The 57671-nt window shown below is 38.8% G+C and carries 50 protein-coding genes, 1 tRNA gene and 1 riboswitch (2 of these 52 only partly in view); of the genes, 15 read left to right on the top strand and 36 right to left on the bottom strand.

Annotated elements, in window-relative coordinates; genetic code table 11:
* The 3 genes from I6F44_RS02310 to I6F44_RS02300 form a co-directional block, all read right to left on the bottom strand.
* Positions 1-780, bottom strand: partial view of an Lcl C-terminal domain-containing protein gene (locus tag I6F44_RS02310; RefSeq protein ID WP_197173228.1) — the 5' portion only. It extends 876 nt beyond the left edge of the window; only the first 780 of its 1656 coding nucleotides appear in the window; the start codon lies at positions 778-780; its stop codon lies off the left edge, out of view.
* Between the two features lie 69 nt (positions 781-849).
* Positions 850-1182 (bottom strand): hypothetical protein, encoded by a 333-nt coding sequence (locus I6F44_RS02305; protein WP_007581673.1) that lies wholly within the window; start codon positions 1180-1182, stop codon positions 850-852.
* A gap of 22 nt (positions 1183-1204) precedes the next feature.
* On the bottom strand, positions 1205-1909 hold the full coding sequence (locus I6F44_RS02300; RefSeq protein ID WP_197173227.1) for a DUF2982 domain-containing protein: 705 nt from the start codon (positions 1907-1909) through the stop codon (positions 1205-1207).
* A gap of 246 nt (positions 1910-2155) precedes the next feature.
* Between I6F44_RS02300 and I6F44_RS02295 the strand changes: the two genes are divergently transcribed.
* The 3 genes from I6F44_RS02295 to msrA all read left to right on the top strand — a co-directional run bounded on the left by I6F44_RS02295 (position 2156) and on the right by msrA (position 6932).
* Positions 2156-3208 (top strand): efflux RND transporter periplasmic adaptor subunit, encoded by a 1053-nt coding sequence (locus I6F44_RS02295; RefSeq protein WP_197173226.1) that lies wholly within the window; start codon positions 2156-2158, stop codon positions 3206-3208.
* Between the two features lie 3 nt (positions 3209-3211).
* Entirely contained in the window at positions 3212-6310 is a 3099-nt protein-coding gene (locus tag I6F44_RS02290; protein ID WP_197173225.1) for an efflux RND transporter permease subunit, read from the top strand.
* Positions 6311-6395: 85 nt separating this feature from the next.
* Positions 6396-6932, top strand: coding sequence for a peptide-methionine (S)-S-oxide reductase MsrA (msrA, locus tag I6F44_RS02285; protein ID WP_007581669.1), 537 nt, complete (start codon positions 6396-6398; stop codon positions 6930-6932).
* Positions 6933-7022: 90 nt separating this feature from the next.
* Here msrA and I6F44_RS02280 read toward each other — a convergent pair whose 3' ends face one another.
* The 3 genes from I6F44_RS02280 to I6F44_RS02270 all read right to left on the bottom strand — a co-directional run bounded on the left by I6F44_RS02280 (position 7023) and on the right by I6F44_RS02270 (position 10606).
* Positions 7023-8852: a TonB-dependent receptor domain-containing protein gene (locus I6F44_RS02280; protein ID WP_024609009.1), complete on the bottom strand. Its 1830-nt coding sequence runs from the start codon at positions 8850-8852 to the stop codon at positions 7023-7025.
* Positions 8853-8889: 37 nt separating this feature from the next.
* Positions 8890-9073, bottom strand: a riboswitch (cobalamin riboswitch).
* A gap of 63 nt (positions 9074-9136) precedes the next feature.
* On the bottom strand, positions 9137-9922 hold the full coding sequence (locus I6F44_RS02275) for an ABC transporter substrate-binding protein (protein WP_197173224.1): 786 nt from the start codon (positions 9920-9922) through the stop codon (positions 9137-9139).
* A 201-nt stretch (positions 9923-10123) separates the two neighbouring features.
* Positions 10124-10606 carry a YajQ family cyclic di-GMP-binding protein gene (locus I6F44_RS02270; RefSeq protein WP_007377833.1) on the bottom strand — a complete coding sequence of 161 codons (483 nt, stop codon included), beginning with the start codon at positions 10604-10606 and terminating at the stop codon, positions 10124-10126.
* Between the two features lie 152 nt (positions 10607-10758).
* Between I6F44_RS02270 and I6F44_RS02265 the strand changes: the two genes are divergently transcribed.
* Entirely contained in the window at positions 10759-11112 is a 354-nt protein-coding gene (locus I6F44_RS02265; protein WP_007581666.1) for a VanZ family protein, read from the top strand.
* Complete coding sequence (locus I6F44_RS02260) at positions 11105-12007, top strand: ketopantoate reductase family protein (RefSeq protein WP_197118673.1); 903 nt, start codon at positions 11105-11107, stop codon at positions 12005-12007. The genes I6F44_RS02265 and I6F44_RS02260 overlap by 8 nt, the downstream gene beginning before the upstream one ends.
* Before the next feature lie 40 nt (positions 12008-12047).
* Here the strand turns inward: I6F44_RS02260 and thiI are convergent, their stop codons facing one another.
* Positions 12048-13505 (bottom strand): tRNA uracil 4-sulfurtransferase ThiI, encoded by a 1458-nt coding sequence (gene thiI / locus I6F44_RS02255; protein ID WP_197173223.1) that lies wholly within the window; start codon positions 13503-13505, stop codon positions 12048-12050.
* Positions 13506-13602: 97 nt separating this feature from the next.
* Complete coding sequence (locus tag I6F44_RS02250; RefSeq protein ID WP_007581663.1) at positions 13603-14256, bottom strand: TetR/AcrR family transcriptional regulator; 654 nt, start codon at positions 14254-14256, stop codon at positions 13603-13605.
* A gap of 198 nt (positions 14257-14454) precedes the next feature.
* Between I6F44_RS02250 and coaD the strand changes: the two genes are divergently transcribed.
* Positions 14455-14946 carry a pantetheine-phosphate adenylyltransferase gene (gene coaD, locus I6F44_RS02245; protein ID WP_197160415.1) on the top strand — a complete coding sequence of 164 codons (492 nt, stop codon included), beginning with the start codon at positions 14455-14457 and terminating at the stop codon, positions 14944-14946.
* 35 nt (positions 14947-14981) lie between these two features.
* Here coaD and I6F44_RS02240 read toward each other — a convergent pair whose 3' ends face one another.
* The 10 genes from I6F44_RS02240 to argC form a co-directional block, all read right to left on the bottom strand.
* A complete protein-coding gene (locus I6F44_RS02240; protein ID WP_165727580.1) occupies positions 14982-15488 on the bottom strand; it encodes a hypothetical protein in 507 nt (168 codons plus the stop codon).
* 104 nt (positions 15489-15592) lie between these two features.
* Entirely contained in the window at positions 15593-16105 is a 513-nt protein-coding gene (locus tag I6F44_RS02235) for a hypothetical protein (protein WP_197173222.1), read from the bottom strand.
* Entirely contained in the window at positions 16098-16613 is a 516-nt protein-coding gene (locus tag I6F44_RS02230) for a hypothetical protein (RefSeq protein WP_197173221.1), read from the bottom strand. The genes I6F44_RS02235 and I6F44_RS02230 overlap by 8 nt, the downstream gene beginning before the upstream one ends.
* Positions 16614-17069: 456 nt before the next feature.
* A complete protein-coding gene (locus tag I6F44_RS19775) occupies positions 17070-17603 on the bottom strand; it encodes a hypothetical protein (RefSeq protein WP_024609002.1) in 534 nt (177 codons plus the stop codon).
* A 16-nt stretch (positions 17604-17619) separates the two neighbouring features.
* Complete coding sequence (locus tag I6F44_RS02225) at positions 17620-17820, bottom strand: hypothetical protein (protein WP_024609001.1); 201 nt, start codon at positions 17818-17820, stop codon at positions 17620-17622.
* A 265-nt stretch (positions 17821-18085) separates the two neighbouring features.
* Positions 18086-19951, bottom strand: a complete 1866-nt coding sequence (gene argH, locus I6F44_RS02220; protein WP_197173220.1) for an argininosuccinate lyase — start codon at positions 19949-19951, stop codon at positions 18086-18088.
* Positions 19952-20000: 49 nt separating this feature from the next.
* The gene (locus tag I6F44_RS02215; RefSeq protein ID WP_007581653.1) at positions 20001-21203 is read right to left on the bottom strand and encodes an argininosuccinate synthase; all 1203 of its coding nucleotides are present in this window, start codon (positions 21201-21203) and stop codon (positions 20001-20003) included.
* Positions 21200-22132 carry an ornithine carbamoyltransferase gene (locus tag I6F44_RS02210; protein ID WP_024592295.1) on the bottom strand — a complete coding sequence of 311 codons (933 nt, stop codon included), beginning with the start codon at positions 22130-22132 and terminating at the stop codon, positions 21200-21202. Before I6F44_RS02210 ends, I6F44_RS02215 begins: the two co-directional genes overlap by 4 nt.
* Positions 22133-22139: 7 nt before the next feature.
* Positions 22140-22907: an acetylglutamate kinase gene (gene argB, locus I6F44_RS02205; protein WP_121954616.1), complete on the bottom strand. Its 768-nt coding sequence runs from the start codon at positions 22905-22907 to the stop codon at positions 22140-22142.
* Positions 22908-23918 (bottom strand): N-acetyl-gamma-glutamyl-phosphate reductase, encoded by a 1011-nt coding sequence (gene argC, locus I6F44_RS02200; protein ID WP_197116603.1) that lies wholly within the window; start codon positions 23916-23918, stop codon positions 22908-22910.
* A 224-nt stretch (positions 23919-24142) separates the two neighbouring features.
* On the opposite strand from argC, the gene argE reads away from it, so the two are divergent.
* A complete protein-coding gene (gene argE / locus I6F44_RS02195; RefSeq protein WP_121954617.1) occupies positions 24143-25303 on the top strand; it encodes an acetylornithine deacetylase in 1161 nt (386 codons plus the stop codon).
* Between the two features lie 65 nt (positions 25304-25368).
* On the opposite strand, the gene I6F44_RS02190 is transcribed toward argE, so the two are convergent.
* Positions 25369-26301, bottom strand: coding sequence for a hypothetical protein (locus tag I6F44_RS02190; protein WP_121954618.1), 933 nt, complete (start codon positions 26299-26301; stop codon positions 25369-25371).
* A 75-nt stretch (positions 26302-26376) separates the two neighbouring features.
* Positions 26377-27762, bottom strand: a complete 1386-nt coding sequence (gene radA, locus I6F44_RS02185; protein WP_024590039.1) for a DNA repair protein RadA — start codon at positions 27760-27762, stop codon at positions 26377-26379.
* 362 nt (positions 27763-28124) lie between these two features.
* Here radA and I6F44_RS02180 point away from each other — a divergent pair, with 362 nt between their 5' ends.
* Positions 28125-30602: a PilZ domain-containing protein gene (locus I6F44_RS02180; RefSeq protein WP_010553175.1), complete on the top strand. Its 2478-nt coding sequence runs from the start codon at positions 28125-28127 to the stop codon at positions 30600-30602.
* 20 nt (positions 30603-30622) lie between these two features.
* Here I6F44_RS02180 and serB read toward each other — a convergent pair whose 3' ends face one another.
* Positions 30623-31651, bottom strand: coding sequence for a phosphoserine phosphatase SerB (serB, locus tag I6F44_RS02175; protein WP_121954620.1), 1029 nt, complete (start codon positions 31649-31651; stop codon positions 30623-30625).
* 152 nt (positions 31652-31803) lie between these two features.
* On the opposite strand from serB, the gene I6F44_RS02170 reads away from it, so the two are divergent.
* Positions 31804-32424, top strand: coding sequence for an AhpA/YtjB family protein (locus I6F44_RS02170; RefSeq protein ID WP_007581635.1), 621 nt, complete (start codon positions 31804-31806; stop codon positions 32422-32424).
* Here the strand turns inward: I6F44_RS02170 and I6F44_RS02165 are convergent.
* From I6F44_RS02165 to prfC, 4 genes are all read right to left on the bottom strand, one after another.
* A complete protein-coding gene (locus I6F44_RS02165; protein WP_121954621.1) occupies positions 32391-33158 on the bottom strand; it encodes a TatD family hydrolase in 768 nt (255 codons plus the stop codon). The genes I6F44_RS02170 and I6F44_RS02165 overlap by 34 nt on opposite strands.
* A 21-nt stretch (positions 33159-33179) precedes the next feature.
* Positions 33180-33818, bottom strand: a complete 639-nt coding sequence (gene pdxH / locus I6F44_RS02160) for a pyridoxamine 5'-phosphate oxidase (protein ID WP_197173219.1) — start codon at positions 33816-33818, stop codon at positions 33180-33182.
* A 468-nt stretch (positions 33819-34286) separates the two neighbouring features.
* Entirely contained in the window at positions 34287-36029 is a 1743-nt protein-coding gene (argS, locus tag I6F44_RS02155) for an arginine--tRNA ligase (protein WP_197173218.1), read from the bottom strand.
* Positions 36030-36088: 59 nt separating this feature from the next.
* Positions 36089-37678: a peptide chain release factor 3 gene (prfC, locus tag I6F44_RS02150; RefSeq protein WP_007581628.1), complete on the bottom strand. Its 1590-nt coding sequence runs from the start codon at positions 37676-37678 to the stop codon at positions 36089-36091.
* A gap of 852 nt (positions 37679-38530) precedes the next feature.
* Between prfC and I6F44_RS02145 the strand changes: the two genes are divergently transcribed.
* Complete coding sequence (locus tag I6F44_RS02145; protein ID WP_165734556.1) at positions 38531-41197, top strand: ATP-binding protein; 2667 nt, start codon at positions 38531-38533, stop codon at positions 41195-41197.
* Positions 41198-41272: 75 nt separating this feature from the next.
* Here the strand turns inward: I6F44_RS02145 and rimI are convergent, their stop codons facing one another.
* The 5 genes from rimI to guaB form a co-directional block, all read right to left on the bottom strand.
* Entirely contained in the window at positions 41273-41740 is a 468-nt protein-coding gene (rimI, locus tag I6F44_RS02140) for a ribosomal protein S18-alanine N-acetyltransferase (protein ID WP_007581622.1), read from the bottom strand.
* A complete protein-coding gene (locus tag I6F44_RS02135) occupies positions 41727-42032 on the bottom strand; it encodes a hypothetical protein (RefSeq protein WP_197173217.1) in 306 nt (101 codons plus the stop codon). The genes rimI and I6F44_RS02135 overlap by 14 nt, the downstream gene beginning before the upstream one ends.
* 64 nt (positions 42033-42096) lie before the next feature.
* Positions 42097-42173 (bottom strand) — tRNA-Trp (locus I6F44_RS02130).
* 155 nt (positions 42174-42328) lie between these two features.
* The gene (guaA, locus tag I6F44_RS02125; RefSeq protein ID WP_197173216.1) at positions 42329-43906 is read right to left on the bottom strand and encodes a glutamine-hydrolyzing GMP synthase; all 1578 of its coding nucleotides are present in this window, start codon (positions 43904-43906) and stop codon (positions 42329-42331) included.
* Between the two features lie 102 nt (positions 43907-44008).
* Positions 44009-45478: an IMP dehydrogenase gene (guaB, locus tag I6F44_RS02120; RefSeq protein WP_002958783.1), complete on the bottom strand. Its 1470-nt coding sequence runs from the start codon at positions 45476-45478 to the stop codon at positions 44009-44011.
* A gap of 135 nt (positions 45479-45613) precedes the next feature.
* Between guaB and xseA the strand changes: the two genes are divergently transcribed.
* Entirely contained in the window at positions 45614-46948 is a 1335-nt protein-coding gene (gene xseA / locus I6F44_RS02115) for an exodeoxyribonuclease VII large subunit (RefSeq protein WP_197173215.1), read from the top strand.
* Between the two features lie 32 nt (positions 46949-46980).
* On the opposite strand, the gene I6F44_RS02110 is transcribed toward xseA, so the two are convergent.
* Both I6F44_RS02110 and cysE read right to left on the bottom strand, forming a co-directional pair.
* Complete coding sequence (locus I6F44_RS02110; RefSeq protein ID WP_121955564.1) at positions 46981-47667, bottom strand: hypothetical protein; 687 nt, start codon at positions 47665-47667, stop codon at positions 46981-46983.
* Between the two features lie 15 nt (positions 47668-47682).
* On the bottom strand, positions 47683-48501 hold the full coding sequence (cysE, locus tag I6F44_RS02105; protein WP_121955565.1) for a serine O-acetyltransferase: 819 nt from the start codon (positions 48499-48501) through the stop codon (positions 47683-47685).
* 344 nt (positions 48502-48845) lie between these two features.
* Between cysE and I6F44_RS02100 the strand changes: the two genes are divergently transcribed.
* Positions 48846-49253, top strand: coding sequence for a hypothetical protein (locus I6F44_RS02100; protein ID WP_197173214.1), 408 nt, complete (start codon positions 48846-48848; stop codon positions 49251-49253).
* Between the two features lie 4 nt (positions 49254-49257).
* Positions 49258-49578: a helix-turn-helix transcriptional regulator gene (locus I6F44_RS02095; RefSeq protein WP_121954705.1), complete on the top strand. Its 321-nt coding sequence runs from the start codon at positions 49258-49260 to the stop codon at positions 49576-49578.
* A gap of 133 nt (positions 49579-49711) precedes the next feature.
* On the opposite strand, the gene I6F44_RS02090 is transcribed toward I6F44_RS02095, so the two are convergent.
* The gene (locus tag I6F44_RS02090; RefSeq protein ID WP_197173213.1) at positions 49712-52594 is read right to left on the bottom strand and encodes a M16 family metallopeptidase; all 2883 of its coding nucleotides are present in this window, start codon (positions 52592-52594) and stop codon (positions 49712-49714) included.
* Positions 52595-52844: 250 nt separating this feature from the next.
* Here I6F44_RS02090 and I6F44_RS02085 point away from each other — a divergent pair, with 250 nt between their 5' ends.
* On the top strand, positions 52845-53801 hold the full coding sequence (locus I6F44_RS02085; RefSeq protein WP_121954703.1) for a methylenetetrahydrofolate reductase: 957 nt from the start codon (positions 52845-52847) through the stop codon (positions 53799-53801).
* A 332-nt stretch (positions 53802-54133) separates the two neighbouring features.
* Here the strand turns inward: I6F44_RS02085 and I6F44_RS02080 are convergent, their stop codons facing one another.
* From I6F44_RS02080 to I6F44_RS02070, 3 genes are all read right to left on the bottom strand, one after another.
* Positions 54134-55111: a sensor domain-containing diguanylate cyclase gene (locus tag I6F44_RS02080; RefSeq protein WP_121954702.1), complete on the bottom strand. Its 978-nt coding sequence runs from the start codon at positions 55109-55111 to the stop codon at positions 54134-54136.
* Positions 55112-55170: 59 nt separating this feature from the next.
* Positions 55171-56418, bottom strand: coding sequence for a DEAD/DEAH box helicase (locus I6F44_RS02075; protein ID WP_024593280.1), 1248 nt, complete (start codon positions 56416-56418; stop codon positions 55171-55173).
* A 176-nt stretch (positions 56419-56594) separates the two neighbouring features.
* Complete coding sequence (locus tag I6F44_RS02070; protein ID WP_007581602.1) at positions 56595-57296, bottom strand: DUF3581 domain-containing protein; 702 nt, start codon at positions 57294-57296, stop codon at positions 56595-56597.
* A 112-nt stretch (positions 57297-57408) separates the two neighbouring features.
* On the opposite strand from I6F44_RS02070, the gene I6F44_RS02065 reads away from it, so the two are divergent.
* Positions 57409-57671: the beginning of a CPBP family intramembrane glutamic endopeptidase gene (locus I6F44_RS02065; RefSeq protein WP_121954701.1), read on the top strand. Its footprint extends 607 nt past the window's final position; the window shows 263 of its 870 coding nt (coding positions 1-263); its start codon is at positions 57409-57411; its stop codon lies off the right edge, out of view.

Below are 57671 nucleotides of genomic sequence, written 5' to 3'. Positions count from 1 at the left end.
TTGTTGCCATTTACACTGATAGGTATCGGTAACAGTTTCGCTATTCGTTGCATCAAGTGTTACTTGTTCAAACTCCTCAATATTTTGATCAGCACCTGCATTTGCATCCACCAACTCATTTGTTTTGTTAAGCGTCATCGAATATTGAGTACTCGCCTCACCGCCTTCATCATCAGTGACTGTTAGCTGCCAAGACAAATTTACGTTACTTTCTAGTAAAGGATGAGAAAAGCTAAGAGTTGACTCATTAAAGCTAGCAATATCTAAATCAGGACCTGATAGCAGTTGCCACAAGTAACTATCAATTTGGCCATTATCATCAGGATCGCTCGACTCAAGAGCGCTCAAAGTAACTGTATCTTTGTATACAGAAGGAAGTGTTTCAGGAGATGTTTGGGTAACAACAGCAAGAGGAAGTTGATTATTAGAGCTCACTGAAATAGAAATGTCGTCACTAACAGCGCTACTACCGGTGCTTTGATAGCTTACTCTTAAGATTATTTCACTATCAGTTTTTACGTCAGGGGCTGTCAATGTTTGCTCAGCACCATCAAGCGGAAAACCTTCTAAGCTTGGGCCGCTAACTTGTTGCCATGAAAACGTACCATCAGCGGGGGAACCTTGTGCTGTGATGGTAAATTCAGTTTTTTCGATAATTTGTAAATCGGTTCCAGCATTAACAGATGTTTCTACAACTGTATTATCGCTATCACCGCCACCTCCTCCACACGCACTCAGCAAACCACAAGAAATGAGGGGGATTAAAGCAAACGCTTTCATACGCAGCACCTTATTATGTCAAATAATTACTATAGTGTAATTACTAGCAATAAAGATGCCATTTAAGTACTACATATATGTATCTTGATGAATGCGTACAAACAACTTCGTACCGATTTTACTGTAATCTACTTTGTATTCACGCCCATCTAAAGCTTGAATAAATAGTAATTGTTTTTCTTCGCCAAATACATCAGGGCTTCCAACATAGACTATTTCTAAATAGCGATCTTTTGCATCACGGCGGTTTTTAGGTAACTCTTCTTTAAATGGCTCTAAGCCATGTTGAGTCACTTTAATTTTAGGATGAATTTCAGAGTTTACAATCACTAAATCATGCTTTTTATCTTTATGTATTATGGTGTTTCGACCACTTTTTAAAAAGGCTCTCTCTTGACTCATTTTTCTTTCCTACAGTCGCAGCTTAATTATTAATTTGCGACGCTATAAACTGACTAGGCTCGCGCTTCCACTTATTTAAGTTAGCACTAAATGCCCAGATATCTCTATCTAACACACTGGCTGGTAATAATAAATCGTAACCGGTTAACAGTTGAAGGTGCTTAGTCCTGTTAGCAAACATAGCTATAAGACCAGTATAGCTTATCCCTTTATGGGATGTGTAATGTGTATCTTCTATTAGCCATTCTGATGGGCAATTGCCATTTTTGCAATGTTTTTGAACAACTTGCATAAACAAATTACGCTGCTCTATTAATAATTTCCCTGCAATTCGAGGCGCTATGCTTGTTAAAAAGTCATCTATGTCGTTTACCTTTATACCAACCGCATTTAATTCTAAGTAATCAAAGCCATCTTCTACTTTGGGTATACCACTGTGATGAAAGTTACTATGAGGCATACACCAAGCTCCGTATTTATGGCAATAAACGAGCTCAGACTCATTTAATATAAGGCTATGATATGGCTCTTGAGTTTTTAAATATCCAATAAAAATAGCGGCAATACACAAGCTCACTAAAAATATTTCAAGTATGCTAATCTCACCCGGCCTCAGTAAATTAAACAACATAATAAAAACTAAACCAATTGCACCTGCAACAAGCACTTCAATTGCGTTTCGCGCACCTTGTGCCCGAAACTTAATGGCATTGTTAGGTTTATCCATATTGGTAAAACACCATATAAAAAACAAGCATAATAACAGCCCAAATTATGACCTTTCTTGTTGTTATACATAAGTTACAGGTGGTTTTAAATTTCATACATTACCGCTTTTTCCTCAACAAAATAGGAACAATGAATAAATCTTATTTACTTTTACGCTTAACGCACAAATTTATGAGACACATAACCGTCTTTTCCCGGTCTTATTTCGTACAATACTTACAATTCATTTTCAGGTATGAAATCAATGTACTCAAGACAATCAGGTAAAGCACTTTTTCCATTTATTATTACGTTACTTCTAATATTTAGCATTTATTTATATCTACCCGCTAGCCACGGCGAACAGGCCGATTTATCACAAATGTCTACTCAAGTAACAGCTCATACTGTTACTTCTCAGGAAAACGCAGTGATGATAGAAGCGATCGGTAGCGCGCGTGCAAACCAAGCAATCTATATAAAAAGTGCGCAAAACGATTATGTCACAGATATATATTTTAAAGACGGCGACTTAGTCAGTAAAGGGCAAAAGTTAGTACAGTTACAGAGCCGACAAGAACAGCTTGCCGTTAAAGAGCTTGGCATTAACTTACGTGAAGAACAACGTCAGTTAGATCGCCTAACCGAACTTTCACGCTCGCAATCAACGGCAAAGTCGTTACTTGAAGAGCAGTTATCTCGTGTTGATGCAACAGAGGCCCAACTAGAAAGCGCTAAAACTAAATTAAACGAAATGACTATTAGTGCGCCCTTTTCAGGCCTGTTAGGTAAGCGTGAAATATCAATAGGTGCTTACGTAAGTAATACAACAATAATCACAACACTTGATGATATTAGTATTATTAAAGTTGACTTTAAAGTACCTGAAAAATATTTAGCACAATTAAATATGGGCATGAAAGTGCTTACGCAAAACGATGCCTACCCAGGACAAACATTTAACGGCAAGGTAACGCATATTAGCTCGCGTATTGATTCGGTTACTCGCAGTGTTGAAGTTACAGCAAGTTTTGCCAATAAATCAGGATTACTTCGCCCTGGTATGTTACTAAATACAGCACTTGAGCTAAGCAGCAACCAAGCTTTAATGGTGCCAGAAAAAGCGGTTATACCTTTGCAAGACAAACACTTTGTTTTTCAAATTCAAGATGGGATAGCTAATAAAATTGAAGTGCATGTTGCTAGCAGAAATAATGGCTGGGTTGCTATCGACGAGGGCCTAACTGATGGCGAGCAAATTGTTACTGAGGGGCTAATAAAAATTCGCTCTGGAAGTAAAGTAAGCGTAAAGGGGTAATACGTGAAAATTACAGATACTAGCGTCAAGCGCCCCGTTTTTGCCATTGTAATTAATTTACTGCTTCTTACTTTTGGACTGGTTGCGTTTACTATGCTGCCACTTCGTGAATACCCGGATATTGAAACGCCGATTGTAAATATCAGCACTGAATACACAGGTGCTTCTGCCGAAATTATAGAAACCAAAATAACGCAGATAATAGAAAATCGAATTTCAGGTATTGAAGGCATCAAAAGTATTAACTCTTCGAGCCGTAATGGACGTTCAAACATTACCATTGAGTTTGATATTAACCGCGACATAGATGCTGCATCTAACGATGTACGCGAACGTGTAGCACGTGCACTTGATAGTTTGCCCGATCAGGTACGCCCGCCAGAAGTATCTAAATCAAATAGTGATGAAAGCCCAATCGCCTGGTTTGTATTAAACAGCGAAACAATGGACTCGTTACAGTTATCTGATTACGCGCAGCGTTTTATTGTTGACCGCTTAGCCGTAGTAGATGGTGTATCTAACGTACGTATTGGTGGTGAGCGCCAATACGCTATGAAAATTTGGCTAAACCGCCAAGCAATGGCTGCACGTGGCATTACCTCAAGCGATATAGAAAATACACTGCGTACAGAAAACGTTGAGTTACCGGCTGGCGAAATAGAATCTATAGATCGTGACTTTACCGTGCGTACTGCCCGTAGTTATAAAGATCAGCGCGATTTTAAAAACCTGGTAATTAAGCGTGGTGATGAAGGTTACTTAGTACGTTTAGGTGAAGTTGCCGATGTACGTTTAGAAGCTGCCGATGACGAAAGCTTATTTCGTGGTAACGGGCGTAATATGATTGGCTTAGGTATTGTAAAACAAGCTAAAGCAAACACACTTACCGTAGTAGATAACGCACGCAGCGAACTTGAAAAAATCAAACGTAACCTACCTGAAGGCACTACAATTCAAGACAGCTACGATTCGTCTGTATTTATTAAAGAGTCTATTAATGAAGTTTACAGCACACTTGCCATCTCTATGGGTTTAGTCGTACTCGTTATATTTTTGTTTTTAGGCAATATACGAGCAACGCTTATTCCTGCGGTCACCGTACCGGTCGCACTTGTTGGTAGCTTTATGTTTTTATTGGCAATGGGCTACTCAATTAACTTACTCACTTTACTTGCCTTAGTACTGGCCATTGGTTTAGTAGTAGATGATGCTATTGTAATGCTTGAAAACATTCACCGCCGTATTGAACTGGGTGAGCCGCCGTTACTAGCTGCATTTAGAGGCGCGCGTGAAGTAGGTTTCGCTATAGTAGCAACCACGCTTGTACTAATATCGGTGTTTGTGCCATTAGTATTTATGGATGGCCGTATAGGTGCATTATTTACTGAGTTTGCTATGGCGGTAAGTGCTGCCGTATTTTTCTCAAGTGTTACAGCACTGACTCTCGCACCAGCCTTGTGCTCTAAAGTACTTAAAGTATCAGACAAACCAAATAAATTTAGCCAATGGATGGACCGCCAGTTTACTAAAATTGAAGTAAGTTACCGTAATTCACTCTCCACCAACATAACCCGTAAATGGGGTTTAATGGTGAGCTTATTATTAGCTGGCTTTGTTAGTTACTCGTTGTTTTTACAAGTTCCTTCTGAGCTAACGCCAAAAGAAGATCGTGGTACGTTCTTTATTATGATGAGCGGCCCTGAGGGCGCAAGTTACGAAAATAACGCCGCTAATATGGCTAAAATTGAAGAGCGCTTAATGCCTTACTCGCAAGCCGGTGAGCTAAGTCGCGTACTTGTTCGAGTGCCTGGCTGGGGTGGCAGCGGCGGTGTTGCGATTGTGGGTATGGCCGATTGGGATAAACGCAAACGCTCAACGTGGGAAGTAATGGATGAAATAAGCGGTAAAATGCAAGAAGTTACCGATGTTCGTGCATTTGCCATTATGCGCCGTGGTATTGGTGGTGGTGGTTCATCTCGCCCAATTGAGTTTGTACTGCAAGGTAATGATTACGCTCAACTAGCCGATTGGCGTGACCGTATAATTAAGCGTGCTGAACAAAACCCAGGTTTAGTAAGAATCGATCATGATTATAAAGAAACCTTCCCGCAGTTTTTAGTCAGCATAGATAAAAACAAAGCTGCCGATTTAGGCGTTTCGGTATCTGATGTAGGCCGTACACTAGAAACAATGCTTGGCCAGCGCCGTGTTACGACCTTTATTGACCGCGGTGAAGAATACGATGTGATTTTAAAAGGGACAAAAGAAGATTTTACCAATCCTACAGATATTTCAAATATATACCTTAAATCACGAAGCGGTGAACTAGTTCCACTTGATAGCCTTATCAGCTTAAAAGAAGAAGCAACAGCATCGCGCTTAAACCGTTACAACCGTATGCGCGCAATTACATTAAGCGCCAACTTAGCTGATGGCTATACACTTGAGCAAGCGCTTAGCTTTTTAAACGAAGTAGCCGCGCAAGAAAACGATATAGATGGCGCAGTAGATTACAAAGGTGAATCGCAGCTTTATTACGAAGGCGCATCCGCGATGACCTACGTATTTATACTTGCACTCACCGTTACCTTCTTGGTACTTGCTGCACAGTTTGAAAGCTTTATGCACCCATTTGTAATTATGCTTACCGTACCGCTTGGTTTAATGGGCGCTATGTTTGGGCTTTGGGCTACAGGGCTTACCTTAAATATTTACAGCCAAATAGGTATTGTCATGCTCATAGGCTTAAGTGCTAAAAACGGTATTTTGATTGTAGAATTTACTAACCAATTACGCGATAAAGGCGTTGAGTTTAGTGAAGCAATACTACAAGCGGCTACCCAGCGCCTTCGCCCAATAATAATGACCTCACTAACAACCGTTATGAGCTCTGTTCCCTTGGTTTTTGCTTCAGGCCCCGGCGCCGAAAGCCGTATGGTAATTGGTGTAGTTGTGTTTACAGGGGTTATTGTATCTACCCTGCTGACTCTTTTTGTTGTACCTGCTGCGTATTATGCTCTATCGAAAAATACACAGTCACCTGAGTTTTTACAACAAAAGCTGAATAAACAAGCTGCTGAAAAGCCTTTCGAAGAGATCTAATCTCTTTATTGCGCCGTAACCTTGTTGTTGCGGCGCATACAATTTATGCTCGCCTTTAAACTCCATATACATTTTAGGAATACTTATGAGCTCAACAACGCAAGTAGCAACATTTGGTGGCGGCTGTTTTTGGTGTATAGATGCAGCATTTAGACGTGTAAATGGCGTATTAGATGTGAGTTCTGGCTATACCGGTGGCGAAACCGACACCCCAACCTATAATTCTGTATGCTCTGGCACAACCGGGCACGCTGAGGTTGTTAAAATTGAATTTGATACCAATGTAGTTAGCTTTGAAACACTTTTAGCAATGTTTTTCACTTTGCATGATGCAACACAATTGAATCGCCAAGGTAACGATATAGGCACACAGTATAGAAGCGTTGTTTACTATCACGATGAAGCTCAACTAAAGCAAACCAATGAAATGATAGCTCAACTGCAAAGCCATGTGAGTGAGCCAATTGTGACAGAAGTCAGCCCTGCCACTACGTATTATCCAGCAGAGCATTATCATCAAGATTACTATAACGAAAACCCACAGCAGGGCTACTGTAGTATTTTAATAGCACCTAAATTACATAAGTTTGAAACCGTATTTAAAGAGTTCTTAGCTGACTAGCTAATTTGAGTAGTTAAATTGATTAGTTAAACTTAGCTACACATTAAAAAGCCCGACATAAGTCGGGCTTTTTAATATTAATAAATACAGTTAAAACTGGTAGCTTGCACCTGCAAAAAAGCGACGCTCTGGCGTGTTGTAGTAATACACTTCACCCGTTGTAAAATCAGTGTTTGAATCAACAGCGTTATATTCTTTATCAAATAAGTTTTCTACACGAAGCGAAACTTCAATATGTTCATTTACTTGATAATTACCCGCTAAGTTCCAAAGCGTGTATGATCCTAAACGCGTCACAGCACCTTGTCGGTCGCTACGGTATTGCATGTCTAAGCTTGCGTCAAAAGCACCAAACTGTTTTGCAAGTTCCCAGTTAAAAGTACGTTTAGCAACATTACGCAACTCTGCGCCCGTTTCTTCGTCTTCAGCGCTTAAGTAAGCAAAATTAAGGTTGCTATCAAAACCAAAAAACTGCTGAGATAAGCTAAATTCAACCCCTTCGTAGCGTGCTTCATTCAAGTTGATAGGAAAAAAGTTAGAATCTAAAGATATCTTATCTTCAATATCATTTCTAAAAATAGCAACGTCAATACTTGCTATATCAAAATCTACATTTAACCCAATCTCTTGATTTAATGATTTCTCAGGCTCTAAATCAGGATTAGATGAAGGTGGAAAACCAGGAAAAGCCGGAAAGTATAAATCGTTAAATGTAGGTGCTTTAAAGCCAGTGCTTTGGCTTATGCGGAACGTGGCGTCTTCAGATAAATGATAACCCGCAGCGGCTGTATATGTTGTTTCATCACCAAACTGTTCATCATCGTCTTGGCGAATTGTTAAATTAGCTAACACTTTTTCAGCATTGTAATAAGCCCCAACAAATACAGCTAATACATCACGCTCTTGCATATCATACTGCGTTGAACTGTGCGATACATCATCGTTGTACCAGTTAACACCACCGCTAATATTAAGCTCTTCAGATAGTATATATTGACCGTTATAATCAAATTGCACACGTTTAGTTATAAAATCATTTACACCAAATGCTGAGGTATCGTGAGAATCATCTGTTGAAATAGCAATATCAATACTGTGCGATTGGTTAGTGTAGTTTTTACTCCAACCTGCAGAAAGCTGATAGTTTTTAAAATCACCTGTTTCTATAGTACTTGTCGCTGGACTAAAGCGACTGTCGTAATCTGCATAGCCTTCACTGTATTGGCCTAAAAACTTAAAGTCGCCGTAATGTGCATCGGTGTAGTTTATTTTAAAACCAAGGTTTTTATTTTCATAGCCATCTTCATCTGGTGCTACGCCTTGCAGTGCATCAAAGTTATCTGTTTTTTCAAAGCCTGCGTTAAATGCTGTTGTTATATCATCTGATTTTACAGAGCCTGCAACTTGATAATTTTGATAAGAGTCAGAACCAAATGTAGCGCTTAGGGATAAGTTATCCGACTCACGCGTAATAATATTAATAACACCAGCGAGTGCATCAGAGCCATAAACAGCCGCGCGAGAGCCCTTAATAATTTCAATGCGTTCAATACTATTTAAAGGGACATTATTTAATGCTTTTTGACCAAGTGTTGCTGAGCCTGTACGTACACCGTCAATCAAAATTAGCGTATCGCCAGAGCCAGTACCACGAAGTGACACACCTGTATTTTGGCCAAAACCACCGTTTGGATTAACCTGAAAACCAACTCGCGTGCTTAATAAGGTTGGTAAATCGCGTACGTTGCTTGCTTCTATTTCTGCACGCTCAATAACATTTACACTTGCTAAAACGTCATTGATTGATTGCTCAAATTTATTAGCTGTAACGGTTATTTTTTCAATTGATTGCTCTGCGCCAGACACAGAAAATGAAAGCGCAGCAGAAATAGCAACGCCTAAAGTTGTTTTGTTTAACATGATGTCCCCTACCTTTGCCCACCGCAAAGATTTAAGTAAGTAAGATTGCATCAAGGCCGGTCTCCGGACTCAGTAAGCACATCAAAATATGCAATACTTTACCGTTGCGGGGGCAGTGTTGGGCTTGTAGTCATCATGAAAACGCACCAACTTCCCGATTATCCTGCTAAAAAAATCATTACATGAAGTGGCTAGCAAGCACCTTGAAAATATGTCGCTATTGTGAGTATTTTGTTTACAAATGTCAATGGACGTCTATACAGCTAAAACCCTTTAAAATGCAGTTAGGGGTTAGTATAGTTTGAAGAAACTCCATATTTATCAAGTAGCTTCTGAAGTTGTATTTGTGCAGTAGGTAAGCTGATTATTTCATCCATTTTATTACTAGTGATCTTATTTGATTTAGAGTTAACTAAAAAGTGCGTTTTATAAACGGCATCTGGTACGTTACTTTTATAGAGTAAATCCATATTAAAAGTATTTTGATTTTTAAAATATTGGTAAGCAATATTATTTAAAACGCCTACTTCCGCGCGCTTTAATAGCAGCATTTTAACCACATTGAATTCATCAATGGTTAAACTTACTTGATGTGCCTCACTTAAAAATTCGGCATCTGTATTAAATCCAGCAAATTGATACGAGTACCCCAATACCCCAACCTTTGTTAATGACGTAATGTCGTCAAAATAAGCTTGCTCATTTGTATTTTCTTTAAGCGTATAAAGCTCATTTTTGGTAATGGTATAAAATTCGGTTTTTTTAATGTTTTCTTGCGCTGATTGTGGGATCCATTGCAGTGCCATTAAAAATAAAACATCAAAATTATTTTTTTCAACTGACAAAGCAAGCCTTTTTACAGGTAGAGACTTAAGTACGAAGTTAAACTCCTGCTGTGCTCCGTTTAAAATCTTAATAAACTCAGGAGCAAAACCCTGCTTTTTTTGCGCATTAATAATAATGGGAAAGTAGCCATCTTCAACCAGTACATCAATATCAACTGTTTTTGATAAGCTTGGTTTGGTAAATGTAAGCAAAACAAATAACAAAAATAATTGATGAAGTTTCATTTTAATACCTTCTAGTGTGAAGTACTTAATTGCATGTGATTAAATATAATAGCTTAAATATCAAAAAGGAGATTAATACATACGGGAGTATCTAGGCAGCAAAGAGGGATAATAGTGAGATATTTAAAATGAGTAAGTAGCTTCAATCTGTCTGTAAGTATAAACAGATTAAAGCATGCTTAATTTAAAACTATTTATTGATTAATCGCGGAAATTTTTAAACTGAAAAGGCTGACCTAGCTCAGCACTGCGCACTACTTGCATAGCCTCTTGAAGATCGTCACGTTTTTTACCCGTTACACGTACTTCTTCGCCTTGAATAGCAGCTTGAACTTTAACTTTAGAGTCTTTAATGGCTTTAACTACTTTTTTAGCCATGTCCTTTTCGATACCTTGCTTTAAGCCAACGTTACGAAATACATTTTTACCTGCACGGGTAATATCTTGAAGCTCTAAGCTTGATACATCCATACCACGCTTAGATATTTTGTTAGCTAAAATATCAAATAATTGCATAACCTGAGAGTCTGCTTCAGCTTTAAGCTTAATTGTTTTGTCATTTAGCTCAATAGATGCATCAACGCCTCTAAAGTCAAAGCGAGTCTCTAGCTCACGATTTGCATTATCAACTGCGTTTTTAGCTTCGTTCATTTCTACTTCAGATACAATATCAAATGAAGGCATTGGTTTGCTCCTAACTATTTAATCTTAATTTTATGTGGCAATTATAACGCTAAAATTATAAATCTTTACATTTTTCTGCATCTTGTTCAGGTGCGATATTAAATTAGTTTGATATACTTGCGCCTCTTTTTTAAGCGATTTTAGGATTTGTCGTGACAAGGCGTGTTTATCAAGCAATTTTTTTAATCAGCATAGTAGCTTTTACCTTTTTATTTGCCAAAGAAATAAAAGGTGGCGTTGTAAATTTATTTCCTCATGTTGATAAAGTGGCCCATTTTGGGATTTTTTTTATACTAGCCATAATAATGGATAAAGCGTTTAAGCTTCCTTTATATGCGCAAATACTTTTATTGGCAGGTTATGGCGCCTCTATAGAAATAATGCAAGACGCACTTCCATATAGGCAAGCATCACTCGGTGATTTTTTTGCTGATTTTGCAGGTGCCGCAAGCTACTTTTTACTTAGAGTAATTTTTACACCTCGAAAAAAGAACCCATATGGCTAATATTTTAATTGTCGGCGATGGTGCTATTGGCTTGTTACTTAGTCATTTTCTAAGTGCGTCGCATAATGTCAGTGTTTTAACTCGCAAAAGCCCAACAAATACCCGCTTTTATAGTCGAGGTAAGGGTGCATCTAAAAAAATTGACGCACAATTTATTGCATTAAATCAGCTAAATAAAGCGGCTGAATTTGATGTTGTTTTATTTACCGTTAAAGCCTTTCAAGTACTTGATGCATTTACGCAAATAAAGCCTCTTCTACCAAGTCATTGCTCTGTTGTACTTTCGCATAACGGAATGGGTAATGTTGATGAGGTAAATAGCCAGCTAAGCACTCACCAAGCACTCTACTTTTTAACGACGAGCATAGCGGGCTTTAAATCAAACCAATACATTGTGCAGCACACTGGTGAGGGACAAAGTGTTATTGGTGCTTGTAATGAATTAGCTTTTCAAAATAGCGCGCCAATAGCTGATATTTTTAAAGTAATACCCAGCCTAAAGTTTACTAATAACATTCAGCAGCTTCGTTTTGAAAAACTACTCGTAAATATTGCCATTAACCCATTAAGCGCTTTAAGTAATGTAAAAAATGGTGAGTTACGCGCACCTAAGTACAATGCTATAATTTTTAATGCACTCACTGAAGCATGCAATATAGCAAAGGTACAAGGGCTTAATATCCCATTGATTAAAGCACTTAATACCGCTTATAAAATAATGGAATTAACGTCTGACAATTACTCTTCAATGCAGCAAGACGTCGCGCATTGCAGAGAAACTGAAATATCAGCTATATGTGGCTATATTAGCCAACAAGGCAAACTTCACGGTATTCCTACACCTTACAACGATGAGTTGTTTGTCAAAATTCAGGCAAAAAAAAGCGTGGTATAAACCACGCTTATATAAATTCTTAACTTTAAGACGACAAACCTTATGGGCGGTAAACTTTTACCGTTTCAAAGCCTTGTTCGTGCAGCATAAGTGCCTGTAGTTGGCTCATTACGCCTCTATCACAATATAAATAGTAGTCGGTGTCTTTTGGTAAATCACCAAACTTAGTCGCCAGACGGAAGAACGGTAAATAAACCACTTCAACACCGTCGATTGCAAGCGGTGCAGCTTCTTCTTCCTCTGGTGAGCGAATATCAACTACCACAGAGCCTACAGGTAAATCAGCAACCGATTCAGCTTCTTTAAGTTCTTGTTTGGCTTCAACGTCAATATCACGCACGTCCATTATACGTGCGTTATTTACAACGGTATCAAGTACATCAAAGTCGAACTTTTCTTCTTCACCAAGAATAACGTCTATTTTGGCTTTAACCGTTGGCTTTTTAGAAATAACACCACAGTATTCAGGCATTGTTTCTGCCATTTCAGCCGTACCAATTTGGCGAGCAATATTAATAATTTCTTGCTTATCGTGTTGAATAAGCGGGCGTAAAATAAGCGTTTCAGTAACACGGTCAATCACGCTTAAATTCGCTAATGTTTGACTAGATACTTGGCCAATACTTTCGCCAGTAACAAGTGCCTGAATGTTTAACTTTTGCGCAACTACACTACCCGCGCGCATCATCATACGTTTAAGTACAACACCCATTTGGCTGTTTTCAACGTTTTCTAAAATTTCAGCAACAACAGGTTCAAAATCAACCGTTACAAATTTAACTTTATGTGTAGAGCTGTATTTTTTCCATAAGTAGTAGCTTGCTTGCTTAACGCCAATTTCGTGCGCTGCGCCACCTAGATTAAAGAATAAAAAGTGTGTGCGTGCGCCTTTACGAATCATTTGGTAACTTGCTACGCCAGAGTCAAAACCACCAGACATAAGCGAAAGCACGTCTTCTTGAGTTGGCAGAGGAAAACCAGCCATACCAAAATGCGTATGAGAAACAATGTAAGCTTTATCGTCTTTTACTTCTAGGCGTATTGTTACTTCTGGGCGGCTAAGCTTTACGCTTGCGCCTTCGATATGTTGATTTAATCCACCACCAACATAACGCTCTAAATCAGTTGAGGTAAAATCGTGTTGCCCTATGCGCTTAGCACGAACACAAAAGGTTTTACCTACAATAGTATGACCAACTAAAGCGATGGTTTTTTGATAAATATCATCAAGAGTTTCGAATTGTGTTTCGGTTACTTCAATAAATTGAACAATGCCAGGGATGCGTTTAAGGCTATCGATAAAATCAAGGCGAACTTGCGCGTCTTCAAGTTTTGTAACAACTGAAATGTTATCCCAGTTATTTCTTACTTGTACTTTTTCGTCAACACGGCGCAATACAATTTTAATGTTATTTTCTAACACTTTAGTAAAGCGTTTACGGACTGAACGGCTTTTAATGGCTATTTCAGGATGTAGTTTGACGATAAATTTAAGCATAGTTCACTCTTAGACTGCGGGAATTCGCGCTCCCAGGCATTTGGCGCGGGATTATAGCAAAAAATTCAGCGCCTAGGAAACAGCCTATTACTATCGATTAAACTACTGTTGGGGCTTGTTGCGCTAATTCAGTATATTTTTCACGTAGCAGGTTCATTTTATCAATGCTTTTATCGGTACTGTACGCTCTAAATAATGTAAGTACTTTTAAAATGCCATGATATATATCTTGCTCAGCAAGCGTACCACTTGGCCTACGGGCTTTAATATAAGGCGTCCAAAAACTAACCGTTAACTTTAGTGTATGTGCTAAATCAATGACATCTTGCTCATCAATAGCAATCATTTCACTGTCGCGAAGTCCTAAAATAATTTTACGAACTTGCTCTAACAACTCTAACTGAAAATCAATATAAGCTTGTTTTAAATCAGCATCTCTAGAGAGAATATCCCCGAGATTATCGTAAAAAAAATGATAGCGCCACATCAGCTCAAATAACGAATCTAGGTAAGCCGTTAAATGATTAAATGCATCATCATCTTTATTAATAGGTTTAAAGTGAGTATTTAAATGATCGCGATACAGCGCAAAAATATGACGGATAATGTCTTCTTTATTTTTAAAATGATAATAAAGATTACCCGGGCTCATCCCTAAGTTTGATGCAATATGATTTGTCGTTATTGCACGCTCACCATTTTCGTTAAACAACAAAATACTGGTGTGTATTATTTTATCCTTGGTATTCATATGCTAATACTCAAATTATCTATAGGCTACATTACACTCAAAAGAGGTAAACAGTATAAACAAATATGAATCATTAAAACACTCCCACCATGGACTGACCTGTTTAAAGAAAGTAAGTGTTTATATGCTTTTTTAGCTAGGCTGCTTTGTGGCATAAACACTGTTAAACTAGCGCTAAAATAATAAATAGTGAACATTATGAAAGTTATTGCAATTTACCCTGGCACCTTTGATCCACTAACTAATGGGCACACAGACCTTATTCAACGTGCAGCTAAAATGTTTGATACTGTATTAGTTGCGGTTGCTAATAACCCAAGTAAAAAACCCTGCTTTAACCTTGAAGAACGTGTTGAGCTTGCAAATACTATTTTAAGCCACATAGATAATGTTAAGGTAATTGGTTTTTCTGGTTTATTGGCTGACCTTGCGCGCGATCACAATGCTAATGTGCTTATTCGCGGTATTAGAGCGGTATCTGATTTTGACTATGAATTTCAATTAGCTAACATGAACCGCCGCCTGAACCCCGACTTAGAAAGTGTATTTTTAACACCCGCAGAGCGAAATTCATTTATTTCATCAACACTCGTTAAAGAAGTAGCTCGCCACAATGGTGATGTAAGCGAGTTTGTAGACCCTGTAATTGTTAAAGCTCTAAAAACTAAATTGGGCTGTGGTGCCAGTTAATAATAAATAAGGCCTGTTAGCACTGAAATCCATTACTAATAGGCCCTTTTATTAAACACTTTATTTAGCTTTCCTTCTAACCAAGTAAGTTTTAAAACATCTTTACCTATAAAGAAAACTAAAACCATGGTCAAATCTGTAAAATTTATACCTACTATGTACACCCACCAGAACCACCAAAAATCATAATGGTGCATAACATCATTATCTATATACATTGCAAAAAATAGTAAGGTGTTTATACCTAAACCAAATAATAAATAAATGTATATGCTGCTAATCTTTATAAAAAAACCAGATAAAATAATAACAAATAGAGTAATAATATCGAATAAGAAAAAATCGAAGTAAGTTATTGCGTCCATATCAATAAACATACTAGAAGAGTAAGAAAGTGCCATGATGAAAGATAGCCAAACAATGCTTTTATCTGCGCTATTTATAGAGCTTACTAAAGAATATAAAAAAGCCATCAAAAAGCCCCACTGTACAAAAACACCTATATAAAACGAGATATTTGTATTTAAAAGTAGCTCAACCATCTTACTCCAACACTAGATAAAAAATTATTATACCGCTTTACATATTACGGCAACATCAAATAAAGGCACAAAATCACTCTTCTTTTAAGTTGAGCTTTACTGCCTCAGCGATCTAAACTTAACTTTCTAACACATCTTAAAAGCTTGTTTAAGCCTAAAATATCCTTATTGATGATTAATACCAATGCCATTGTAAAGTCGACAAAATACATTCCAAAAATATAAACAGTCCAAAACCACCAATAGTAAAGAGTACCTGCAATTTCAATATCGTAGTGCATACCTAAAAATAAACATGCATTAATAAAAAGGCCTACAATTAAATAGGAGAAAGAAATTGGTACTAATTTTTTATATATAAATCGCCAAAGTATCAGGGCGCTAATAGTAGCAAGATCATAATAGAAGTAATTTAGGTGAGGATTTTCAATAAGTGGATCCATAAAAAGACTAGATATATATGAGACCATCATTATAAATGAAAGATGCGTTCTACTTTTATCATTTTTATTAATACTCGCTGATAGGTTATATAAAAATGCGATTAGGAAGAACCATGTAAATAGTATTGCTACGTTATATCCTAAATCTACCAGAGCCCAAAGTATGTCAGCCACTACTATTATTCCTTTTCATAATACTATTGTGGAACCATTTTTTAATTGCGGCTAAAGCTAAAAAATCTTTGTTTATAAAAAATATAGCTACCATCATAAAGTCGGCCAGATTAACAACAATTGAATAAAAAAACCAAAACCACCAAGGTTCGTAATTATTAAAAACTGACACATCTATATACATACCAAGAAATAATGATGAGTTTATAGTCAACCCTAACAACAAGTAGATCGATATAAGATTTTCAATAATGAAAAACCTTAAAATAATAATGGCTAAAATAGTTGCTATATCAAACAAAAAGAGCTGACGGTACGATATGTGCTGTATATCGATAAACAGGCTTGAGGAGTAAGAAATTGACATAACAAATGATAACCATACAGCTTCTTTTTTAGGTGTGTTAATACTTACAACTAATGAGTACAAAAAAGCCATTAAAAAGCCCCACTGTACAAATGCACCTATGTAAAAAGAAATTGCTGGATTAACTAGAATATTATCCATTATTTTTGAGATTTTTATTGAATACTAGTGAAAGAATCATTAAAACATCGAACATATTAACGCCAACAGAATAAACACTCCAATACCACCAAGGCTCATAGTTATATAAAACGTATAGATCGTAATGCAATATTAAGGTGAGCACAGCATTTATTATTAACGCAAAGATGATGAAGTGAAAAGCTATAGAGCGGTGAAGTACTTTAAAGTACTCTAAAATTAACAAAGCTAAAATTGTAATAAAATCGTAGAGCACCGAGTTTAAATATAAACCTTCTAATAAGTCTATATAACCACTAGAAACATATGAGCAGAGCATAAGCGCAGATAAATAAACAGGAGACTTATTTTCTTTATTTATCGTAGAGGCCAAACAATACATGAAGGCCATTAAAAAGCCCCACTGAGTGAAGGCTTGTACATAAACCATTAGGGGTTCAGTAATGTACATTTAAGCTAAGTTACTTTGTGGGTATCGTTTGACTTGAAGTAATTAAGGAGTTTGTTTTTTAATTTATGAAGACCAAGTAAGTCTCTATCTACAATCAAAATAACAATCATTATAAGATCGATTATATTGACTGAAAATGTATACAAGTCCCATAAAAACCAAGGTTCTCTGTTATTGTTAACATACATATCTAGGTACATACACAAACTCAATAATGAATTAACTATAAGACCTATTAATATATACATAAATGAAGGAGTTGTTTTTTTTAATAGTAGATAAACTGATAGTAAGGCTATTACAGTAGCATAATCATAAAGAGCCCAATCAAGGTAAAGAGAGTTTTCTATTGATAACCATGTAAAAAAATAATCTGATGCGGTATATGAAAGCATCATAATGAAAGAACTGAGCAATAAGGTTGTATTTCTTTTTATATCTAATGAAAAAACAAAAACATTAAAAAAGAACGCCATCAAAAAGCCCCATGAAGCAAAAGCTGATAACGAAAAAAAACCAAAAAACTCAGTTAGAAACATTCAGGACCTTCAATATTTATTTTGGTTTACTTGTATCAAGTATAACCCCACCACGCTGTAGATTATCACTGCTTGCTGCAGAAATAGCTTCTTGAGAGAAGCTTACTGTATCAGATTGCAGGGTTTTAGGGCTAGCAGTTTGTTCCATTGCAGGCTTTAATTGTTGTGTTTTGTTGTATGCTTGCATTTGTACTTGGCTATTAGCTGAAACTTGCATGTGATTGATCCTTGTAAAAGTTTTAATTATATTTGGTGCAACTTTTAACCACATTATTATGTAGATAAATGCATCACCTGTTTAAAGTAGTGATAGCTATTTTGCTATCTACCTTATACAAAGCAACCAATGTGCCAACTTTTTTTGACACCTTAAAACTTACTCAAAACATACTTATATAATCAAACCAAACAGCTCCGACCAGTTTACTATAAACATAAAAAAACGCACAGGGATAACCGTACGTTTTTTGTATCCAGGGAGTTTAAGCTACGTATTTACACGGGATCTCCGCACGTGTACTTAGCTTCAAAATATATTCCATTGCTACTTCGTCACAATTTTCTTTACGAAGGCAAAGTTCACAATCTTTCATTACTTTTTCAGGCAAAGAGTCTTTGCTACAAAAAGTAAAACGTTGTTGTTCAAAAAAATCTGGTACGCGTGTTAATACAATAACTCGGTTAAGTGCCAATTTTTTGGCTTTAGTAAGTAGATGATCTACAAGCTGTCTACCCTGCCCCGACACTTTACTTTTTGGGTCTATACCCAATGAGCGTATTTCAGCAAGGCCGGTATCGTAAATGTATAACGACGCACAGCCCGACACTTTTCCATTTATTTCTGTTACTGCAAACTCGTTAATAGAGTGCACCATATCACTTTTTGCACGAGGCAGATTTTCACCTACCGTTGCCCAATGCTGTATAAGCGTGGCAATTGCTTCTACATCATCTAAATTTGCATCACGTACCGTTATTTGCTGTTTTTTTTTGGCTTCTTTAACAGCATTCGTTACTTGTTCAATAGACGTCCCACCAAGGGCTTTACGTGCTTTTATACACGCATCAATTTCAAGTACTGGGTAAACATCGTCTTCAAATACAGTGTTTACTGATTTGTACTGCTCAAGCGATAGCTCTTCAAGCGTTTTACCTTCGCTAATCGCAAGCTGTACAAGTACACCTACAATGTGATGCCCTTCTCTAAATGGCACACCTTTAGCAACTAAGTAATCAGCAAGTTCGGTGGCGTTTGCATGCCCTCCTTTTGCTGCAGCAAGTGTCTTATCACCGTTTACTTTAACGCCTTTAATACATGCTTGCGCCATATGAATACATGCAAGCCATGTTGGCATAGCGTCGAACAGGCCTTCTTTGTCTTCTTGCATATCTTTATTGTATGCAAGTGGCAGCGCTTTTAACGTCATCATCATAGCGCTAAATGCACCAAATACACGCCCGGTTTTACCGCGAATAAGCTCGAGTGCATCAGGATTTTTTTTCTGAGGCATGAGCGATGAGCCTGATGTTACGTTATCAGCAAGATCTATAAATCCGGCTTCACCCGAATTATAAAAAATCAGATCCTCTGACATACGAGATAAGTGAATCATCGAAATAGACGCACAACTTAAAAGATCTAAAACAAAATCACGATCAGATACGCCATCAAGACTATTTTTTGTAGCCGCTGTAAAACCTAGTCCATGCGCTAATGCTTGGCGATCAATCGGATAAGCTGTACCTGCTAATGCACCACTGCCTAATGGGCAAAAATTCATGCGCGCTTTAGCATCTTGCAGGCGGCTTTCATCACGCTCTAGCATCTCTACATACGCCATACACCAGTGGCTAAACAATACTGGTTGTGCGCGCTGTAAGTGCGTGTAACCTGGTAATATTGTGCCAAGCTCTCGCTCTGCAAGCGCTACAAACTCGCCTTTAAGCTGTGCAATAGCATCTAGTAAATGGTCAGCCGTATCACGGCACCATAATCTAAAGTCGGTGGCAACTTGGTCATTACGGCTTCGGCCTGTATGTAATTTTTTAGCTAAATCACCTACTTTTTCAATTAGAGCTGCTTCAACATGTGAATGAATATCCTCTGCACCTGAAGTAGCTACCGCTTGTGGATCTGCTTTAACTTCTTCAAGCAGCTCATTTAATGCACCCACTAATCTTGTGTGCTCGTCACTTGAAAGTACACTTACCTGTTCAAGTGCACCAGCCCATGCCACAGAGCCAATAATATCTTGCTCTGCTAACTGGTAGTCAAAGGGAAGAGAGTCGTTAAATTGCTTAAACGCCTCATCTGGACCCGTAGAAAAACGTCCGCCCCATAATGCCATGAAATCTCTCCAAACCCTGTAGTGCCCCTTTTATAAGGGGCGTAATAAATTACTTTTTAGCGAGTGCTGAAATTCTGCTTGAAAGCGAGAATAAACGAATAAAGCCTTCAGCGTGTGATTGGTCGTACACATCATCTTCGCCAAATGTAGCAAATGCTTCGCTGTATAAGCTATTTGGTGACTGCTTTTGAACTGCAGTTACTTGGCCTTTGTATAGCTTAAGTACCACTTCACCTGTTGCCACTTTAGAAAGTGCTTCAGCACCGGCTAAAATAGAATCTTTAAGAGGCGTAAACCAACGGCCGTCGTATACTAAATGCGAGAACTCGCCACCGAGTACTTCTTTCCACTTACGGCTTGCTTTATCAAGCACTAGCTCGTCAATGGCTTGAAGCGCAGCCATAATGACTGTGCCGCCTGGCGTTTCATAACAACCGCGTGACTTCATGCCAACTAAACGATTTTCTACAATATCAACACGTCCAACACCATGAGGCGATGCAATATCGTTTAATTTAACTAAACAATCGTAAGGTTTAAGCTCTACGCCATTTACAGCAACCACTTCGCCTTCAACAACTTTTAATGTTACTAGTTCTGATTTATCTGGTGCTTGCTCTGGAGAGTTAGTCCAAGTCCATACTTGTTCAGTTGGTTGACACCATGGGTCTTCAAGCTCACCACCTTCGTGCGAAATATGCCATGCGTTAGCATCACGGCTATAAATTTTTGTAGCAGATGCTGAACACGGAATGTCACGCTCTGCTAAGTAATCAAGTAATGACTCACGGCTCGATAAGTCCCACTCACGCCATGGCGCAATTACTTTTAAATCAGGGGCTAGTGCTGCAAAACATGATTCAAAACGAACTTGGTCATTACCTTTACCAGTACAACCATGAGAAAGTGCATCAGCACCTACTTTACGTGCAATTTCAACTTGTGCTTTAGCAATAATTGGGCGCGCCATAGAAGTACCTAATAAATAAGTACCTTCGTAAATTGAGCCCGTTTTAAGCGTTGGGTAAATGTAATCACTTACCATTTCATCTTTTAAGTCAACTACGTAACATTCAGATGCACCAGAGGCAATTGCTTTAGCTTCTACGCCTTCAAGTTCTTCAGCGCCTTGACCTACATCGGCAACAAACGCGATTACTTCACAGCCGTAGTTTTCTTTTAACCATGGCACGATAGCCGACGTATCAAGACCACCAGAATAGGCTAAAACGACTTTTTTAATTGAACTCATAGGTGTTCCTTAACAAAATTTGGATTTAGTAATGTAACTAGCAGAGCATTTTGCGCATGCATGCGATTCTCTGCTTGTTGAATGATTTTTGATGCTGGACCATCCATTACCTCAGAGGTAATTTCAAATTCACGGTGTGCCGGTTGGCAATGTAATACCGTAGTCGCACCTGTTTGATCTAGCAATGCCTGGTTTAATTGATAAGGCATGTATTTTTCTTTTACTTGCTCAAGCGGCGTTGTATCACCCATTGATACCCATGTATCTGCGTATACAACGTTTGCACCAACCGCAGCTTCAACTCTATCGCTCACCATGACTGATGCGCCATTCATTGCTGCAATTTGCTCTGCTTTTTTAAGTATTTGTGAATCTGGCGAACACCCTTTTGGTGTTACAGCAACAAAGTCAGTACCTAGCGTTGCGGCAAGTAACATCAATGAATGAGTCACGTTATTGCCCTCACCTAAGTAAGCTACTTTAAGCTGACTCACATCGCCATGTACTTCTTGAAGTGTTAAAAAATCAGCAAGCGCTTGGCACGGGTGGTACAAGTCACACAAGCTATTTACCACAGGTACCGATGAATATTCACCTAACGTGGTTAATGTGCTGTGCTGATTTACACGCGCCACAATACCGTCGGCCCAAGTAGAAATATTAAGTGCAAAATCTTTAATTGATTCACGTGCACCCATAGCGCCATTTTGCTGATCTAAATAAACAGCATGACCACCAAGGCGATTAATACCTATATCAAACGATAAACGTGTACGTAAGCTTTGCTTTTCAAACAATGTTACGATTGATTTACCCGATAATACTTGGCTGTATTTTTCTGGCTTTGCTTTTATATCTTGCGCTAACTTTAATAAATTAAGTGCGCCTTCTTGGTCTAATTCTAAACCCGTTAAAAAATTCTCAAACATAATAAACCTATGGTGTAATCTTAGTTCCGACATGCTCGCCTTGTAGCAGAGCAGTTAAATTTTCTGGCTTTTGCCAGCTGGAAATATACACACCGCGTCGTAAATGTTGGGCAGCGTGAAGGCTGGTCTTAACTTTGACCTCCATCCCGCCCACAATTACTCCATCTGTAATTAAAGTATCAATGTGTTTTGTGTCAAGTTGATGTAACGGTTGTTTATTTGCGTCAAGTACCGCTTCTACATCCGTCATAAAAATTAGTTCTGCATTTAAATTACTGGCAATAGCCGCTGCAGCTTCATCTGCATTTACGTTGTACCACAAGCCTTGTTCATCAAAGCCGATAGAGCTAACAATAGGTAAACGAGAAATTCTAAGTAAATCATTGATGATAGAATCGTCGTTACTTGTGCATTTACCCACTAAGCAAAGCGCTTTTAATTTTTGGGTTGCAGTCACACCCGCCTCAAAAAGACTTAAGCCGACAGGCTTATGCCCTGCGCTTATAGCTTGAGTCATTAATTGTTTATTAGCGCAACCTGCAAGCGCACCCACTATATAAGGCATTTGCTCTGCTGGACTAATACGTAAACCTTGGTGTTTAGCACTAGCAAAACCCGCTTGCTTTAGCCATGTATCAACTAAAGCGCCACCGCCATGAACAATGACAAACTCATCATTTTTTTGCTCGCTTAGCACGTCAAATAACGCTTTTGCTGCATTTTCTGTATTAAGTACTGCACCACCGAGTTTAATAACCCACGTTTTTTTACTCATTTAAAACGCCCCTTTTAAGCCCGTAGTGTGATCTAAATTCATAGAAATATTGATACACTGCAAAGCTTGTCCAGCAGCGCCTTTTAATAAGTTATCAATGGCAGACATTACAATTAACTGCGTGCCTTGTTGCTGCCAGCCAATATCAACAAATGGTTGCTTAGCAACACCTTTAATTGAAGGTATTTTATCGCCTAACAAACGAATTAATGGTTCGTTAGCAAGCACTTGATAAGCAGATGCAACGTTTTCCTTGGTAACGCCTGGCTTAAGTTGTACATAAATAGTTTCTAATATACCGCGCGCAAAGCTACCTAGATGCGGTGTAAATAATACTTTGTGGCCAAGGTGTTGTTCAATTTCAGGACCGTGGCGATGGTTAAACAAACCATAAGGTGCAAGCGATACCTCACAAAAATGTGTTCCTACACTCGCTTTACGCCCGGCACCCGTAACACCCGAAACGGCATTAATAATAATACTTTGATCGCTCAATAAGCCTGCTTGTTTAAGCGGTTTAAGTGCATTGAGCGCCGCTGTTGGGTAACAGCCTGCAACAGCAATTAGCTTTGCGTTAGCGATAGCATCATGGTTCCACTCTGCTAAACCGTAAGCCGCTTCATTTAAAAGCTCTGGGTGTTGATGCTCAAAACCATAGTAAGTAACGTAATCATCATTATTTGCTAGGCGATAGCCACCAGATAAATCAAATACTTTTTTACCCATAGCTAAAAATTGAGGCGCTAAATCAACACTTACTTTGTGATCGGTACATAAGCATACATAATCAGCATCACTTTGAATGTCATCAAAAGCTGATGCACTAAGAGGAAGTAAAGGACAATCTAGTAAGCCAAGGTGCTCTGGGTATAAATCACTTAGTAATTTATTTTTATCTAAGCTACCCTCAGATACATAACAGCCTGTTAAGGTAAGGTTTGGATGATTAGCAACTAAGCTTGCTAACTCTGCGCCGCTATAACCGCTTGCGCCAATAATAACTACATTCATTGATTACTCGTTATTTTAAAATTTACTGCTAAATATATATGTTGTTCGCTTAAACTAGCTAAGACGCTAAATTAAGACTTAATTTAATGAATTTGTAGATTATCGTCGCATTATTTCCATAGCTTTACTTTAATATATTTATGCTTAAAAAGTGAATTGATATTCATCATAAATACTTTTATATTGTTATGCAATTAAATTGAATAATAATTTTGGATTTTTTTATGCCTTTGCCTTCGTTTATTTCTATGTACCAACAATTGATTGCAGCCCCTTCTATTAGTGCAATTGAAGACAGCTTGTGTATGAGCAATAAAAACGTAATTGAACTCCTTGCGAGGTGGTGCGAAACACTCGGTTTTACGTGTGAAATTATAGAATTAGAAGGAGGTAAAGGGCGCTATAATTTATTAGCAAAACGCGGAGAAGGTGATGGCGGATTAATGCTAGCTGGTCATACCGACACAGTGCCTTTTGATGACAGCCGCTGGAACCACAATCCGTTTAAACTTACCGAACTAGACAATAAATTGTACGGGCTAGGAAGCATTGATATGAAAGGATTTTTTGCTTTTGTATTACAAGCGATTAGTGAACTTGATGAAAAGCAGCAAACTCAACCTATTTTAATACTCGCCACTGCCGATGAAGAAACAACTATGGCAGGTGCACAGCAAATATGTAAGCACCCTAATTTAAAACCTGCACGCTGTATAATTGGCGAACCTACTGATATGACGCCAGTATTTATGCACAAGGGCCATATGAGTACAGCAATAAGAGTGGTTGGTCGCTCTGGGCATAGCTCAGATCCCGAACGTGGCCTTAACGCCATTGAAGTAATGCATAAAGTGATTACAAAATTGATGATCTTAAAAGAGCAATTAAAGCATAAGTATTCAATAAATCACTTTGAAATTCCTTATCCAACATTAAACTTAGGTAATATTCATGGTGGCGATAATGCGAATAGAATTTGTGGTTGCTGTGAAATGCATATAGATATGCGCCCATTACCAGGTTTAAGTGTACAAGAACTACAAGCATTAGTGCTTGATGCAACAAAAGAGATAAATCAGCAATACCCAAATGCGGTGAGCGTTATTGATTTACATGAACCAATCCCGGCATTTAGTGGTAGCACCGACAGTGCTTTAGTTAAAATGGCTGAAAAAATAGCAGGGCAAAAAGCGGTCGCGGTAAATTATTGCACTGAAGCGCCGTTTATCCAGCAACTCGGTTGTGAAACAATCGTAATGGGCCCAGGCTCAATTAACCAAGCGCATCAGCCTGATGAGTTTTTAGCGATGGAAAAAATAAAACCATCACAACAAATAATCACCAATATCATAAAAGCAAACTGCTTTAGCAATCAGAGTTACTAACTGCTTATAACAACACAAAATAATAAAGGCGCCAATTGGCGCCTTTATTAATACAAAACTAAGGCTTAATCACCTTTAACTTCTAAGTTAATAAACTTAACTAGCTCTTCAGGTTGCCCTACTAGCATCATAACTTGTTGGTTAATTTCCATCATAGTTTTGCCTTCAGGTAGCTTTGCTGACACACTGAATGAATTTAAACCTTTCGCAAAGCTGGTTAAAGCTTCTGCAATATCTTCAGTTACAGGAGCTTGTTGTAACTGCTGCTCTAGCGTCATTTCCATTTGCTCTAGCGTCATGCCTTGCTTTTCAAGCTCGCTTGATAGTAAGTCTTTTAACTTACCTTGGTTATTTAAGGCAAAGCTAACATTGCGCGGCTCTAACTTACTCATTGCTTGCATAACAAGTGTTTGCTGCTGTAACTCTTGCTCATAAGTAAGTGGCTGGTTACCCGCTTCTTGCTGCGCTTTACTAATCGCCAATGAAGCATCCATTAATGCTTTTGAATTAGCCAAGCCCATATCCATATTAAAACTAACAATGTCTTTTGCATCAAGCTTAACGACTACATCACTATTGCCAGACTCTTCATCGTAATCAAGTGATGAATGTAAGTCGTAACTTGCCGACGCGAGCATTTCGTTTGTATCAGCAGGTAATTTTGAAACAAAATCTTTATCAAACTGAAAGCTTTTTACATCAAATGATGTATGCGGTGATATTTTATCTGGCTCGTAACCTGTTATTTCAATGCTTTGAATATTAGCAACATTGTCGCCCTCTGGGCTTATTACTTCCATGTTTGTTATTTCTACGCTTTTTGAAATAACACTTGCCGATAAACCAGCGTATTTAAATGTAGCGCCAGTTTGCTCGCTTACTAAAGCAAGTTGCTTATCTACTTCTGCACGCACTTCTTGTGTAGCTACATAATTTGCATAGCTCACGCCACCAACGCCCGCAGCTACAATCGCTGCAACTATTACTAACTTTTTCATGTTATTTCCTTATTCTATTCTTTATGTAAACCGAGTTTTATTAAGAGTAACATTACACATTAACACCCGTAAGTATTAATTAATTAAACTAAGCAACTCATGTACTGTTTTAACTGGGGTAATTTTAGCGCCCAGCCCTTCCATCGACTTATGGTAATTACGAAATGGAATATATATTTCTGTAAAACCATGTTGTGCTGCTTCTTTAACACGTGGTACGCCACTGTCAATTGGGCGTACATCGCCATTTAAGCTAAGTTCGCCCATAATACACGTGGTACGAGGCACAACAAATTCGTTTAAGCTGCTAAGTAACGCGGTTACTAATGCTAAATCAATACAAGTTTCTGTTTCATCTATTCTTAGGCCACCCACAATATTAAAAAACGTATCGTGAAATATTTTGGTTTTAGTGTGTTTTCGTAATATGCCAGTCAGCATTTTTATGCGGTTCATGTTTAAACCAACGCAAACACGCTGCGGAAATTCCGCCTCGGTTTCGGTAGTTAAACATTGAATCTCAAGTAGTAAATTTCGATTACCTTTACGGATACAGGTAATTGTAGAGCCTGGCGAGTCGGTTGTAGACCCCGATAAAAATATTTCGCTCGGGTTATCAACACTCAACATACCACGTTCGCACATTTTAAAAATACCAACAGTATCAATATCACCAAAGCGGTTTTTATTTGCCCTAAGGGTTCTAATTTGCCCATCGTTGGTGTCTATGTGTAAAAGCGCATCGACAATATGTACAAGTGTTTGAGGACCTGCTATTTCGTTATTTTTATTTACATGAGCAATAATGAACATGGTTACATCATTTTGCTTACAGTATTGAGTCAATGCTTGGGCGGCACTTTTTACTTGCGAAGGGGAACCTGGGCTACCATTTGCCGTTTCGGTTACAACCGCTTGAATAGAGTCAATAACAGCAAACTTAATTTTATTTTTCTCGAGCTCTTCAATGATGGTTTCAACACTGGTTTCTGAAAGTAAATAAAGCTCGTCAGGGTTATAGTTTAACTTTAAACGATTTACCCTGTTTTTAAACTGCGATAATGACTCCTCGGCCGTACAGTAAAGTGACGGCATACGTTGTGACATTCTCGCTACTAGGTCAGATAGCAATGTTGTTTTACCAGCACCTGGATCACCCGAAATTATATTAACAGAGCCGGTAGTTACACCACCGCTTAGCACACGATCGAGCTCGCCAATTTCTGTCAGCTGTTTTTCTGCCTCTGACGTAGCAATATCATTAATTTTTTTAGAGCCGCCACCAGCACCGCCAGCATAACCACCTACATTTGCTCGAACTGACGCTTTTTTACTCTGCCCTGCTGAAGGTTTAAATTCTGCTAATGTGTTCCACGCACCGCAGCGGCATTGACCCTGCCAACGTGGGTAGTTCATGCCACATTCTGTACACACAAACTCTATTTTTGCCGCTTTAGTCATTTATAACCTTATCTACGATTCTCTAATTTTAAAAACATTTACTGTTAATAACTTATTTTGCCACTTCAAGCATTTACTTAGCAACAAACTCTTGCCTGCGTAAAAATCTAGCGTCACAATCATTAAATACACATGGTGTTTCTTTTTAGCTATAATTTAGGGCATACTTTTTGCTTTGAAATAGTTTAAAGTAACTTGCCAACAAAATGGCATATAACACATAATAACAAGAGCTAAACAGTAGTAACTAAAATAATTGTACCTATATTAATAACATAGCGCGATTTAACGTTTATTGAACTTCTAATAAATGGACTTAACAGTATACCTACTTTTTCAATTAGACGGTGATGGTTTTATAAATGGCTGATGACATAATGCTCAAACACGAAGACCTCGTGAATGAGTTAAAAACATATTTAGGCAATGCTAAATTTGACCTAATTTTCAAATCAAAAACCGCTGGGTTAACCAAACCTGAGCAATTTTTGATGAAAATGGAAATGTCACGCTTATCTCAGCCAGTGGCACGCTTTGTTGATCTTCGTGGATTAGTGACGGGCCAAGTAAAACCGTATGAGCATAACGGTAAACAGCACTTTATGGATGACACAGCCATTGAAGTGTTTGAAAAAGCACTTAAACAGCATGGTGAATATACTCTAGCCGTTTACGAAGCCGTAATGAATACAGAAAATAACCACCGCGTATTACAAAAACAAGCCGCCGAAAAATCAGAACTACAAGAATCAGAAAGTAACTTAAGCACTGAAGTAATTAAGTTTGCCTCTTACGAGAGCCGCCGTGAAGAACGGATGAATTACTCAATAAAAGTAACTATTGATTACAAAGATAAAAAGAACATTGCTGCTAGCACCTCAGATATATCTTTAAGCGGTTGTAAAGTTAAGCTTGCAACGCGCTACTCTATAAAAAAAGGTGAACTAATAGCAATGCGCTTGGTAGGCCTTGAACAAGACTTTGAACTTGGCCTAAAAAACGGTATTCAATACGAGGTTGTTGCCGTTGAAAATATCTCTCGTGAATACAACCACATTCGCTTAAAACGCACTTATATCGAAAATAACGATGCCTTTAATGACTTTTTAGAAAGCTTTATTCACGGTAATAAACGTCGTTATAAAGTAAATTTAGATAACACGCTCGATGCTGTAGTATCAAAGGGGTATGAGCAATACTACATCCCTCGTGTAACGTCTTTATATGTATTTTTAAGCAAAAAAGATGAACAGTATTACCCAAGCCTTAGCCTTACTACTGAAAATAATATTTTTATCCAGCGCTATTTTACCGATGAAAGAAAAACACCGTGTTTGTACAATATACTCAATCATCAGCGCATTACACAATTACTAACCCAAATTACCGCGGTCAAAGAAGATTACCTCTATACATTTACACATATATCATCGGGTAAAATTTACTATTACTCTGCGACACGAACTGAGCTAAATAATAACCCTAAATTACGTGATCTATTTTTAGGTTTTGGTAGCCAAAAAGAAAGTTGGCAGTGCTTTAAAATACAAATAATGCCAAGTCATCCAGATGATTCTTTTATACCGCTTTCATTACCTAATAGTGCTGGCGCTAATATTGAAAAACTCAACAAGCCGCCTTCCCCTCGAGTTAAAGGCCTTATAAAAGACGTTAAATATATTGTTGTACTTACAAGTATTGGCAATAAAACAGAGCAAGCAGATTATAAACAACTTACTTTTGATAAAGCGTTAGTAAATCAGCTTAAACATTTTGGCCATGCAAAACATAAAACGCCACCTTATTTAGATATTGTGCCACTTGAATACGTAAATTTACGCTCGCATAAGCGCTACCTTTATAAAACACCGGTTAGCGTCACTATTAATGATGAAGTATTTAACGGTTATACACGTGACTTTTCTGTAATGGGTTTGCAATTAGAGTGCGAGCAACCAGTCACATTTAAAAAAGGTGATATAGTACTTTTAACATTTCCTGAGCTTCAAAAAATAACTAAAAAGCATAAACTTAGCGAACTAAAGTACGAAATAATGGCCATTAGTAAGTCATTCACTACTATTAACCTAAAAGCGAATCGTGTTGCTGATTTACCCCATGCTGGCGTGACTTTTTTCACTCAGTTAATAGAAGGGAATAAAGACAAACTTAAAGTATCTGAAGAAGCGCCAAAAGTAGAAGGCTTATCTACCGCACTTAGAAATATGGTTACAAAAAGTGTATGTCAATTCCCGCTGTATTTACACAAAGAAGCTGCACACTTTAAAACAGGTGCAATTGGTTATGGCTTATACGCCAGTCCTATGCATGTTATTTTGCAAAACTTTGGCTTATTAGGTAACAAAACTGACTTTTCGAGTATTCTTACCGAAGAGCAAATTATTAATGTAATAACGCCTAATATTAAAGATCGCAGTCGCCAAGATGCACCGCTTGCTTTTACACTCGCTATTAATTTCGACCCTCGTAAGGGCAAAATTGAAGAGGCTATTGTTAGCCAATGCGCTTTAGGTGAAGACTACTCAAGCTTTTATAAACAAATTAGTAAAGGCATTACATCACAACTTATATTTGTGATGCGTTTGTATATTTCGCGCACAGGTCGCCCCGATACTGACTATCTATCAAACGAGCTTAAATACGTAAGCCAATATGCAATGCATAAAGCAAAAGATTTAGAAGAAGCATTATGGGCTGTTGCGGGTGTGGGGGACGTAGTAGATATAACTGAAGAAGCTCTAAGCCATTTAGAGCTTAAAAAAGAGCAAGTTGAACAAATGGGCCGCCGTAAACTAATTTGGTTAAACCGCTTACGCTAAGCGGTTTAACTTAAACAACTTTAAAGAGCGGGCTCATTTTCTAACGGAATAGCCAACATATACAGTAATTGCAATAATGACCCTTCACAAATAGCCGCTTGTGCTTGCTCAACTACTTTAGGTTTGCCATGCACTGCTACACCTAGGCCAGCTTTAGCCATCATGATTAAATCGTTTGCGCCATCGCCAATAGCAACTGTTTGCGACTTCTCAAGCCCTAGTTTATGTTGTAACGACTCTAGAATAATTGCTTTTTGTTGTGCATCTACAATTGTACCCAATACTTTACCTGTTAGTTTATCGTCTTTAAATTCGAGTATATTAGCGTGCACTTCATCTAAATTAATAAGCTCTTGAACGCGCTCTGCAAACGGTACAAAACCACCTGATGCAATTGCTAAATACCAGTCATGCTGTTTTAAAATTTGACACAGCACTTTAATACCCGGCATGAGTGGCAATACACTTTTTAGCTCTTCAATTAAGCTTTTTTCAATACCAGCCAGTTTAGCTACACGCTGATTTAAACTCTCGCTAAAATCAAGTTTACCCGCCATTGCAAGTGCGGTTACAGAGGCAACTTCGTCGTAAACATCCGCAAGGCGTGCTATTTCGTCTATGCACTCAATAGTTATTGCAGTTGAATCCATATCCATAACCAATAAACCAGGCTCATATAAATTAGGCACAGTAACAACTTGCACTAATTGACAATCTAGGGTGTTTGAAAACTCTTGTAGCACTAACGGGTTTATAGCTTGATCGGAGTTTTGTGCGTAAAAACACAGTGCTGGAGCTAACCCTAAATCTGGTTGATATTGGCATATAGCAGTGACTGTTTGGTTATGCGTAGCTAAAAAATCAATAATGCTAACAATGTGTTTTTCTTCAAAATCACCCGCAAATGCGATGCTAAATAACCCTAATGCTTTGTTTGGTATATAATCAAGAGGTGTAAATACACCACCACTATAGCTAAACCATTTATTTAGAGTTAAGTGTTGTAATGGTTGCTCAGCAGCTTGCTGTGCCATGTTGATTTGCGACATGGGATCTCCGTGTTTATTTTTATTTTCCTGATAATTGGCATATCATAACTGGTATTCTCAACACTAAATTCGCCATCAGGTGGGGTTTAAGGTTATAGTTAGTGTAGTTGTAACATCAAATCAAAATGCTGTCAGTAGCATAAACGGTGACTATGAAAAATAACCATATTAAAAACCCTATTACTGCTTCTCAAAGAAAACGACTTGTTCGCTTAATACTAGCGGCTGGTTGTTTTGTATTACTAAGCTGGGTAGGTGTTAATAGTAGTTTTCAGAGTCATCAGTTACTTTATGATAGTGCCGATAGCACTGCAAAAAGCCTCACTCAGTTTATGGCTTTAAATGTTAAAACACCGCTTATTGAAAAAAACAAACCACAGCTCAACGCCATTTGTAACGATATAAGTAAAGATGAATTTGTACTTTCTGCGACTATTTATGATCAACAAGGCATTTTAATTGCTAGCAGTGACAATTGGCAGTCACATCATATTTATGGACAACTCCCTGACTCTACACCGGGTATTAGTAAACTAAAAACACCTTTTATGGAACCCGTGATAAGCGATGATGACCGCCCTATAGGCTTTGTGTCTGTTACTTATTTAACTCGCGCCGCAATATCCGACAGCCATAATCATTTTCATGACTTAGGTCGACAGGTACTATTAATGCTAGTGATTGCATGTATTTTTACGTGGCAGTTAGGGCGTGGATTAAAACGTTGGCAGGTAAATCGCTATATGCAAAAAACATCTGAACAAGAATCGTAAAGCTGCTTTGCAAGCGTCCCTCTTTCACTATGTGGCTTTAAATCACATAACGCGTTAAATACATCAGGTATATGTAATGGCGTGTTAACTTCACTTTGATGACCGCTTAACGGCATTGAAGGTGAGTCGGTTTCAAGCACTAAGTGCTCTGGCTCAATAGCAGCAATAACAGCGCGTGTTTTAACTGCGCGATCATAGGTAATAACGCCGCCTATGCCAAGCTTAAAACCCTGCTTAATATAGTACTGCGCTTGTTGAAGTGAGCCCGAAAAGGCATGAATCACTCCCCCGTTTTTTGGCTTACAGCGCTTAAACGATTGCGCAATTAAATCATGGCTTTGCCTATGATGCACAATGAGCGGTAAGTTAAGCTCATTAGAAAGCCCTATTTGCTGCTCAAATAAATAAGTTTGTTTAGGAAGGTTTTCAATACTTCGATCAAGCCCGCACTCCCCAATAGCCACCAACTGATGCTTATTTGCAGTCGCGAATTCAAATAACGCTTCTATGTGCGATTCGTTATGTTGCTCTAAAAAGTAAGGATGTAGCCCTGCGGCTATTTTTATACTTGGGTAAGTTGCTTTGAGTTTTATGAGAGTATGCGATTGAGCAAGCGTAATACCCGGCACAACAAACTGATTAACTCCCTTTGCTACACACTCGTTTATGAGCGATTCACGATTCGAATCAAACTCGCTAAAGTCGAGGTGGCAATGAGAGTCAATAAATTGCACGGTTACTTACTCATCTATTTATTAAGGATTTAAGCGCGTAACTTGCCAGCTATTATCTGCTTGGCGCTGGTACATAAAGCGGTCATGCAAACGATGCGCCCCACCTTGCCAAAACTCAATTTTAGTGGGTACTACACAATATCCGCCCCAAAAATCAGGGAGTGGAATTTCACCTTTAGCAAACTTATTTTTCATGTTGGCGAAGGTTTCCATTAGTACTTTACGTGATGACACCGGACGACTTTGCGCTGACGCCCATGCAGCTAATTGGCTTTTTTTAGGACGAGATAAAAAGTACTTTGCCACAGCAGAGGTAGGTAATGGTTTAGCCTCGCCATATACAATAACTTGGCGTTCCATGTGGTGCCACGGAAAGTGCAGCGATATTTTGTTATTACCTTTAAGCTCTTGCGCTTTACGCGAACCTGTATTGGTAAAAAATACAAAACCGTTATCATCCAGATGCTTTAAAAGCACAATGCGCTGTGAAGGCTGACCGGTTTCATCAACAGTTGCTACAACCATCGCAGTTGGATCGGGTAACTGGCTTGCCACTGCATGCTCAAGCCATGTTCCAAACTGCTTAAACGGATCATCTTGCAAGTTATCTTCGCTTAACGCGTCTTGCAGGTATTCACGACGGATATCTTCGAGTTTCATAACAAGTCCTTTAAATAGAGCCTAGAAAAGAGCTTAGAGTAGCGAGCTTAAAACATTAGATGTTGAGTAATAACAAATATTAAGATTCAGGTGCATGCGATAGCAATAACACCGAGTCTCGAGTGCATTCGATAGCAGTAAACATAGAGTCTCAGGTGTATCGTTGGGTTTCGTTTCACTCAACCCAACCTACAACGTAAACTACACAACTCAGATATCTGCAAGTGTAGAAGTGCTGACAAGACGGAGTGCTTTTTTATGCCAAGGAGCATACATTTAGTATGTGACTTAGGCTAAAAAAGCACGACAACGCAGTCAAAGCGAACTACACGCAGCAGACGGTTCACCTAAGTAGTTTAGCCTAAGACAAGGCGTCCAACCTGACTTATCCCTATGAGCATACGGTTTGTATGTGATTAGGGTAAGTCGGATTGGATAACGCAGTATTAGGTTAAAATACGACGGTGATTACATTTGCTCCATAACTTCAATGCCTAGCAAATCTAATCCCGTTTCTAGTGTTTTAGAAACCAAATTACACAGCACTAAACGGCTATCGCGCACGCTTGGCTCTACGCCCTCTTTAAGTACTGGGCAGGCTTCGTAAAATGTCATGTATAAGCTTGCTAACTCATATAAGTAACCACATAGTACGTGCGGTGTTGCTTCGCTGATCATTAAATCAAGTACTTCTTCAAGCTGTAGTAGCTTAAGTGCAAGTGCTTTTTCTTGAGGCTCAACAATTGCAACGTCTGAATTTAACGTAGCAGCATCAACGCCTGATTTGCGGAAAATACTGCGTACACGTGTATAAGCATATTGTAAATAAGGAGCGGTTGCGCCTTCAAAGCTTAGCATGCTGTCCCAGTTAAAAATGTAATCGCTGGTACGGTGCTTAGAAAGGTCCGCGTATTTAACTGCGCCAATACCTACTTTACGTGCAATCTCGTTGCGATCGCTATCACTTAAATCCGATTCACGTTCAGCTAGTTTTGCAGCTGCACGGTTAATTGATTCTTCCAATAAGTCAGCAAGTTTTACTGTGCCGCCAGTACGTGTTTTAAATGGTTTGTTATCGGCGCCCATCATGGTGCCAAACGGGCAAAACTCGTAACTTGTTTCGTCTCGTAATAAACCTGCTTTACGCGCTGTAAGCTCTACTTGATTAAAGTGTAGGTTTTGACGTGCATCTACAAAAATTAAGATACGATCAGCACCTAATTTATTTGAACGGTAATCACATGCCGCTAAATCGGTTGTTGCATATAAAAAACCACCGCCAGATTTTTGTACGATAAACGCAGATGGCTCGCCATCTTTGTTGGCAAGCTCATCTAAAAACACAACTTGCGCGCCTTGCGACTCTACTGCAATATTTTTATCTTTAAGTAGGCTAATAATATCGTTAAGTTCTGCGTTGTATGCGCTTTCAGCCATAATATCGGCTTGAGTAAGTGTTACATTTAAACGCTTGTATACTTCTTCAGAATGCTTAACTGAGGTAGCTATAAACAGTTTCCAAAGTTTTTCACAATGCGCATCGCCGCCTTGTAATTTAACAACGTAATTACGTGCTTTATCAGCAAAGCCTTCTTCGTCGTCAAAGCGTTTTTTAGCATCGCGGTAAAAGGTTTCTAAATCAGCAAGCGCTACAGAATCTAAATCAACACCTTGGCTAATTTGATCTTCTAAATGCGCGATTAACATACCAAATTGCGTGCCCCAATCACCCATGTGATTTTGACGTACAACCGTATCGCCTCTAAATTCAAGCGCACGCACAATTGAGTCACCAATAATGGTTGAACGTAAATGGCCTACGTGCATTTCTTTAGCAAGGTTTGGTGATGAATAGTCAACAACCACTTTTTGCGGGTTAGCATGCTCATTTACAGCAAGCTTTGCATCACTGTTAGCGGCTTGTACGCTTTGAGCTAAAAACTCAGGCTTTAAATGAATATTAATAAAACCTGGGCCAGCAATTTCAGTCTTTTGAGCAATATCGCTTACATCAAGGTTATCTATAATTTTTTGCGCAAGCTCACGTGGGTTGCTTTTCATTTTTTTAGCCGCGCCCATTGCTGCATTAATTTGGTAATCACCAAATTGTGGACGTGTGCTTTGTGTTACTGCTGGGTTTGTATCTTCAGGTAAGCCTGCGCCCGCCATAGCGGCAATGGCTTTTTCGATTAAAATAGTACGAATATTCATATTTTTTACCTTTGTAAGCCCGCCAAAGCAGGCTTTCAGTTAACTGTAGTCAGTCGATTCTAGTTTTCGCGAGTGTGGTTAAATGTCACTTCTGGGTAACGCTCTACTGATAAATTAAGATTTACACGGCTCGGCGCAATGTAAGTTAAGTTATCGCCACCATCGAGTGCTAAATTACTTTCGCACTTGCGCTTAAAGTCTTCAAACTTTTTCACATCGTCGCTGCTTACCCAACGCGCTGTATTCACGTTTACACCTTCGTAAATAGCATCTACGTTATATTCGGCTTTTAAGCGCGCTACAACTACATCAAACTGAAGTACACCTACCGCGCCCACAATTAAATCGTTGTTTATAAGCGGTCTAAATACTTGCACAGCACCTTCTTCAGAAAGCTGTACTAAGCCTTTTAATAATTGCTTTTGCTTAAGCGGATCGCGTAGACGAATACGGCGGAATAATTCAGGCGCAAAGTTAGGGATACCGCTAAATTTAAGTTTTTCGCCTTGTGTGAACGTATCACCAATTTGAATGGTACCGTGGTTATGCAAACCAATAATATCGCCCGCGTAAGCGTCAGCTGCGCGCTCACGATCGCCCGCCATAAAGGTTACCGCATCAGAAATGCTCACTTGCTTGCCAATTCGCACGTGATTCATTTTCATGCCTTGGCTGTACTTACCCGATACAATACGCATAAATGCAATACGGTCACGGTGTTTAGGGTCCATGTTGGCCTGAATTTTAAATACAAAACCAGTAAAGTTTTCTTCAGTTGCAACAATAAGTCTGTCTTCGGTTTCACGAGGCAGTGGCGTTGGTGCCCATTTAGTTAAACCATCTAAAACGTGGTCAACACCAAAGTTACCAAGTGCGGTACCGTAATAAACTGGCGAAAGCTCACCTGCTAAAAACAGATCTAAATCAAATTCGTTTGATGCGCCAATAACAAGCTCAAGCTCATCGCGTAATTGCGCAGCTAAATCTTCACCAATGGCAATATCAAGTTCTGGGTTATCAAGACCTTTAATGGTACGAACTTCTTGAATTTTATGACCCTGACCTGTTTTGTATAAAACAGCTTCGTCATTATGAATGTGATAAACACCTTTGAACTCTTTACCACAGCCAATTGGCCAAGTAATGGGTGCACAGGCAATATTTAGCTCTGTTTCAACTTCGTCAAGCACTTCCATTGGGTCGCGAATTTCACGGTCACATTTATTCATAAACGTAACAATTGGCGTTGTACGCAGGCGTGTAACTTCCATTAGCTTACGGGTACGATCTTCTACACCCTTTGCCGCATCAATAACCATTAAACACGAATCTACCGCGGTTAATGTGCGGTAAGTATCTTCCGAGAAGTCTTCGTGTCCTGGCGTATCAAGTAAATTAACAAGCGCATTGTTATACGGAAACTGCATTACAGAGGTAGTAACAGATATACCACGCTCTTTTTCCATTTCCATCCAGTCAGATTTTGCATGCTGGTTAGAGCCACGACCTTTTACAGTACCAGCTCTTTGAATAGCTTGTCCGAATAACAATACTTTTTCGGTAATGGTTGTTTTACCAGCATCTGGGTGAGAGATGATAGCAAAGGTTCGTCGTTTATTAATTTCGCTAAGGAGATTTTGATCTGCCATTAAAAAAGTTCTTTTAGTTTGTATACGGATATTATCCACTTTAAGTATGCTGAGCTTTCAAGGCTTAAATAATACCAATTGCATTAAATTAGCGTTCTATTATAGCGATAATAAAATAGCGCAATAACAAGGCGAAATTATCACATAGACTTATTCTCTATGAATAATTTTTAACGTAGTTAGTGAGTTATTTAATACGCTAGAACGATCTTGTTTTAATAAAATTGGTATAGAGCAACCTCGAAAGCTCAACACACCATCAGAAAAGCCCTAAATTGGCCCTTCACATGCGATCCGTTATGTTAATCGTAATTGAAGACTATTTTCGCTGATCTTGGCCTTATAAACAATCAATGGTTGGTTATTAGCTGATCTTTTTTATTAATATGGATTTTGGGAAGCCTAACTGCAAATGAGGTACAAAAAAATCAGTAATAAGCCAAATAAATAGGATCAGCACACAATACACCAAGCCTCTGCACACCATTAGAATTTTTAAGCCTTGCTTGAGAATATAACCTAGTGGCCCGGCTAACAGCCCTGCGTTAACCCACTGGTATTTATAACTGAGAGTAAATTAGAAAATTCAATTTTAAGTGATAGCATTTATCTTTAAAAAAATGACTTTAAAAGATGTAAATTTATGTAAACTTTTTTGAACAATAAAATAACGGTTATAAGCATGTAACTTATTAAATTAAAATAACTTAATAAAATAAAAAAACACCAATACAGAGCTAAATACCATGCAACTACTGATTGTAATTTAACCACCAAGACCGCCACAAGCTTGTGTAATAAAGTCGTAACGCATATTATTGGCAGATTGCATGGAGGATAAGTCGTTTGGTCATGAAAACCAGTAAGTTAAGTATTAGATTATTATGGTATATAACACCCCTTGTTATTCTACCGCTGCTATTTTTAGGTGGCTTTACACTCACCAATGTAACTAATTCAACACAAAAACAAGCTGATTTAATAATGAGCCGTTTTGTTGAGCAACAACAGCAAAAAATATTTAACTATATCGACTCTTTTCACTCTACTGCAAAACTACTTTCAACCTCGCCAGTACTTAGTGATTTTTTAGCAAACGACATTCGTGCCAACGGTAATTACACCCGAAAACTTGGCGCGCTTATGGATGTATTTGCCAGTTACAGTGAGGCTTATCCCGATATAATTAGCATTAATTTAGTTTCAGCCAGTGGGAAAAGCGATGCCTACTACTCTAACAACCTAACAACAGCGCCTAAAAGCTACCCGTTTTTTAATCAAGTATTGCAAAGTAATTTAAGTAAACAGCAATTTATGATTCAAAAGGATGATGGCACCACTAGTTTGTATTTTATTCAACGAATTTATAGTGTTGATTACTATTTAAAACGACCACAGCAGCTTGGTTTTATTGTAATACATATAGAACCTTCAATACTAAACTCTAGTATTTTAGAAGCGCCATATAACAACACGCTTAATTTAATGTTGACTAAAGACGGGAAAATTTTATTTAGCTCCGATTACAATATGCGTGGCCAATACATAAGCGAGTACGAACTTAATCAAGTGCACGACCTCGCTGATATCGGCATGCTTTCAACTATTGAACTCTCAAGCATAGACAAAATAGAGCGAATGATTTTTGCAGTGCAAATGCCCGGCGGATATTATTACGTATCGACCATTCCCAAAGGGGTGCTTTATCAATCAGGCAAAGCCATAAGTTTAATAACAGGCTTAATTGTTATTATTTCGGTGATCACCCTGCCAATATTAATTTTTGTAGTGGTCCGCAATTTATTACTTAACCCAATTGAGTTACTCGGGGCTGCGAGTCATCGTGTTGGTGATGGCGATTTGTCGGTGCACTTACCAGCTCATACAAATGATGAAGTAGGTGTTTTATTTAACGACTTTAACCACATGGTTAATCAAATAAGGCACTACCAACAACAGCTTGAAGAATACAAACACCACCTTGAAGATAAAGTGGAAAGTCGTACCCAAGCACTTGAAACTATGAACAGCCAACTTGAGTTAGCTATTGGCCAAGCTGAGCAAGCTAATCAACTTAAGAGTCGTTTTTTAGCTAACATGAGTCACGAAATACGCACGCCGCTCACGGCCATTATGGGCTTTACAGAGCAGTTACTACACAACGATAAAGTAGCGAATGACAAACAACACCTAAGCACTATTTTACGTAATTCAAAACACTTACTAGAGTTAATAAATAACATACTCGATTTATCTAAAATTGAAGCTGAAAAGCTGGCTGTTGATTTGTCAGCGTTAAACGTAGTGCAGCTTGTGCACGACATTGAATCAATTATTCAACCACTGGCACAAGAAAAACAATTAACCCTTAATATCGACTATCAACTGCCGCTACCCCGCACCATTTATAGTGATGTGACCCGCTTAAAACAAATACTTATAAACATTGCTAATAACGCTGTTAAATTTACCGAAAATGGCAGCGTGTCTATTTGTGTGCATTATTTACAAGCAAGTCAAAAGCTAGAGTTTGTAATTAAAGATACTGGTATTGGTATGTCTGAGCATCAAATAGAACGTGTATTTAAGCCGTTTGAACAAGCCGATGCCACAACTACACGTCGTTTTGGTGGTACAGGTCTTGGGTTGTGTATTTCTAAAAACTTAGCACTGTTACTTGGTGGCGATGTAAACCTTGAAAGTGAAGTGGGTGTAGGTAGCCGAGTTACAATTAGGGTGGCATGTCAGCTATCTGATGATCAACCCATGCTTGAGTTTTTAACGCAAGACAGCCAGTTAATACCAGAGAAAGACCCTCTCTTATCGTTTGCAACCAATAGCTTCGACGCCAATATATTAGTGGCTGAGGATAACCCAGATAACCAACTATTAATTAAATTATTACTGCAAACCTGGGGCCTTGAACCCGATATTGCCAGTAATGGCGCACAAGCTGTAGAAATGGCGCTCGTAAACGACTACCAACTTATTATTATGGATATGCAAATGCCTGTAATGGGCGGATTAGAAGCGACTAAAATGCTTCGTCATGCAGCGTATAATGGCCCTATCATTGCCCTTACTGCCAATGTAATGAACCATGATATAGGCACTTATCTAGAAGCTGGTTGCGACAAAGCACTGGCTAAACCCATTGATAAAGATGCTCTGGAAAACGTACTCGTAAGCTACCTGCATCTTGAAAAAGATAATCAAAATAAATGGGATAGCCTATTAAAGAGCGAAAAGTTTCAGCAAATTGCCGATAATTACTTAGCTAACTTACCTACATATTTAGAAGAAGTTAAAGCTTTGCAGCATTGTGATGATTGGGAAGCATTAAGAGGTATAGCGCACAGTGTTAAAGGCAGTTCTGGATGCTTTAACTTTGATGAAATTTACCATAGCGCTGCGGCACTTGAAGAGAACTTAAAAAGTAACAATAAAGTACCAAGAGACGAGCTGGTAAATGATTTAATAGCAGCCATTGAGCAAGCAATTAGCGACAAAGTAACCTAAAAAGCAAAGTTACAAAACGGTACAAATGCAGTACTTTAGCGGCTCTATATTTTAAATGCTAATTACCGACTTTAATTATGAAAAGTTTAAACCTAGCGCCATACCCATTAAAATAGCGTCTTCAAAGCCATTTTTAGCAGGGTTATCACTTGGGTAGTAGTTTTTACGCACTGACATCTCAGCAAAGCCTGCGCGCTCGTACAGCGCAATAGCACGCGTATTTGATTCGCGTACTTCTAAAAAGAGGTTTTCAGCATTTTGCTGCTCACCATATTCAATAAACTGCGCTAACAACTGCCTTGCAATACCCTTCCCTTGGTGACTTGGTGTTACACAAATATCCATAAGCGTAAAATCAGGCCCTGCTTTTTCACCAATATAAAAACCAATCATGCTCGCCTCATCAAATGCGGCAACATTAAAATAGCGCCCACCTATACATGAACCCATTGTATTTAAAGTCCACGGATGGCTATGACACGCTGTTTCGATGGCCATTAATTGAGGTATTGCAGTTTCATCTACTGATTTAAAGTTTATCAAGGTGTTCACTCATTAAAGCCCATAAAGCACGCTTCTCAGAGCCGTTGAGCTGTGGGGTTGGCAATGTAAGCTTATTGTCGTTTAATTGCATCTCACTGCCCTGCACAACGCTATTTATAATAATAGGCTCTGCACTGAGTTTAATGTCTGCAAGTAGTTGCTCATTTAGCGTTAAAGAACTAGTTATCGTGCTTTGCGATAAAGTATTAGCTTGATCATTTGCTTGAGGACAATAATGTTGATTGAGTTCAAGATTTTCTATATCAAAAATAGCTGCGTAACGTGGATGCATAACAACTCAGTAGATTAGACATTTGAACAATATAAGAAGTAATAAAAACGATGTAAAGAAGAAATGGCAGGGGCGGAGAGATTCGAACTCCCAACCATCGGTTTTGGAGACCGCTGTTCTACCAATTGGAACTACGCCCCTGCAATGACGACGAATTATAGAGAAGTTTCGCCAAAGGTAAAGAGAAAAATCACTCTTTTAGTTTAACTGCTTTTTAAATAAACAAAACGGCGAATTAGCATGCTAATTCGCCGTTTTTTAATCACTTAAAATTAGTTAATTAAAACTAAAATTAATTATTCCCATTCGATAGTTGCAGGTGGTTTACCTGAAATATCGTAAACAACACGAGAAATACCATCTATTTCATTAATGATACGGTTTGATACCACACCTAAAAACTCATAAGGTAAATGTGACCAGCGCGCTGTCATAAAGTCGATTGTTTCCACACAACGAAGTGATACAACCCAATCGTACTTACGTGCATCGCCCATAACCCCTACCGATTTTACAGGTAAGAATACAGTAAACGCTTGGCTTACTTTATGGTAGAGCTCAGCTTTGTGAAGCTCTTCGATGAAAATCGCATCAGCGCGGCGTAATAAATCACAGAATTCTTTTTTGATTTCACCAAGTACACGCACACCTAAACCTGGTCCAGGGAAAGGATGACGGTAAAGCATGTCGTACGGTAAACCTAGTTCTAGGCCAATCTTACGTACTTCATCTTTGAATAATTCACGTAATGGCTCAACAAGGCCCATTTTCATGTCATCTGGTAATCCGCCCACATTGTGGTGAGATTTAATAACATGCGCTTTACCAGTTGCAGATGCCGCTGATTCAATTACATCAGGATAAATTGTACCTTGCGCTAACCATTTTGCATTTTTAAGCTTTTTGGCTTGCTCATCAAATACATTAATAAACGTATGACCAATGGCTTTACGTTTATCTTCTGGGTCTGACTTACCCGCTAGATCATTTAAAAACTGCTCTTCAGCTTCAACTTTAACAATATTTAAGCCAAATTTATTACCAAACATGTCCATTACTTGTTGGCCTTCGTTTAAACGAAGTAAACCATTATCAACAAATACACATGTTAGTCTTTCGCCAATTGCACGGTGAATAAGCATAGCCACAACCGATGAATCAACACCACCAGAGAGGCCTAAAATAACTTCGTCATCGCCAACTGTTTCTTTAATACGCTCGATAGCATCATCGATAATTTTTGCAGCAGTCCACAATTTTTCACAGCCACAAATATCAATAGCAAAACGCTCTAATAAGCGCTGACCTTGGTGCGTGTGTGTTACTTCTGGGTGAAACTGTACACCGTAAAAACGTTTTTCTTCGTTAGACATTGCAGCATGTGGACAAGTAGATGTTTTAGCTGTTGTTGCAAAACCAGCTGGAATATCCATTACTTTGTCGCCATGGCTCATCCATACGTCGAGTATGCCGTTGCCGCCATCGGTAATGCTGTCTTCAATTGCATCAAATAATGCACAGTTGCCTACTTTTTCTACTTGTGCGTAACCAAACTCTTTTTTATCAGAGCTGTGTACACTTCCGCCAAGTTGAGCTGCCATTGTTTGCATACCGTAGCAAATACCTAGCACAGGCACGCCTGCATTAAATACATACTCAGGAGCGCGCGGGCTGTTTTCAAGTGTTGTTGATTCTGGACCACCAGAAAGAATAATACCTTGTGGGTTGAACTCGCGGATTTGCTCTTCAGTCACATCCCATGCCCAAAGTTCACAGTAAACACCAATTTCACGCACACGACGGGCGATTAATTGAGTGTATTGTGAACCAAAGTCTAAAATGAGAATTCGTGAATCGTGAATATCTTTGCTCATGGAGTATCTCGTAAAGTCTGATGCTAAATGCCGTTTGTTAATGTAAACGACTAAAAAGAGGGCTTGCAAAGCAAGCCCAGTATATTAAATTAATTACGCTGCTTAACCTAAGCGGTAATTTGGTGCTTCTTTAGTGATTTGCACATCATGAACGTGCGACTCACCCATACCGGCTGAAGTAACACGTACAAATTGTGGTTTTGTATTTAGCTCTTCAATTGTTGCACAACCCGTTAAGCCCATAGCGCTTCGTAGGCCGCCCACTTGCTGATGAATAATCGTTGCAATAGGACCTTTGTAAGCTACGCGACCTTCAATACCTTCAGGTACTAACTTGTCTGCTTCGTTTGATTTTTGGAAGTAACGATCTGATGAACCTTCTTTTTGATCCATCGCACCTAATGAGCCCATACCGCGGTATGACTTGTAGTAACGACCTTGGTATAATTCAACTTCACCTGGCGCTTCTTCAGTACCAGCAAGAAGAGAACCCACCATTACACACGATGCACCAGCAACAAGTGCTTTTACAATATCGCCAGAAAAACGAATGCCACCATCAGCAATAACAGGAATGTCGCGACCCTTTAAGCCTTCAACAGCATCTGAAATAGCTGTAATTTGTGGAACGCCACAACCGGTAACAATACGTGTAGTACAAATAGAACCTGGGCCGATACCTACTTTAACTGCATCCGCTCCCGCATCAGCAAGTGCAATCGCACCTTCAGCTGTTGCGATGTTGCCTGCGATAATTTGTAGGTCTGGGTATTCTTTGCGAGTTTTAGTAACACGGTCAATAACACCTTGAGAGTGACCATGCGATGTATCGATAAGTAAAACATCAATACCCGCTTCTACTAATGCAGCAATGCGCTCATCAGTACCTGCGCCAACACTTACAGCAGCACCTACACGTAAACGACCTTGGTCGTCTTTACATGCGTCAGGTTTATCTTGGGCTTTTTGGTAATCTTTTACTGTGATCATGCCTTTAAGTTTAAATTCATCATCAACAACTAAGATTTTTTCAATGCGGTGTTCGTGCATTAAGCCTAAAATTTCTTCGCGTGCTGCGCCTTCTTTAACGGTAACAAGCTTTTCTTTTTTAGTCATAACGGTAGAAACAGGCTGTTCAAGCTTAGTTTCAAAACGCATATCACGACTAGTAACAATGCCTACAAGCACATTATTGCTATCGGTAACCGGAAAGCCTGAAAAACCTTTTTCGTGCGAAAGCTCAATTGCATCTGCAATTGTTAAATCGGCAGTAACCGTTACAGGGTATGAAACAATACCTGCTTCGTAGGTTTTAACTTTACGTACGTTTTTCGCTTGTTCTTCAATAGTCATGTTTTTATGAATAAAACCAAGACCACCTTCTTGCGCAAGGGCAATAGCTAAACGAGCTTCTGTAACAGTATCCATAGATGCTGAAATAAGCGGCAAGTTAAGTTTGATACCACGCGTTAAGCGAGTTGAAATATTTGCCGTGTGTGGCAAAACAGTAGAATGACCAGGTACTAAAAGTACGTCATCAAAGGTAAGAGCTTCTTTAGCGATTCTAAGCATTTTGGCAACTTCTCACATGTGGATCTAAGATAAGGAATTGCGGCCAAATTTTAACAGCGTTGTTGGCATGAGTAAATAATATTTCGCAAATATTTATGATAAAGTAGCCCTATAAATAGATTTAGGTTGTTTTTTATGTTTTCACCGTCCTCAAAAGCAGTTTACACCGTGTCACGCCTTAATAGAGAAATTCGCACGCTTCTTGAACAAGGGTTTGCATCGCTTATATTAACCGGCGAAATTTCGAACTTTATTACACCAGCATCTGGGCATTGGTATTTTTCGTTAAAAGACGATAAAGCACAAATTAAAGCCGCTATGTGGCGCGGCAACAATCGCAACCAAAGCTACCGTCCTGCCAATGGCGCACAAGTTACAGTAAAAGCGCGTGTATCGCTTTATGAACCTCGCGGTGATTACCAGCTTATTGTTGAGCATATGGAACCCGCAGGCGAAGGTCAGCTAAAGCAAGAATTTGATGCGCTTAAAATGCGCTTAGCCGCCGAGGGATTATTTAGCTCAGTTCACAAACAACCATTACCGCAAAATATTAATCGTATTGGTGTTATTACCTCAGCAACCGGCGCTGCTATAAAAGATATTTTAACGGTACTCAAACGCCGAGCGCCGCAGCTAGAGGTCATCATTTACCCTGCTATGGTACAAGGCAAAGAAGCGCACGTGCATTTAATTAACCAAATTGAATTAGCTAATGCTCGTGATGAAGTAGACGTACTTATTTTAGGGCGAGGCGGCGGATCACTTGAAGATTTATGGTGTTTTAATCACGAACAGCTCGCCCGCGCTATTTTCAAAAGTGAATTACCGATAGTAAGTGCGGTAGGCCACGAAATAGATACCACGATTAGCGATTACGTTGCTGATGTTCGTGCAGCGACTCCATCAGCCGCAGCTGAGCTTGTAAGCCCAAATACGCAAGAGTTACACAACAAAGTAACGCAATTAGTTAATCGTTTATCTAACGCGTTTAAGCACGGCATTGCCGACAAGCGCGCACAAGCAACGCAGTTACAACACCGCCTTAATTTATGTCATCCGCGTAATCAGCTTAATCAAAAATCACAACGTTTGGATGAGCTAAGCATTGCGCTGCAACAGGCGATGCGTAATCGTTTATACCAGCAAGAACGCACACTCAATAACTTAACGCCGCGTTTAATGCGCCAATCACCCGATAAAAAACTCGCTACAGCAAACCATCAACTCGCGCAAATACAAGCAAGGCTTAATCAGGCTATACAACATCAATTGCAACAAGCTAATAATAATTTGGCGTTACAAGCGAGTAGATTAGACTCAGTAAGCCCACTCAACGTATTAGCACGTGGTTACAGCATTACAAAAAATGAGAAAAACAAAGTGGTTAAATCGGTAGGAGATGTAAAAGCTGGCGACACGCTAATTACAGAATTTGTTGACGGCGTGGTGCACTCACAAGTACATAGCTAAGGCTGTTAAAAAACATTATAAAGTGCGTATACTTACTCTTTGATACTTACTACAAACTCTATTTTCTCGTCGTTAGAGCTTGATGTAGTTAGCTTAAATTGCTGCCACCAGGGCATTGCTGTTAGCTTATCGTTAAGCTCACGCCACTGCGCATGTCCTTGCTCATTACTTTGCTCAGCAACAATCACAAATTTACACAGTGTTTGCTTGCACTCCAAATCACTTAACTGTGCTGAGTTACTCAAGTTGCTGGTAATTAAAAAATCGGTAAGCGCCGTTTCTATTTCATAACTCCACTGAGTATTTTCACTTTCATTATCAAATTTTTCATCAAGTTGCTTAGAAAAATCAACATCATCTAATTGCGCTAACTGAGTTGACTTTAATTGTTGTTCGGCACGCTTTAGTTCCTTGGTTTTAACGGCAAGTTCGTCGGTAAGCGTACTTATTTGCTGAGTATACTCTTGTTCAACAAATTGCCGTGTAGCATTTTGGTTGGCCGTAATTAAAGCGCTATTTAGGTTTGAGTCATTGCTAACATCATGACTACTAAGTTTATTATTGCTACTGACTTTAATAGTAACATTCTGACGCGTATTTTCTGACTGAGGATATGCGTCATTAGATATTTTATTAAAAAACAAAAAGTAACTACTAGCCAACCCCACACCAGCAATAAAACTTAGCAACATTGAAAGTGAGTTACTTTTATTAGACATTATTTTTACCTAAGGCTACAGCATTGCGCTAGTATGCGATGCGTTTTCTGGCTCTTGTTGAGTCAAAAAGTTTTGGTTCATACTTTGCGCCGGACACTCACAATCCGGTCGACCAATAATTTTAGCGGGTACGCCAACAGCGGTTGTGTGTGGTGGAACATTGCTAAGTACAACTGAGCCCGCACCAATTCGTGCGCCCTCACCTACTTCAATATTACCAAGTACTTTAGCGCCGGCGCCAATTAACACGCCCGCTCTAATTTTAGGATGACGATCGCCCTGCTCATTGCCTGTACCGCCAAGCGTTACAGATTGAAGTATTGATACGTTATCTTCAATTACCGCTGTTTCACCAATAACAATACCGGTTGCGTGGTCAAACATAATGCCTTTACCCACTTTACATGCTGGGTGAATATCGACCCCAAACACTTCAGAGTTACGGCTTTGAATAAAGCGAGCTAGCTCTTTGCGATTTTGTTGCCACAAGCAATTAGCCAAACGGTGCGCCTGAATAGCATGAAAACCTTTTAGATTTAATATAACCGTAAGATAGGTTTCTGATGCCGGATCGCGGTCTTTTACCGCTTTAATATCCTCAGCAACAAAAGATAGCATACGGTCACATTTTACAAATGCTTGGTCGAACAACTCTCGGATAGTGAATGCAGATACCACCGCATCAGCCAACTTATTAGCAACAATAAAGCTCAATGCCGAACCTAAACAATCATGATTCAAAATGCATGAATAAACATGACTTGCTAATAATGGTTCACGTTTTACTACATCGTTAGCTTCGTCGCGAAGCTGTTGCCAAATTGCATGACGCATAATACTGCACTGCCTTAAGTTGATATAAAATAGCCTTTTCCCAAGTCTAACGGATTTAACCACTAAGGTGTTAATCCCTTAGTTATTTGTTCTGGTTATTAGATATAACTAGCACCCAGAAATGATATTTTAAATACTTACCTATTTTTTAGATTAAGTTATACGACAGTAGCTAAAATGACCAATACATACTTAAAATATAATAAATTAATAAAAATCAAAAGCTAACAACATATGACAGCTCACCTGTCATATGCCAAAATACATACTGGCGTACAGCTGACGGCGTAAATAACAAAAACAAACGCTAAATTAGCATCATCAACTCAACAAGGATAACGATGATGAAAAACGATATATTAAATACAAGAAAATTAGGTTACAAATTTTACTTTCAAGATGGCGACAATCAAATAGCCTGTTTTGGCAGCTACTTTACAGGCAAAGAAGAAATCTATGTAAACGACGATTTAGTTAGTAGTAAACGTAGTATTGGTAGAAAAAGCACGCATACATTTGAGTTTAAAAAACATAACTACCAAGTTAAGTATCACATGCAAAATATTATTACTGGCAAACTAGAATGTACTTTTTTTAAAAATAATGAGCAAATAAAACAACAAGAACAAACTGTACTTCCTTTTATTAAGGATACGAAAAGAGCCGTGCTCTTTTTTTCTGCCTGTGTACTAGCCGGATACTTGGGTGGGTATTCAACCTTTGCGTTAATTGACTTGGTGGTAGGTAAATAAACGCATGCAACTTAATCCTAAAACAATAAAAGAACTTAGGCAGCAATTTAATTGGACGCAACAGCAACTTGCCGATGCCTGCGATGTAAGCTTGCGTACCGTTCAGCGTGTAGAGAAAGAAGGTGCGGCATCAAAAGAAACCACAATGGCTTTATGCGCAGTATTTGAAGTGCGCCAAGGCGAGCTTATAAAACTAGACGACTTAGAAGTAGATGAAACGGTTAAAGTCCAATCAACGCAAAAGTTTATTGTAGCTATTGCTATAAGCTCTTTAATTAGCTTTACACTCGGTGTTGGCTGTATGCTATTAATAACAAGCTTATGATATTAGTAACGAGCTTATTTTATTAGTAACAAGTCTTTGCTTTGGCTTAAAGTATTAATATAAAAATGCCCCAGAGCTTTAAAGCACTGGGGCATTTTTTATACGTTTCAAGATAGTTTAAAAACCACTTAAATTATTGAAATACTTTATCGACTTTCATCACTTCAATATTTTTTGCAGGAATTGCCAGTTTATAATCAGCAATCACTTTATCTTCAGCAACCAACTCAGCAGGTTTATTAGTGTTGTAAATCATTGGCGATGTTTGCTGCGATGCTAAACGTTTTTGCATATCAGCGCCGTCACCAGTAATAAATACATAGTGAACGTTGTCTGTTTGTAAGTTTTCTTTAATAACGCGATTTACATCAGCAACGCTTAGCGTTTTAAGTTTGTTAGTTACGTAACTTACAAAGCTATCTGTGTTGTAAAATTCGCTATCAAGTGCGTAACCTAATTGGCGGTTTTGACTTGCAACCATTTGCGGCACAAAGTTAATTAAAAAGTTACGCGTAGCTTCAAAGTCATCTTCGCTCATACCATTTTTAATTAGCTTATCTAGCTCAAACAAAGCGGTACGTGTTGCAAAGTGCGCATCGTTATTAGAGCGAAGTGGGCGTAACCACACTTGAAATATTTGCTCAGAGCGCCCTAGGTTTGCATCAGGCTTGGTTTGAAACATACCACGTGGAAAGTATTCAATGTATGCGTAATCGCCATAGTTCATGCCGCGAGTTTCACGAATGCGCTCATATAAAAAGCTGTTAGAACTACGGTGCTCACCAAAGTACGAACGCACAAGCCAAAGGGCTGTCCAGTCTTCGCTACTTCTTATTGTATCAATAGGAAAACCAAACGATACCGCTGTCGATTGCGCCGATTTTTCTACAATAGTTGCATGATGACCTTTAAGCGCTGGTGCATCAGGAATACTTAAACGGCTTTGCTCACCTTTTGGTAGCGTTGCAAAATCGCTCATCATTTTAGCTTTAAGCTTTGCAGGCACAGCCCCAATTAAGCCAACCGTGAGTTTAGATTGCGTAAGCTCGCTGTTATAAAACGCTTTAACATCATCTAGCGTCAACGCTTCTAAATCCGAAATATCACCGTAGTTGTAACTTTCATAAGGGTGATTTTTGTAAAGCGCACTGTATAGCACTTCTTTGCCTAGCTCTTCATCGTTAGATGCTTTTAAGCCTGACTTAATGCCGTCGATCATTTCTTTTTTAAGGCGCTTAAAATCGTCATCTCTAAAACCTGGGTTTAGTAATTGATCGCTCACAAGTGTATACCACTGCGCCGCATTATCTTTGTGAATACGTCCTTGGAACGACAGCATTTCTTTATCTATTTGATAGCCAAAGCTACCCGCAAGCGGATAAAGTGCTTTTTGAATATCTTTATAGCTTGTCGCCTCTGAGCCACCTTGTGCAAGCATAGCCGCAGTTAACGCAGCAACACCTTTTTTACCTTGTGGGTCGGCAGCCGCACCGGTATTGAATAAAAAGTTAACATCAATTAATGGCGAGCGATTGGTTTTATCAAGCACTTTAAATACAGGTGCCGCAGGTGCTTGTTCAAGCTTTGCAGTAAGCGCATTTAAATCAACTTCTTGCTCGAAACCTGGGGCTTTATCAAGTGCCGACATTGTTAATGTGGTACGTGCGTTATCAGTAAAGTATTTATTAGCAACGGCTTTAATATCTGCGCTGGTGATGTTATCTGCCGATTTATACAGCTGGTTTATAACCTCAGGATCGCGCTCAAAATGCATGTAGCTGGCAAGGGTTGATGCAATCGCTTGCGATGAATCCAAGCCATTAATAAAGCTGTATTTAAGGTTCGATTTTAAATCACTGAGCTTTTGCTCATCAACAAGCTCAGTGCGTGCTTTTGCATAAGTTCGGTTAATTGCATCGCGTGCAGTGGCTAAATCATCTGCGTTTTCTACTTTAACAAATACGTGTAATAAACCCGGATCTTTGGTCTCTGGGTTATAGGTAAACATTTGGCTGGCAATTTGTTTGTCGACCACTAGCTCTTGATATAAATCTGAATTACTTGAAAAATAAAGCTGTGAGATTAAATCAAGCGCCGCTCTGTCTTTTTTAGCAGGCTCCCACGCAGCGCCTTTGTAGGATACAAGTAACCAATGTCCTGGTAGCGCTTCATCTTGCTGGTGCAAATATTTTGATGCTTGTTGAACAGGCTCTGCTTTAATGTCAGCAACATAGTTACCCTTTTTCCAGCTACCCCAATGCTTTTTAACCATTGCCATTGTTGCTTGTGGATCTACATCGCCCACAATAACAAGTGACACATACTCAGGTTTATAAAATTTAGCAAAAAACTCTTTTCCGTACGCCATTTGATCTGGCATCGCTTCTATGTCTTTAAAAAAGCCCATAGTGGTGTGTTTATACGTGTGCTTATCAAACGCTTCTTCGCGTACAGCGCTTAATAATTTACGAATTGGACTCGCGTTGTTTTTTAAGTACTCACCTTTTACCGTTTGTGCTTCTGTTCTAAATTGCTCTTCGGTGTAAGTTAAGTTTTGAAAAATATCAGCTTCAAGCTCAAGTACTTTATCAAGATGCTGCTTTGAAAAGTTTAAATGGTAGTTTGTAAAATCGTTTGTTGTATAAGCGCGGTTATCAACACCTGAATTTTTTAATATGTCTGAGTACACATCTTCAGGATATTTTTGTGAGCCTTTAAACATCATGTGTTCAAAAAAGTGAGCAAAGCCTGTTTTGCCCTCTTCAACTTCGTTACGCGACCCAACCGATACCGGAATTTGCAGCGACACCACATCAGGGTAATCGGTTTTAACAACCATGACACGCAAGCCGTTTTCTAGCTCTTCAATTAAATAATCTTGCGAAAAAACACGATCATCAGCTTTATTTACTTGTTCTTGTTGTGCTGTTGTTTGCGTGCTTCGGTTTTGTTGCATGGCGCAACCCGTTAACGCCAGCGATACCGCTAAGCTGGTTGCTAATAATTTAAATTTCATTATTGTCCCTTTTTAAATTGAGCAAATTTGTTGTCAGATTTAACTCTTTAATTATGCCCCAAAGCCAATAAATATAAGAGCCCAAAGGGAATTTATTATGTAAACAACTGTGTCAATTATAAATTATGGGAACAAGCACTATGAATAAACATCATGTTAGTTGAAAAACTTTCACTAAATAAATCTATCTAGACGTCTAAATGGCTGCTATATTAAATCCATCAAAACAAACTTAGCTGGAATGAGGATTATGGCTTTATCACTAAAAGAGAAGATAGTGGACACCAACCAAGGTGTTTATCTTATTGGTACTACCCCGCCTAAAATTGGCACCGATAAAGCGCAATTAAAAACCATTGCAGAAAAGCTATTAGGTCGCTTACACGAAATTGAATACGACGGCGTGATAATTTATGACATTCAAGACGAAAGCAGCCGCACTAATCAAGACCGCCCATTTGCGTTTAAACAAACCGTTGATCCGCGTGAATACAGCCATTTACTTCGTAATTTATCTGCACAAGATGTGATTACTTATAAAAGTGTGGCGCAGCGTGGCGTAGGCGAATTTAAAGATTGGCTAAGTGAAACTAAAAACGACTACAATTTACAAAATGTTGTTTTAGTAGGTAGCCCGTCATCGATAGGCGATATAAAGCTAAGCCTGCCAGATGCGTATAAAGCGATGGCTGAGCAATCAGATGATTTCTTTTTAGGTGGCGTTACGATTGCCGAGCGCCATTCAAGTAAACGAAATGAGCACGAACGATTAATAGAAAAAACAGCACAAGGTTGTCAGTTTTTTATATCGCAAGCTGTTTACGACGCACAAGCTACTATAGAGCTAATTACTAGCTACGCACGTACATGTAAAGCACAAGGGATTACACCTCAACGTATTATATTAACGTTTACCCCGTGCGGCGGCGAAAAAACCTTAGACTTTATGCAATGGTTGGGTATCTCAGTGCCAGAGGCAACTAAATGGCGCATGCTTGATGCAGACAATACATTAAGCGAATCAGTCCGTATTTGCCGCGAAAACCTCGACTTAATACTTAAAAGCTGTGCGCATTTAGATGTACCGCTGGGCTTAAATATTGAAAGCTTAACAAACCGTAAAGAAGAAATTGACGCGTCAATTAATTTATACCGTTTATTAAAAGCCATTATGGAATTGAACCTTGCGGAAAAGCTAATAGCTTAAAAGCTATGTTAGAGCTAATTAACACCCTTCTTGGCAAGCCTCATGGCTTGCTTTTTTATGTCCGTTCTTTGAAAAATTAATTAATAAATACAAGTAAAGATTTGCAGCTTAAGCTATTTATTGAAGGTGTTTTTGGTTATTACTCTCAAGCCTTTTTAAGGCAAACCCCATAGAGGAGCACATAACACCAAAAATTATTCCCTCATTAGATATAAATCTAATGCTAGGGAACGTTTCAAATAAGCTTATTATTGCTAAGGAAAAAAATAAAACCTATCGCAGAAAAAACCAGCCAAGTTTGTGTGGCATGAGTCATGACGAACCTCCTTTTATTATGCTTTTTTAGCGAGCTTATACGCTTGTTTATTTTTATACATTGCGTGGTCTGCATCATTTAATAGCGCTTCAAATGGCTGCTTTTGTTTATTAGTAAAACTATAACCAATACTTAGCGATAAATCGCAAACGTCTTCTTTGAGTAAGGCTTTTGAATACTCAGTCGAAATTTTATCCATGATGTAGTTAATCTTGCTTTTATCGCTTACTTGCATTACTGCAACAAACTCATCGCCACCTAAACGCCCTACTATATCGGCATCTCTTAAATGCGTTTTTAGCGTATCTGCCAATATAATCAATGCTTTGTCGCCCACTTCATGTCCGCAGGTGTCGTTTAATTTTTTAAAGTCGTTTATATCAATAAACAAACAACACACGTCAAAGCCTAAACGCAGCGCTAAGTTAAGTTTTTGCTGGGCTAATAAGTTAAGTGCTCGACGATTATAAATATTCGTTAATGAGTCTAACATGGCTATTTCGCGCATTTGCTCATAGCTATGCACAAGTGCTAAATCATCTTCAATTAAATCGCGTAGTTGCTCTATGAGTTCAAAATATTCATCGGTATAGCTTGTTATTTTAGTGTCTTTTAAGCATAGCGTGCCAAACACTTCGCCCTCAGGCCAATGAATAGGTAAACCTAGGTAGGATTCAACACCATCTTCAACTACTTCTGGTAGGGTGTTCCATGCATCGTTATTGCTTGCATCATTAACATATAAAATATTATTAGTTTCAGCAACGTGACGACAAAAAAGAGGTGTTTGAGGAGGAAGTATGGGATTTGTCTCAAAGTTAGAGCCACCTTCGTTACTTCTGATAACAACGCGATAGCCTTTACTTGTTGCCTGTACGATATAACCAGACGGGGCTGAAAAAAGCCCCGTAATAAGATCTATGGTTTTTTGCCATTTATGCAAAGATATCTGGCCATCAATACCAGAAAATGCCCATTGATCAGTTTCAAACATTAGCTTTACCTCGGCTATTTAGTAGCTCCAGTATAGGCAAAAAAGCAAAATAAAAGCTATTATTTACGACGTCTGCTTGGCTCTCTTTTACCTGTAATGCGTTTTTTATCGCGATCTTTTCGCGACTTGTTGGTGTTTTTACGATTATCTTTTGGCTTTTTATTAGGATCAGGCTCGTAACCTTCTAACCACTGCGGCGTTAAACGCGTATCAAGTAGTACTTCAATTTCTTCTAGCAGCCATTGCTCATCAAGGCTTACCAGCGACATAGCAAGTCCTTGCTCACCAGCACGACCTGTACGGCCAATACGGTGCACGTAATCCTCGGCAATGTATGGTAGTTCAAAGTTAATTACGTATCTAAGTGTAGAAATATCTAAACCACGCGCAGCTACATCGGTTGCAACAAGTACGCGCGTAATACCTTCTTTAAAGTTTTGCAATGCACGGTCGCGTGCGCCTTGCGATTTGTCGCCATGGATTGATTCGGTTTTTAAACCGTCTTTACACATTTCTTTAGCAAGCTGATCAGCCATTTGTTTTGTGCGAGTAAAAATAAGCACTTGGCGCCAGTTTTTCATGCCAATCATGTGCGATACAAGTTCGCGCTTACGATCCTCATCTACAGCGTAAATAACTTGCTCTACTTCAACCGCGGCTGAGTTACGTTTATCAACTTCAATTAGCTCTGGGTTTTTAAGTAGTTTTTTACTGAGTTCAAACACGCTGTCATCAAACGTAGCTGAAAATAGTAAAGTTTGGCGATCGCCCGGGATATGTCGCAATATACGTCTAATTTCATCAATAAACCCCATATCAAGCATGCGGTCAGCTTCGTCAAACACTAAGGAGTCTACGCTTGAAAGTACCACACTGCCTTTAACTATATGATCAAGCAAACGCCCAGGTGTTGCCACTATAACTTGCGCTGTTTTAAGTGCTTTTATTTGAGGGCCAATACTTGCGCCACCATAGGCTAAAGCGCCATTGATATTAGTGCCTTGTGCGTACTTTTCAAAGCTTGCAAATACTTGCTGAGCAAGCTCACGGGTTGGCGTTAAAATTACAACGCGGGCAAGGCCTTGCTCATCTTTTTTAGGGGTATTTAAAAGCTTATGTAATAAAGGTAAAACAAAGGCGGCGGTTTTACCAGTACCTGTTTGCGCGCTGCCCATTACATCACTTCCGGCTAAAATAGGCGGAATAGTTTTAATCTGAATTGCGGTAGGTTGAGTGTAATTATTTTGCTCAATCGCTGTTAATAATAACGGGTCGAGATTAAGTGATGAGAACGTAGTGGCAGACATAGGCTTAGCTTTAAAATAACAAAGAGCGCTATTGTACGCATATTACTGTACTGCGTAAATTAACCAGTCCAGAAAAGTATTTAATCGTGGTTGCTCACTTTCACTTTAGCGCTAAAACAATAAAAAAGGCGCTAAATAACAGCTGTATTTAGCGCCTTTTATAATTTGCTGTAGCTTTAAGCTGGCTTTAGTGTCGCTTTACGCTCGTTGTAAAACGCTATTAAATCGTCAACTGTTGCTTGGCAGTATTCGCGTATACCCGAAACTACCATATGCTTTTCACCACTACCCACTTTAACGCCGTTTTCTAACAAGTTAAAACGTAGTGTAATTTTTCCGCGCTTGCCGGCGTACTCAAAACTAGGCTCTGCAAACTCAAGTTCTGGTGCTGTAATATCAAGATTATCAAGGTTGATAAGCATTGATTCGTAAATGATCATTGGGCGAGCAGGGTTAATCATTACCTCTTGCTTACCCATTAATGGAATAATTACATGCGGGAAAGTAGTACCAGAAAACTCAACATAATTTTTTATTAGGCTATTAGTCAGTGCTGGGCATTGGCTGGTTTTACCTTTGCGCTTTACCTTTAAAATAACCTTTTCGCCATTGGTTACATCAAACTCATCAGCCCCTTCAGGGAAGTTAAGTTTGGTGTTTTCATCAACCATACCGGCAAAAGTAAATTCCATTTGTTCACTAATACCGTAGCGGTCTAGTACCAATGAAAAAAGTAAGTCTCCTGGCGCGCAAAACTTTTTGGCATCTTTGTCGTGAAGTGGATTGTAATCGTCAGCAACGCATTTAGCGAATCGACAACCCTGCTCACGAGAGATAGAAACATAATCAGCATGCTGCTGAAAAAAAGGACTTAACATAGTTTATTCACTGCTTAAACTGCTTATAACCTATCTATATTACCAGAAAAAAAATACTGAGAGGTCGAATCTGTTAGATTAGTTGCTAAATAAAACAGAGCAATAAAAAACAATGACCTTTTATTTATTAGCGCTATCAATTATATGTGTTTTTCCGTACTGCAAAATATCAATAATGCGGCAACCCCTTTGGCACTACTTACTAGCTTTAAGTGTTGTAAGTGCATATTTTCAAAGTTATATAAATTTATATGCCCTGCTGTTAACCGGGCTTTACGTTGTTTTATACTACTGTGCGCTAAATACAAAGCAGGCAATAATACGCGCTACTTTAAGTACTGTTTTTATAGTTTCCTCATTAGCATTAGCACTTCA

Source organism: Pseudoalteromonas sp. NZS11_1 (assembly GCF_015864275.1).
Classification (GTDB): Bacteria; Pseudomonadota; Gammaproteobacteria; order Enterobacterales; family Alteromonadaceae; genus Pseudoalteromonas; species Pseudoalteromonas arctica.
Note: the sequence above shows the minus strand (reverse complement) of the source record. Positions and strands in the feature narration are given on the sequence as shown.

Coding starts and splice junctions, on each gene's coding strand:
- guaB (WP_002958783.1), bottom strand. CDS start 45,478: ATGCTTAGAATCGCTAAAGAAGCTCTTACCTTTGATGACGTACTTTTA.
- I6F44_RS02070 (WP_007581602.1), bottom strand. CDS start 57,296: ATGTTAAGTCCTTTTTTTCAGCAGCATGCTGATTATGTTTCTATCTCT.
- I6F44_RS02080 (WP_121954702.1), bottom strand. CDS start 55,111: ATGTTTGAAACTGATCAATGGGCATTTTCTGGTATTGATGGCCAGATA.
- I6F44_RS02100 (WP_197173214.1), top strand. CDS start 48,846: ATGAAAAACGATATATTAAATACAAGAAAATTAGGTTACAAATTTTAC.
- msrA (WP_007581669.1), top strand. CDS start 6,396: ATGAGCTCAACAACGCAAGTAGCAACATTTGGTGGCGGCTGTTTTTGG.
- I6F44_RS02190 (WP_121954618.1), bottom strand. CDS start 26,301: ATGAAAAAGTTAGTAATAGTTGCAGCGATTGTAGCTGCGGGCGTTGGT.
- I6F44_RS02260 (WP_197118673.1), top strand. CDS start 11,105: ATGGCTAATATTTTAATTGTCGGCGATGGTGCTATTGGCTTGTTACTT.
- argC (WP_197116603.1), bottom strand. CDS start 23,918: ATGAATGTAGTTATTATTGGCGCAAGCGGTTATAGCGGCGCAGAGTTA.
- radA (WP_024590039.1), bottom strand. CDS start 27,762: ATGACTAAAGCGGCAAAAATAGAGTTTGTGTGTACAGAATGTGGCATG.
- I6F44_RS02270 (WP_007377833.1), bottom strand. CDS start 10,606: ATGCCTTCATTTGATATTGTATCTGAAGTAGAAATGAACGAAGCTAAA.
- I6F44_RS02280 (WP_024609009.1), bottom strand. CDS start 8,852: ATGTTAAACAAAACAACTTTAGGCGTTGCTATTTCTGCTGCGCTTTCA.
- I6F44_RS02110 (WP_121955564.1), bottom strand. CDS start 47,667: ATGTCTAATAAAAGTAACTCACTTTCAATGTTGCTAAGTTTTATTGCT.
- I6F44_RS02085 (WP_121954703.1), top strand. CDS start 52,845: ATGGCTTTATCACTAAAAGAGAAGATAGTGGACACCAACCAAGGTGTT.
- argB (WP_121954616.1), bottom strand. CDS start 22,907: ATGAGTAAAAAAACGTGGGTTATTAAACTCGGTGGTGCAGTACTTAAT.
- serB (WP_121954620.1), bottom strand. CDS start 31,651: ATGTCGCAAATCAACATGGCACAGCAAGCTGCTGAGCAACCATTACAA.
- xseA (WP_197173215.1), top strand. CDS start 45,614: ATGTTTTCACCGTCCTCAAAAGCAGTTTACACCGTGTCACGCCTTAAT.
- I6F44_RS02305 (WP_007581673.1), bottom strand. CDS start 1,182: ATGAGTCAAGAGAGAGCCTTTTTAAAAAGTGGTCGAAACACCATAATA.
- I6F44_RS02295 (WP_197173226.1), top strand. CDS start 2,156: ATGTACTCAAGACAATCAGGTAAAGCACTTTTTCCATTTATTATTACG.
- argS (WP_197173218.1), bottom strand. CDS start 36,029: ATGAATATTCGTACTATTTTAATCGAAAAAGCCATTGCCGCTATGGCG.
- I6F44_RS02095 (WP_121954705.1), top strand. CDS start 49,258: ATGCAACTTAATCCTAAAACAATAAAAGAACTTAGGCAGCAATTTAAT.
- guaA (WP_197173216.1), bottom strand. CDS start 43,906: ATGAGCAAAGATATTCACGATTCACGAATTCTCATTTTAGACTTTGGT.
- I6F44_RS02250 (WP_007581663.1), bottom strand. CDS start 14,256: ATGAATACCAAGGATAAAATAATACACACCAGTATTTTGTTGTTTAAC.
- thiI (WP_197173223.1), bottom strand. CDS start 13,505: ATGCTTAAATTTATCGTCAAACTACATCCTGAAATAGCCATTAAAAGC.
- I6F44_RS02135 (WP_197173217.1), bottom strand. CDS start 42,032: ATGCATCCACGTTACGCAGCTATTTTTGATATAGAAAATCTTGAACTC.
- pdxH (WP_197173219.1), bottom strand. CDS start 33,818: ATGAAACTCGAAGATATCCGTCGTGAATACCTGCAAGACGCGTTAAGC.
- I6F44_RS02210 (WP_024592295.1), bottom strand. CDS start 22,132: ATGTTTGAGAATTTTTTAACGGGTTTAGAATTAGACCAAGAAGGCGCA.
- coaD (WP_197160415.1), top strand. CDS start 14,455: ATGAAAGTTATTGCAATTTACCCTGGCACCTTTGATCCACTAACTAAT.
- I6F44_RS19775 (WP_024609002.1), bottom strand. CDS start 17,603: ATGTTTCTAACTGAGTTTTTTGGTTTTTTTTCGTTATCAGCTTTTGCT.
- I6F44_RS02075 (WP_024593280.1), bottom strand. CDS start 56,418: ATGTCTGCCACTACGTTCTCATCACTTAATCTCGACCCGTTATTATTA.
- I6F44_RS02230 (WP_197173221.1), bottom strand. CDS start 16,613: ATGGATAATATTCTAGTTAATCCAGCAATTTCTTTTTACATAGGTGCA.
- prfC (WP_007581628.1), bottom strand. CDS start 37,678: ATGGCAGATCAAAATCTCCTTAGCGAAATTAATAAACGACGAACCTTT.
- I6F44_RS02145 (WP_165734556.1), top strand. CDS start 38,531: ATGAAAACCAGTAAGTTAAGTATTAGATTATTATGGTATATAACACCC.
- cysE (WP_121955565.1), bottom strand. CDS start 48,501: ATGCGTCATGCAATTTGGCAACAGCTTCGCGACGAAGCTAACGATGTA.
- I6F44_RS02215 (WP_007581653.1), bottom strand. CDS start 21,203: ATGAGTTCAATTAAAAAAGTCGTTTTAGCCTATTCTGGTGGTCTTGAT.
- I6F44_RS02090 (WP_197173213.1), bottom strand. CDS start 52,594: ATGAAATTTAAATTATTAGCAACCAGCTTAGCGGTATCGCTGGCGTTA.
- I6F44_RS02275 (WP_197173224.1), bottom strand. CDS start 9,922: ATGAAACTTCATCAATTATTTTTGTTATTTGTTTTGCTTACATTTACC.
- I6F44_RS02225 (WP_024609001.1), bottom strand. CDS start 17,820: ATGCAAGTTTCAGCTAATAGCCAAGTACAAATGCAAGCATACAACAAA.
- argH (WP_197173220.1), bottom strand. CDS start 19,951: ATGGCATTATGGGGCGGACGTTTTTCTACGGGTCCAGATGAGGCGTTT.
- I6F44_RS02300 (WP_197173227.1), bottom strand. CDS start 1,909: ATGGATAAACCTAACAATGCCATTAAGTTTCGGGCACAAGGTGCGCGA.
- I6F44_RS02170 (WP_007581635.1), top strand. CDS start 31,804: ATGAAAAATAACCATATTAAAAACCCTATTACTGCTTCTCAAAGAAAA.
- I6F44_RS02240 (WP_165727580.1), bottom strand. CDS start 15,488: ATGGTTGAGCTACTTTTAAATACAAATATCTCGTTTTATATAGGTGTT.
- I6F44_RS02180 (WP_010553175.1), top strand. CDS start 28,125: ATGGCTGATGACATAATGCTCAAACACGAAGACCTCGTGAATGAGTTA.
- argE (WP_121954617.1), top strand. CDS start 24,143: ATGCCTTTGCCTTCGTTTATTTCTATGTACCAACAATTGATTGCAGCC.